The organism is Castellaniella sp. GW247-6E4 (assembly GCF_040276065.1).
Taxonomy (GTDB): domain Bacteria; phylum Pseudomonadota; class Gammaproteobacteria; order Burkholderiales; family Burkholderiaceae_B; genus Castellaniella.
The window spans coordinates 56,657-112,877 of record NZ_JBELOI010000009.1; the positions used below are offsets into that span (position 1 = coordinate 56,657).

General features: G+C 64.4%; 53 protein-coding genes (1 of these 53 only partly in view). 20 read left to right on the plus strand and 33 right to left on the minus strand.

Annotated features, from left to right (window positions below; all coding sequences use genetic code 11):
- The 4 genes in view from ispG to ndk are tightly spaced (at most 48 nt apart) and all read right to left on the minus strand, a layout consistent with a single transcriptional unit that may run on beyond the window.
- On the minus strand, positions 1–1,162 hold the 5' portion of the coding sequence (gene ispG, locus ABS761_RS12065; protein WP_350408578.1) for a flavodoxin-dependent (E)-4-hydroxy-3-methylbut-2-enyl-diphosphate synthase. 152 nt of this gene lie to the left of the window's left edge; the window shows 1,162 of its 1,314 coding nt (coding positions 1–1,162); its start codon is at positions 1,160–1,162; its stop codon lies beyond the left edge, outside the window.
- The gene (locus ABS761_RS12070) at positions 1,159–1,665 is read right to left on the minus strand and encodes a helix-turn-helix domain-containing protein (protein ID WP_350408579.1); all 507 of its coding nucleotides are present in this window, start codon (positions 1,663–1,665) and stop codon (positions 1,159–1,161) included. Before ABS761_RS12070 ends, ispG begins: the two co-directional genes overlap by 4 nt.
- On the minus strand, positions 1,662–2,813 hold the full coding sequence (gene rlmN, locus ABS761_RS12075) for a dual-specificity RNA methyltransferase RlmN (RefSeq protein ID WP_350408580.1): 1,152 nt from the start codon (positions 2,811–2,813) through the stop codon (positions 1,662–1,664). Before rlmN ends, ABS761_RS12070 begins: the two co-directional genes overlap by 4 nt.
- 48 nt (positions 2,814–2,861) lie before the next feature.
- Positions 2,862–3,287: a nucleoside-diphosphate kinase gene (ndk, locus tag ABS761_RS12080; protein WP_350408581.1), complete on the minus strand. Its 426-nt coding sequence runs from the start codon at positions 3,285–3,287 to the stop codon at positions 2,862–2,864.
- Positions 3,288–3,460: 173 nt separating this feature from the next.
- On the opposite strand from ndk, the gene ABS761_RS12085 reads away from it, so the two are divergent.
- A complete protein-coding gene (locus tag ABS761_RS12085; protein WP_350408582.1) occupies positions 3,461–6,304 on the plus strand; it encodes a valine--tRNA ligase in 2,844 nt (947 codons plus the stop codon).
- Between the two features lie 30 nt (positions 6,305–6,334).
- Here ABS761_RS12085 and ABS761_RS12090 read toward each other — a convergent pair whose 3' ends face one another.
- The gene (locus ABS761_RS12090) at positions 6,335–6,532 is read right to left on the minus strand and encodes a YgaP family membrane protein (protein WP_350408583.1); all 198 of its coding nucleotides are present in this window, start codon (positions 6,530–6,532) and stop codon (positions 6,335–6,337) included.
- Positions 6,529–6,939, minus strand: a complete 411-nt coding sequence (locus ABS761_RS12095) for an ArsR/SmtB family transcription factor (protein ID WP_502881427.1) — start codon at positions 6,937–6,939, stop codon at positions 6,529–6,531. Before ABS761_RS12095 ends, ABS761_RS12090 begins: the two co-directional genes overlap by 4 nt.
- Positions 6,940–7,052: 113 nt before the next feature.
- Here ABS761_RS12095 and ABS761_RS12100 point away from each other — a divergent pair, with 113 nt between their 5' ends.
- Genes ABS761_RS12100 through ABS761_RS12125 form a run of 6 tightly spaced genes read left to right on the plus strand, consistent with a single transcriptional unit; the run spans position 7,053 to position 14,762 of the window.
- On the plus strand, positions 7,053–8,141 hold the full coding sequence (locus tag ABS761_RS12100) for an efflux RND transporter periplasmic adaptor subunit (RefSeq protein ID WP_350408584.1): 1,089 nt from the start codon (positions 7,053–7,055) through the stop codon (positions 8,139–8,141).
- Positions 8,138–11,356: an efflux RND transporter permease subunit gene (locus ABS761_RS12105; RefSeq protein ID WP_350408585.1), complete on the plus strand. Its 3,219-nt coding sequence runs from the start codon at positions 8,138–8,140 to the stop codon at positions 11,354–11,356. The genes ABS761_RS12100 and ABS761_RS12105 overlap by 4 nt, the downstream gene beginning before the upstream one ends.
- A gap of 1 nt (position 11,357) precedes the next feature.
- Positions 11,358–11,567, plus strand: a complete 210-nt coding sequence (locus tag ABS761_RS12110) for a YgaP family membrane protein (RefSeq protein ID WP_350408586.1) — start codon at positions 11,358–11,360, stop codon at positions 11,565–11,567.
- Positions 11,568–11,582: 15 nt separating this feature from the next.
- A complete protein-coding gene (locus ABS761_RS12115; protein WP_350408587.1) occupies positions 11,583–13,016 on the plus strand; it encodes a TolC family outer membrane protein in 1,434 nt (477 codons plus the stop codon).
- Positions 13,017–13,043: 27 nt separating this feature from the next.
- Positions 13,044–14,384, plus strand: coding sequence for an NAD(P)/FAD-dependent oxidoreductase (locus ABS761_RS12120; protein WP_350408588.1), 1,341 nt, complete (start codon positions 13,044–13,046; stop codon positions 14,382–14,384).
- Positions 14,385–14,396: 12 nt separating this feature from the next.
- Complete coding sequence (locus tag ABS761_RS12125; RefSeq protein WP_350408589.1) at positions 14,397–14,762, plus strand: DUF5368 domain-containing protein; 366 nt, start codon at positions 14,397–14,399, stop codon at positions 14,760–14,762.
- A gap of 131 nt (positions 14,763–14,893) precedes the next feature.
- On the opposite strand, the gene ABS761_RS12130 is transcribed toward ABS761_RS12125, so the two are convergent.
- The 5 genes from ABS761_RS12130 to ABS761_RS12150 form a co-directional block, all read right to left on the minus strand.
- Positions 14,894–15,058, minus strand: a complete 165-nt coding sequence (locus ABS761_RS12130; RefSeq protein WP_350408590.1) for a hypothetical protein — start codon at positions 15,056–15,058, stop codon at positions 14,894–14,896.
- Positions 15,059–15,071: 13 nt separating this feature from the next.
- Positions 15,072–16,157: a YeeE/YedE thiosulfate transporter family protein gene (locus ABS761_RS12135; RefSeq protein ID WP_350408591.1), complete on the minus strand. Its 1,086-nt coding sequence runs from the start codon at positions 16,155–16,157 to the stop codon at positions 15,072–15,074.
- Positions 16,158–16,187: 30 nt separating this feature from the next.
- Positions 16,188–17,126, minus strand: a complete 939-nt coding sequence (locus ABS761_RS12140) for a sulfurtransferase (protein ID WP_350408592.1) — start codon at positions 17,124–17,126, stop codon at positions 16,188–16,190.
- 134 nt (positions 17,127–17,260) lie between these two features.
- Entirely contained in the window at positions 17,261–18,025 is a 765-nt protein-coding gene (gene nudC / locus ABS761_RS12145; protein ID WP_350408593.1) for an NAD(+) diphosphatase, read from the minus strand.
- Between the two features lie 82 nt (positions 18,026–18,107).
- Positions 18,108–19,016 carry a carbohydrate kinase family protein gene (locus ABS761_RS12150; protein WP_350408594.1) on the minus strand — a complete coding sequence of 303 codons (909 nt, stop codon included), beginning with the start codon at positions 19,014–19,016 and terminating at the stop codon, positions 18,108–18,110.
- A gap of 139 nt (positions 19,017–19,155) precedes the next feature.
- On the opposite strand from ABS761_RS12150, the gene ABS761_RS12155 reads away from it, so the two are divergent.
- The 3 genes from ABS761_RS12155 (at position 19,156) to ABS761_RS12165 (ending at position 22,671) form a co-directional block, all read left to right on the plus strand.
- On the plus strand, positions 19,156–19,893 hold the full coding sequence (locus tag ABS761_RS12155) for a carbonic anhydrase (RefSeq protein WP_350408595.1): 738 nt from the start codon (positions 19,156–19,158) through the stop codon (positions 19,891–19,893).
- Between the two features lie 94 nt (positions 19,894–19,987).
- Positions 19,988–21,892 (plus strand): PIG-L family deacetylase, encoded by a 1,905-nt coding sequence (locus tag ABS761_RS12160; RefSeq protein WP_350408596.1) that lies wholly within the window; start codon positions 19,988–19,990, stop codon positions 21,890–21,892.
- A 74-nt stretch (positions 21,893–21,966) separates the two neighbouring features.
- Positions 21,967–22,671, plus strand: coding sequence for a glutathione S-transferase N-terminal domain-containing protein (locus tag ABS761_RS12165; protein ID WP_350408597.1), 705 nt, complete (start codon positions 21,967–21,969; stop codon positions 22,669–22,671).
- A 14-nt stretch (positions 22,672–22,685) separates the two neighbouring features.
- Here ABS761_RS12165 and trmD read toward each other — a convergent pair whose 3' ends face one another.
- From trmD to ABS761_RS12200, 7 genes are all read right to left on the minus strand, one after another.
- Positions 22,686–23,417, minus strand: a complete 732-nt coding sequence (gene trmD / locus ABS761_RS12170) for a tRNA (guanosine(37)-N1)-methyltransferase TrmD (RefSeq protein ID WP_350408598.1) — start codon at positions 23,415–23,417, stop codon at positions 22,686–22,688.
- 38 nt (positions 23,418–23,455) lie between these two features.
- Entirely contained in the window at positions 23,456–24,079 is a 624-nt protein-coding gene (gene rimM, locus ABS761_RS12175; RefSeq protein WP_350408599.1) for a ribosome maturation factor RimM, read from the minus strand.
- A 15-nt stretch (positions 24,080–24,094) separates the two neighbouring features.
- A complete protein-coding gene (rpsP, locus tag ABS761_RS12180; protein ID WP_350408600.1) occupies positions 24,095–24,349 on the minus strand; it encodes a 30S ribosomal protein S16 in 255 nt (84 codons plus the stop codon).
- 133 nt (positions 24,350–24,482) lie between these two features.
- Positions 24,483–24,734: a sulfurtransferase TusA family protein gene (locus ABS761_RS12185; RefSeq protein ID WP_350408601.1), complete on the minus strand. Its 252-nt coding sequence runs from the start codon at positions 24,732–24,734 to the stop codon at positions 24,483–24,485.
- A 2-nt stretch (positions 24,735–24,736) separates the two neighbouring features.
- On the minus strand, positions 24,737–27,358 hold the full coding sequence (alaS, locus tag ABS761_RS12190; RefSeq protein WP_350408602.1) for an alanine--tRNA ligase: 2,622 nt from the start codon (positions 27,356–27,358) through the stop codon (positions 24,737–24,739).
- Between the two features lie 205 nt (positions 27,359–27,563).
- On the minus strand, positions 27,564–28,502 hold the full coding sequence (puuE, locus tag ABS761_RS12195) for an allantoinase PuuE (RefSeq protein WP_350408603.1): 939 nt from the start codon (positions 28,500–28,502) through the stop codon (positions 27,564–27,566).
- Between the two features lie 19 nt (positions 28,503–28,521).
- Entirely contained in the window at positions 28,522–29,280 is a 759-nt protein-coding gene (locus tag ABS761_RS12200; RefSeq protein WP_350408604.1) for a GntR family transcriptional regulator, read from the minus strand.
- Between the two features lie 203 nt (positions 29,281–29,483).
- Between ABS761_RS12200 and uraH the strand changes: the two genes are divergently transcribed.
- Entirely contained in the window at positions 29,484–29,837 is a 354-nt protein-coding gene (gene uraH / locus ABS761_RS12205; RefSeq protein ID WP_350408605.1) for a hydroxyisourate hydrolase, read from the plus strand.
- A gap of 48 nt (positions 29,838–29,885) precedes the next feature.
- A complete protein-coding gene (locus tag ABS761_RS12210) occupies positions 29,886–31,097 on the plus strand; it encodes a urate hydroxylase PuuD (protein WP_350408606.1) in 1,212 nt (403 codons plus the stop codon).
- Positions 31,098–31,106: 9 nt separating this feature from the next.
- Here ABS761_RS12210 and ABS761_RS12215 read toward each other — a convergent pair whose 3' ends face one another.
- The 7 genes from ABS761_RS12215 to ABS761_RS12245 form a co-directional block, all read right to left on the minus strand.
- Positions 31,107–32,123 (minus strand): hypothetical protein, encoded by a 1,017-nt coding sequence (locus ABS761_RS12215; protein ID WP_350408607.1) that lies wholly within the window; start codon positions 32,121–32,123, stop codon positions 31,107–31,109.
- Between the two features lie 68 nt (positions 32,124–32,191).
- Positions 32,192–32,758: a type 4 pilus major pilin gene (locus ABS761_RS12220; RefSeq protein WP_350408608.1), complete on the minus strand. Its 567-nt coding sequence runs from the start codon at positions 32,756–32,758 to the stop codon at positions 32,192–32,194.
- Between the two features lie 68 nt (positions 32,759–32,826).
- Positions 32,827–33,948: a hypothetical protein gene (locus ABS761_RS12225; RefSeq protein ID WP_350408609.1), complete on the minus strand. Its 1,122-nt coding sequence runs from the start codon at positions 33,946–33,948 to the stop codon at positions 32,827–32,829.
- Positions 33,945–35,609, minus strand: a complete 1,665-nt coding sequence (locus ABS761_RS12230; RefSeq protein ID WP_350408610.1) for an ATPase, T2SS/T4P/T4SS family — start codon at positions 35,607–35,609, stop codon at positions 33,945–33,947. Before ABS761_RS12230 ends, ABS761_RS12225 begins: the two co-directional genes overlap by 4 nt.
- Positions 35,606–36,172, minus strand: coding sequence for a hypothetical protein (locus ABS761_RS12235; RefSeq protein WP_350408611.1), 567 nt, complete (start codon positions 36,170–36,172; stop codon positions 35,606–35,608). The genes ABS761_RS12230 and ABS761_RS12235 overlap by 4 nt, the downstream gene beginning before the upstream one ends.
- Complete coding sequence (locus tag ABS761_RS12240) at positions 36,138–37,436, minus strand: type IV pilus inner membrane component PilO (RefSeq protein WP_350408612.1); 1,299 nt, start codon at positions 37,434–37,436, stop codon at positions 36,138–36,140. The genes ABS761_RS12235 and ABS761_RS12240 overlap by 35 nt, the downstream gene beginning before the upstream one ends.
- Positions 37,437–37,919, minus strand: coding sequence for a hypothetical protein (locus ABS761_RS12245; RefSeq protein ID WP_350408613.1), 483 nt, complete (start codon positions 37,917–37,919; stop codon positions 37,437–37,439).
- Between the two features lie 46 nt (positions 37,920–37,965).
- Between ABS761_RS12245 and ABS761_RS12250 the strand changes: the two genes are divergently transcribed.
- From ABS761_RS12250 to ABS761_RS12265, 4 genes are all read left to right on the plus strand, one after another.
- A complete protein-coding gene (locus tag ABS761_RS12250) occupies positions 37,966–38,700 on the plus strand; it encodes a hypothetical protein (protein WP_350408614.1) in 735 nt (244 codons plus the stop codon).
- A gap of 508 nt (positions 38,701–39,208) precedes the next feature.
- Positions 39,209–40,015: a restriction endonuclease gene (locus tag ABS761_RS12255; protein WP_350408699.1), complete on the plus strand. Its 807-nt coding sequence runs from the start codon at positions 39,209–39,211 to the stop codon at positions 40,013–40,015.
- Positions 40,016–40,288: 273 nt separating this feature from the next.
- Positions 40,289–41,212, plus strand: a complete 924-nt coding sequence (locus ABS761_RS12260; protein ID WP_350408615.1) for an AbiTii domain-containing protein — start codon at positions 40,289–40,291, stop codon at positions 41,210–41,212.
- A gap of 51 nt (positions 41,213–41,263) precedes the next feature.
- A complete protein-coding gene (locus ABS761_RS12265; protein WP_350408616.1) occupies positions 41,264–41,911 on the plus strand; it encodes a DsbA family oxidoreductase in 648 nt (215 codons plus the stop codon).
- Positions 41,912–42,490: 579 nt separating this feature from the next.
- On the opposite strand, the gene ABS761_RS12270 is transcribed toward ABS761_RS12265, so the two are convergent.
- From ABS761_RS12270 to ABS761_RS12280, 3 genes are all read right to left on the minus strand, one after another.
- Positions 42,491–42,850 carry a hypothetical protein gene (locus ABS761_RS12270; protein ID WP_350408617.1) on the minus strand — a complete coding sequence of 120 codons (360 nt, stop codon included), beginning with the start codon at positions 42,848–42,850 and terminating at the stop codon, positions 42,491–42,493.
- 142 nt (positions 42,851–42,992) lie between these two features.
- Entirely contained in the window at positions 42,993–44,051 is a 1,059-nt protein-coding gene (locus tag ABS761_RS12275) for a hypothetical protein (protein WP_350408618.1), read from the minus strand.
- A 287-nt stretch (positions 44,052–44,338) separates the two neighbouring features.
- Positions 44,339–44,572: a hypothetical protein gene (locus ABS761_RS12280; protein ID WP_350408619.1), complete on the minus strand. Its 234-nt coding sequence runs from the start codon at positions 44,570–44,572 to the stop codon at positions 44,339–44,341.
- 161 nt (positions 44,573–44,733) lie between these two features.
- On the opposite strand from ABS761_RS12280, the gene ABS761_RS12285 reads away from it, so the two are divergent.
- Positions 44,734–45,876 carry a fibrinogen-related protein gene (locus tag ABS761_RS12285; protein ID WP_350408620.1) on the plus strand — a complete coding sequence of 381 codons (1,143 nt, stop codon included), beginning with the start codon at positions 44,734–44,736 and terminating at the stop codon, positions 45,874–45,876.
- A 40-nt stretch (positions 45,877–45,916) separates the two neighbouring features.
- Here ABS761_RS12285 and ABS761_RS12290 read toward each other — a convergent pair whose 3' ends face one another.
- Genes ABS761_RS12290 through ABS761_RS12305 form a run of 4 tightly spaced genes read right to left on the minus strand, consistent with a single transcriptional unit; the run spans position 45,917 to position 51,773 of the window.
- Positions 45,917–47,098: a TnsD family Tn7-like transposition protein gene (locus tag ABS761_RS12290; protein ID WP_350408621.1), complete on the minus strand. Its 1,182-nt coding sequence runs from the start codon at positions 47,096–47,098 to the stop codon at positions 45,917–45,919.
- 6 nt (positions 47,099–47,104) lie between these two features.
- Positions 47,105–48,739 (minus strand): TniB family NTP-binding protein, encoded by a 1,635-nt coding sequence (locus tag ABS761_RS12295; protein ID WP_350408622.1) that lies wholly within the window; start codon positions 48,737–48,739, stop codon positions 47,105–47,107.
- Positions 48,740–48,757: 18 nt separating this feature from the next.
- Positions 48,758–50,923 carry a TnsB C-terminal domain-containing protein gene (locus ABS761_RS12300; protein WP_350408623.1) on the minus strand — a complete coding sequence of 722 codons (2,166 nt, stop codon included), beginning with the start codon at positions 50,921–50,923 and terminating at the stop codon, positions 48,758–48,760.
- The gene (locus ABS761_RS12305) at positions 50,913–51,773 is read right to left on the minus strand and encodes a TnsA endonuclease N-terminal domain-containing protein (RefSeq protein WP_350408624.1); all 861 of its coding nucleotides are present in this window, start codon (positions 51,771–51,773) and stop codon (positions 50,913–50,915) included. The genes ABS761_RS12300 and ABS761_RS12305 overlap by 11 nt, the downstream gene beginning before the upstream one ends.
- 148 nt (positions 51,774–51,921) lie before the next feature.
- On the opposite strand from ABS761_RS12305, the gene ABS761_RS12310 reads away from it, so the two are divergent.
- The 3 genes from ABS761_RS12310 to ABS761_RS12320 all read left to right on the plus strand — a co-directional run bounded on the left by ABS761_RS12310 (position 51,922) and on the right by ABS761_RS12320 (position 54,851).
- Complete coding sequence (locus tag ABS761_RS12310) at positions 51,922–52,353, plus strand: DUF6471 domain-containing protein (protein ID WP_350408625.1); 432 nt, start codon at positions 51,922–51,924, stop codon at positions 52,351–52,353.
- Positions 52,354–52,764: 411 nt separating this feature from the next.
- Positions 52,765–53,862 (plus strand): nucleoid-associated protein, encoded by a 1,098-nt coding sequence (locus tag ABS761_RS12315; RefSeq protein WP_350408626.1) that lies wholly within the window; start codon positions 52,765–52,767, stop codon positions 53,860–53,862.
- Positions 53,859–54,851 carry a GTP pyrophosphokinase gene (locus ABS761_RS12320; protein WP_350408627.1) on the plus strand — a complete coding sequence of 331 codons (993 nt, stop codon included), beginning with the start codon at positions 53,859–53,861 and terminating at the stop codon, positions 54,849–54,851. The genes ABS761_RS12315 and ABS761_RS12320 overlap by 4 nt, the downstream gene beginning before the upstream one ends.
- An 18-nt stretch (positions 54,852–54,869) precedes the next feature.
- Here the strand turns inward: ABS761_RS12320 and ABS761_RS12325 are convergent, their stop codons facing one another.
- Entirely contained in the window at positions 54,870–56,078 is a 1,209-nt protein-coding gene (locus ABS761_RS12325; protein WP_350408700.1) for a fibrinogen-like YCDxxxxGGGW domain-containing protein, read from the minus strand.
- Between the last annotated feature and the right edge of the window lie 143 nt (positions 56,079–56,221).

Consider the following 56,221-nt stretch of genomic DNA (forward strand, 5'->3'; position numbering starts at 1 on the left):
CATAGACCGGAGCGGCCGGCACCTCGCCGGTGCCCGGCAAGCTGATGCCGATATCGGCGTGGCGGCTCTCGCCGGGGCCGTTGACCACGCACCCCATGACGGCCACGTTCAGGTTCTCGACCCCCGGATAACGGGTTTTCCAGACCGGCATCTGATCGCGCAGAAACCCCTGGATGCTGGCGGCGAGCTCCTGGAACACGGTGCTGCTGGTGCGCCCGCAGCCCGGGCAGGCCACCACCATGGGCGTGAAGGCCCGCAAGCCCATAGTCTGGAGGATTTCCTGAGCGACGACGACCTCGCGGGCACGGTCCCCGCCCGGCTCGGGCGTGAGCGAGATGCGGATGGTGTCGCCGATCCCGCGTTGCAGCAGCACCGCCAGGGCGGCCGTCGAGGCGACGATGCCCTTGCTGCCCATGCCCGCCTCGGTCAAGCCGAGGTGCAGCGGATAGTCGCAGCGCGCCGACAGGTCGGTATAGACGGCGATCAAGTCCTGCACGTGGCTGACCTTGCAGGACAGGATGATGCCATTGGGCGACTGGCCCAGTTCCTCGGCGCGGCGCGCGTTGCTGATGGCCGAGACCACCAGGGCTTCGCGCATCACGGCGCCGGCCGCCAGCGGCTGGGCGCGCGCGGCGTTCTCGTCCATCATCCGCGCGAGCAGCTCGTGGTCGAGGCTGCCCCAGTTCACGCCGATCCGGATCGGCTTGTCGTGGCGGCAGGCGACCTCGATCATCTGGGCGAAATTGTCGTCGCGCCGCTTGCCGCCGCCCATATTGCCGGGGTTGATGCGATATTTGGACAGGGCCTGCGCGCAATCGGGAAATTGCGTGAGCAGCTTGTGCCCGTTGTAGTGGAAGTCGCCCACCAGCGGGACAGGCACGCCCATGCCGTCGAGCGCATTGCGCAAATCCGCCACTCGGGCCGCGGCTTCAGGCGTGTTGACCGTCACACGCACGACCTCGGAGCCCGCGCGCGCCAATTGCGCGACCTGGAGCGCGGTGGCCTGCGGATCGGCCGTGTCGGTGTTGGTCATGGACTGCACCACGACGGGTGCGCCGCCGCCGACCTGTACGGCATGGTCGCCCCAGCGCACGACGACCGCGCGCGTGGGCCGGCGTTCAGCCGCGGAGGGCTCGGCGGCGCCCGCTAGGGTGGGACTCATGACTTCAAGGCCTTCAACCAATCGAAAATCAGCCACTCATCGGGCACCCAGCCCCGATTGACGGCATAGAGTCCGGCCACGCACAACAATACGAGGATCAGCAGCAGCCAGGTCCAGGTGCGGTGGGCCGGCTCGCCTTTGGCGGGCAGGTCCGAGACGCGCAGGGCCTGGGCGGCGCCGAGCGAGTTGACCGTGGGTCGGGGCCGGGTCGGGCCGACCTCGTCATCGAGCAGGCTCAGCATGGCGTCCACGTCCGCATCGAGAAAGCGCGCGTAGTTGCGCACCAGCCCCCGCAGCGGCACCCCCTCGGGCAAACGAGCCCATTCGCGGGCCTCGAGATAGCCCAGTTGCACGGCCGAATACTTGATCCGCGCCGAGACCTCCGGGAGAGTGAAGCCCCGGGCCTCGCGCATGCGCCTGAGCGCCTCGCCGATTCCCAGCGGCGCCTCCCCCAGGGCCGATTCCTGCACCTGCACATCGATCTCCGTCGGGACTTGGTTCATCCATGCTCCTTTTTTCTGATGACGATGCGCGCCCGGTCGGGCAGGCGTTCGTTGATACGCGTCCGGTCACGAACCTCGCCGGCGAGTTGCCCACAGGCCGCGTCGATGTCGTCGCCGCGCGTCTTGCGCACCGTCACCACCAGGCCGGCATCCACGAGACGCTGCGAAAACAGCCTGATCCGGGCCGCCGGCGAGCGCCGCAGCCCGGACTGCGGAAAGGGGTTGAACGGAATCAAGTTGAATTTGCAGCGCACCTGCCGCGCGATCTCGATCAGCTCGCGCGCATGCTCGTCCGAATCGTTGACCCCGTCGAGCATAATGTACTCGAAGGTGATGAAGTCGCGGGGCGCATATTCCAGATAGCGGTTGCAGGCCGCCAGCAGTTCGGGCAGCGGGTGCTTGCGGTTGAGCGGCACCAGCCGATCACGCAGTTCATCGTTGGGCGCGTGCAGGGAGACGGCCAGCGCCACCGGGCAATCCCGCGCGAGGCGATCGATCATGGGGACCACGCCCGAGGTCGAGACGGTGACGCGTCGCCGCGACAGGCCGTAGGCATGATCATCGAGCATCAAGCGCAGCGCCCCCAGGACCTGGTCGTAGTTGAGCAGGGGCTCGCCCATGCCCATCATGACCACGTTGCTGACGGCGCGCGCGGGCTCGCCGGATCCGCCCTCGAGGCGCGCCGCCGACGGGTCCTCGCGCAGCGCGCGGTTCGCATGCCAGAGCTGGCCGATGATCTCGGCGGTGCTCAGGTTGCGGCTGAAGCCCTGGTAGCCGGTCGAGCAGAACGGGCACGCCACGGTGCACCCGGCCTGGCTCGAGATGCACAGGGTGCCGCGATCGTCCTCGGGGATGAAGACGGTTTCGATGGCATTGCCCTGCCCCATGTCGAACAGCCACTTGCGGGTGCCATCGGCCGAGCGTTTTTCCAGGTTGACCGCTGGCCCGAGAACCGCGCAGTGGGCCTCGAGACGCTCGCGGAAATCACGCGCCAGGTCGGTCATCGCGCCGAACCGGTCCTCGCCGCGTTGATGGATCCAGCGCGAGAGCTGGCGCGCGCGAAAGGGCTTGCCGCCCCATTGGGCGACCAGGCTGGCCAGTGCTTCGGGGTCTAACCCCAGGACGTTGACGGATTGGGCGGCGGACATGCGGCGATCGGCGACGTGGCGAGCGCCCGGCTGGGGCGCCCGGCCGCATCAGCGGCTGTGGATGTTGCTCTCGGGAAAGAAGAACGCGATTTCGACGGCGGCGGTCTCGGGCGCGTCCGAGCCATGGACGGCGTTGGCGTCGATGCTGTCGGCGAAATCGGCGCGGATAGTGCCAGCGGCGGCTTTCTTGGGATCGGTGGCGCCCATCAGGTCACGGTTTTTCGCAATCGCCTCCTCGCCCTCGAGCACCTGGACGAACACCGGGCCCGAGACCATGAAATCGACCAGATCCTTGTAGAAGGGCCGCTCCTTGTGCACCGCGTAGAAGCGCTGCGCGTCGTCGCGCGAGAGCTGCTGCAGGCGAGCGGCCACGACCTTCAGGCCCGCCTGCTCGAAACGGGCGACAATCTGACCGATCGCGTTCTTGGCGACGGCATCGGGTTTGATGATGGAGAGGGTACGTTCAATAGCCATGAAGAATCCGCAATGAAGAGTGGAACGGCGGGAAAATCGGTTTTCCCAATGAAAACAATTACTTTGTTCAAGTTTATGTCAACCGCGCATTTTACCATGCCCCACTCACCTTCCCTGCGCATAAAATGGGCATTTTTGCGTCCATCGCGCCACGCGCACAGAACCTCTCAGACATGACCGCCTCCGCCGAATCACCCAGCCAGTTGCCCAAGAGTTTCGAACCGCAGGACATCGAGTCCCGCTGGTATGCGCACTGGGAGCATCAAGGCCTGTTTCGCGGCGGCCAGCACGTCCAGCCGCCCGAGGGGCGCGCGTCGAGCCCCTTTGCGATCCAGTTCCCGCCCCCGAACGTCACGGGCACGCTGCACATGGGCCACGCGTTCAACCAGACCATCATGGATGGCCTGATCCGCTATCACCGCATGCGCGGCGACGACACCGTGTTCATCCCCGGCACCGATCACGCCGGCATCGCGACACAGATCGTCGTCGAGCGTCAGCTGGACGCCGAAAAAATCTCGCGCCACGACCTCGGGCGTGAAAAATTCCTCGAGCGGGTCTGGGCCTGGAAGGAAAAATCCGGCAGCACCATCACCGGTCAATTCCGCCGTCTGGGCTCTTCGTGCGACTGGTCGCGGGAATACTTCACCATGGACGAGCGCCTGTCGCGTGGCGTCGTCGAGGTGTTCGTACGCCTCTACGAGCAGGGCCTGATCTATCGCGGCAAGCGCCTGGTGAACTGGGATCCGGTCCTCGGCACCGCGGTGTCCGACCTCGAGGTCGTCAGCACCGAAGAGGACGGCCACATGTGGGAAATCCGCTACCCGCTGACGCAGCCCGTCGGCGGGCTGGACCATCTGGTGGTGGCCACCACCCGCCCCGAGACCATGCTGGGCGACGTCGCCGTCATGGTTCACCCCGAGGACGAGCGCTACGCCCACCTGATCGGGCAGGCCGTGACCCTGCCCCTGGTCGGGCGCGCGATCCCGATCATCGCCGACGACTACGTGGACCGTGAATTCGGCACCGGCGTCGTCAAGGTCACCCCGGCCCACGACTTCAACGACTATGCCGTCGGCCAGCGCCACGGTCTGCCGATGATCGGCATCCTGACACTGGATGCCCGCGTCTCGGACGAGGCGCCCGAGGCCTATCGGGGCATGGACCGCTTCGAGGCGCGCAGACGCGTCGTGGCCGACCTCGAGGCCCAGGGCCTGCTGCGGGCCGTGCGCGCCCACAAGCTGATGGTGCCGCGCGGCGACCGTACCAACACCATCATCGAGCCCATGCTCACCGACCAGTGGTTCGTCGCCATGAGCCAGCCGGCCCCCGAAGGCAGCCTGCACCCGGGCAAGAGCATCACCGAGGTGGCCCTCGAGGCGGTGGCCGATGGCCGCGTCCGCTTCGTCCCCGAGAACTGGACCACCACCTACAATCAGTGGCTCGAGAACATCCAGGATTGGTGCATTTCACGCCAGCTCTGGTGGGGCCACCAGATTCCTGCCTGGCATGCGCCCGACGGTCGGATCTTCGTCGCGCGCAGCGCCAACGAGGCCCAGCGCCAGGCGCGCGAGGCCGGCGTCGAAGGCCCGCTCGCGCGCGATGCCGATGTCCTCGACACCTGGTTCTCGTCGGCGCTGGTGCCCTTCACCGACCTGGGCTGGCCCGAGCAGACCCCCGACCTCGCGCGCTACCTGCCCTCGGGCGTGCTGGTGACCGGCTTCGACATCATTTTCTTCTGGGTCGCCCGCATGATCATGATGAGCATGCACCACACCGGGCAGGTCCCCTTCCGCACCGTTTACGTCCACGGGCTGGTGTGCGACATGGAAGGCAAGAAAATGTCCAAATCCAAGGGCAATACGATCGATCCGGTGGACCTGATCGACGGCATCGCCCTGGACGCCTTGGTCGAGAAACGCACCGCCGGCCTGATGAACCCCAAGCAAGCCGACGCGATCCGCAAGCGCACGCGCAAAGACTACCCCGAGGGTATCCCGGCCTACGGCGCCGATGCGCTGCGCTTTACCATGGCGGCCTACGCCACGCTGGGCCGCAACATCAATTTCGACCTCAAGCGCTGTGAGGGCTACCGCAATTTCTGCAATAAGCTCTGGAATGCCACACGCTTCGTGCTGATGAACGTCGAGGGCCAGAACCTGGGCCGAGCCCAGGCCGGCGACCTGTCCTTTGCCGACCGCTGGGTCATCGATGGCCTGCAGGGCTTGATCGACGAGGTCCATGCGGGATTCGAGCAGTACCGCTTCGATCAGGTGGCCGACCGCCTGTACCACTTCATCTGGGACGAATACTGCGATTGGTACCTCGAACTGGCCAAGGTGCGGCTGCAAGCGGGCGACCCCACGCAACAGGCGGCCACGCGGCGCACCTTGATCCACGTGCTCGAGACCCTGCTGCGCCTCATCCACCCGATCATGCCCTTCATCACCGAGGAGCTCTGGCAAAAAGTCTCGGTGGCCGCCGGCGTGCGCGCCGATGGGGCAGAGGCCAGCATCAGCGCCCAGCCCTACCCGGTCTCACGCGCGACGCTGCGCGATGCGGCCGCCGTCGAGCGCATGGCTGAACTGAAGTCGCTGACCGACGCGATCCGCGCGCTGCGCGGCGAGATGAATCTCGCGCCGGGTCAGCGCGTGCCCCTGCTGGCGCAAGGCGCCATCGCCGACTTGGACGAGTTGCGCCCCTACCTGATGGCTCTGGCCCGCCTCGAGAGCGTCCAGGCCGTGGAGCGGCTGCCGGACCTGGGCGCGCCGGTGCAGGTCCTGGGCGCCGCCCAACTCATGCTGCACGTGGAAATCGACGCGGATGCCGAGCGCGCCCGCATCGACAAGGAAATCGAGCGGCTCGAAAAAGAAATCGCCAAGGCTCAGGGCAAGCTCGGCAATGCGAGCTTCGTCGAGCGCGCGCCCGCCGCCGTGGTCGAGCAGGAAAAGGCCCGCCTCGCCCAGTTCGACGACATGCTGGACAAGGTACGTATCCAGCGCAAGCGGCTCGAATGAGCCGGGGCGGCCCCGCGGGCCGCCCCCAGCTTAGCCGCGCGTCTTCAGCAGGCAGGTCCGGATGCCCAGCAAGGAGTACAGCGGGCAGAACCGGAACAGGCCCGTCGCCAGAGGAATCACCCCGATCCACCCCCACCAGCCGACCGAGCCGGTCGCCGCGAGCGCGATGAGGACGAGGCCGACGATGATCCGCAGGATCCGGTCGGTGGTGCCGATGTTGAATGTCATGGTGACTCCTTCGTGACGGGGGGGGAATCATCGGCCATCCCGCGCATCGAGGCGAAGGCCGCGCGCTGCCGCGCGCCTTCCTCGATCTGGCGCAGAATGCTGCCGCACACCAGATCGCACAACGCCTCTACGGACGGATCGGCAATCTGGTAATAGACGCTGTTGCCGCGCGCCTCGCGCGCGACCAGACCGTGTTTCTTCAAGACCGAGAGATGGCGTGAAACGTTGGCCGTCGTATAGCCGCAGAGCTCGGCAAGCTCGCCCACGTTGTGTTCGCCCTGTCGCAGCAGGCTGAGGATGTGCAGGCGCGTGGGCTCGGACAAGGCCCGGAAATAGGCCGCGACCGGCTCGAGCACCTCGGGTGGAAGTAGACCCATATCAATGACGTCCCAGAGATTCGAGCGCATAGTTTACGCCATTCGTTCAACTTTAATGCTAACTAACTAATTGACTATTTACGTTATTGGTTAAATAATACCACGCAATATTTACCGTAGCCACCGCTCGCCCGACTTGCCCCATGACCGTAGACGATTCCCTCACCTTTCTTTCGCGGGCCGCCGCCAGACGGCTGGCCCACTGGATGGCGCGCTCGACCTGGACGCTGGCGATCCTGCTGGGGCCGGGCACGGGGGCGCTGGCCGCCGGCCCCGAGGCGGTGCGCGTGGAATCCGTGCCGGTCGCCGATCGCCTGGAGGTCGACGGCGCGATCGAGGCGATACGCGGCACCACGGTCTCGGCCCAGGTCGCCGGCGCCGTCCTCGTCATTGACGCGCAAGCCGGCCAGGCCGTGCGCGCAGGGCAGGTTCTGCTGCGCCTGGACGCCGAAGGCGCGCGCCAGGCCCGGGCGGCGGCCGACGCCCAGGTGCGCGAGGCCCGCTCCGCCCTGGCCCTTGCTCAGGCCGAGCTCAAGCGGCAAAAGACCCTCCATGCACAGCAGTACATCAGCCAGGCCGCCTACGATCAGGTCCTCGCGCGCTACCAAGCGGCGCGGGAACGGCTCTTCGCGCAGCGCGCGCAGGCCCTGGCCGCCGAGGCCCAGACCGATCATTTCCTGATCCGGGCACCTTACGACGGCATCGTCGCCACGCTCGAGGCCCACCCAGGCGACATGGCGCTGCCCGGCAGACCACTGGCGACCCTGTTCGATCCCTCCGCGCTGCGGATCGAGGCGCAGGTCCCTCAATACCTGATCCATCGGCTGGCCGGTGAGGCCCGGATCCGCTGGCCGCCCGGCCTTGCCGCCGGGCTGCCGGACATCCTGCCCATCCAGACTCTGCCCACCCGGCAGACCGCCAGCCTGACCGGCGCCATCCGCCTGGCGCTGCCCAGGGGTGCCGCCGGCCCGGCCCCGGGCACGCCCGTGCGTCTGTCGATCGAGATTCCGGACAGCCTGCGCGAGCGCTTGCGCATCCCCTCCAGCGCCGTGGTACGCCGCGGCGAGCTGACCGGCGCATATGTGCTGGACGAGCGTGATGCCGCACGACTGCGGCAGATCCGTCTCGGACTGGCGAACGGCCCGTGGATCGAAGTCCTCTCGGGTCTGCGGGCGGGCGAGCGCGTGCTGCCTGACGCGGCGCACGCGCCCGCCGGAGGCCGCGAGCCATGACGACCCGGCTCGGCATCGCAGGCCGGATCACGCTTTTATTCCAGGACAACCGCATCACCCCGCTGCTGGCGATCGCGCTGTTGCTGATGGGCATCTTCGCCCTGCTCGCCACCCCGCGCGAGGAGGAACCCCAGATCGACGTCACGATGGCCAGCGTGCGGATCGCCTGGCCCGGAGCCACGGCGGCGGATGTCGAGCGGCTCGTTGCCGGCCCAGCCGAACAAATTCTCGCGCGCATCGACGGCATGGATCACGTCATGTCGCTGTCGACGCCGGGCCTGGCGCTGCTGACCGCGCAATTCGAAGTCGGAGTCCCCCGCACCGAGGCCCTGGTACGGCTGCACGACACCTTGCGCACGCACGCCAACTGGCTGCCCACGGACCTGGGCGTCGAGGCGCCCATCATCCAGCCCAAGGGGGTGGACGATGTGCCCATCATCGCCCTCACGCTGCACGCCGGGGACGCGGATGCACACGCCCTGCAACGGATCGCCCACAGCATGGAGTCCGACCTCAAGCGCATCGCCGGCACGCGCGACATCGTGCTCATCGGCGGGGCGTCCCACACCGTTCGCGTCGACCTGGACACGGCGCGCATGGCGGCCGCCGGGATCGCGCCGGGCGACATCGCCCAGGCCCTGCGAGACGCCAATCTCGGGGTCCATGCGGGCGCATTGCTGGGCGCCAATCACGGCACCCTGGTGAACGCGGGCCAGTTCCTGCGTCAGGGCGAGGACGTCGCCGGCCTGATCGTGGGCTTGCGCGATGGCCGCCCGGTCTACCTGCGCGAGCTGGCCCGCATCAGCGAAGGCGCGCCGCCGCCCGAGCACTACGTGACTCACCGCGCGCGCGCTGAGGCCAAAGGGCCAGCCCAGGCCGCGGTGACTCTGGCCATCACCAAAAAACCCGGCGAAAACGCCATCGAGGTCGCCGACGCCGTCACGCGGCGGGTGGCCGAACTGCGCGGCCAGGTGATTCCGGACAATATTCAGGTGACCGAGACGCGCAACTACGGCGCCACCGCCGACGACAAGGCCAGGACCTTGATCCGCAAACTGGCCTTCGCCACGCTGTCGGTGGTGTTGCTGGTCATGGCGGCGTTGGGCCGCCGCGAGGCCCTGATCGTGGGACTGGCGGTGGGCCTGACTCTGGCGGCCACGCTGTTCGCGTCCTGGGCCTGGGGCTTTACATTGAACCGGGTGTCGCTGTTCGCCCTGATCTTCTCGATCGGCATCCTGGTCGACGATGCCATCGTCGTGGTCGAAAATATTCATCGCCACGGCATTCTGCATCCTGAACGGCCCCTGCGCGCCCGCATCCCGGCGGCGGTCGACGAGGTCGGTGGACCGACCATCCTTGCCACTTTCACCGTGATCGCCGCCCTGCTGCCCATGGCCTTTGTCAGCGGGCTGATGGGGCCCTACATGAGCCCCATCCCGATCAATGCCAGCATGGGCATGCTCATTTCGCTGCTCATTGCCTTGACACTGACCCCCTGGCTGGCGATTCATATCGGCCGACACCCGGCGGCGCGCGCCGCGGCCGCGCCCGAACACATCGCGCCCGCGCGTGTCCTGGCCTGGTTCGGGCGCATGTTCCGTCCCTTTCTGGACAGGCCGCGCGCACGCCGCAACCGCCTCCTGATGGGGCTGGCAGTGCTCGGCCTGATCGGTGCCTCGGCCCTGTTGCCGGTAATCGGCTGGGTAGAACTGAAGATGCTGCCCTTCGACGACAAATCGGAATTTCAAGTGGTGGTCGACATGCCCGCCGGCACCCCGGTCGAACAGACCGAGGCTCTGTTGCAGGATCTCTCGGATCACCTGCTGACCCTCCCCGAGGTCGACAGCGTCCAGACTTACGCCGGCACAGCCTCACCGATCAATTTCAATGGCTTGGTGCGCCAGTATGATCTGCGCCGCGACCCGGCCCTGGGCGATGTGCAGGTCAACCTGAGGGACAAGGGCGAGCGCGGCGCGCAAAGCCACGCCATCGCCATGCGCGCACGCCCCGCCCTCGCGGCCATCGCCGCACGCCACGGAGCGGACATCCAGGTGGTCGAGGTTCCGCCGGGCCCGCCGGTCCTCGCGCCGATCGTCGCGCAGGTCTACGGCCCCGAGGCCGACGGTCGGCTGGCCCTGGCGCGCGCCGTGCGCCAGGTCTTCGAACACACCGGCGGCATGGTGGACGTCCGGGACAGCAGCATTGCCACGGCGCCGCGCCTGACCCTCGAGGTGGATCGCGAGCGCGCGGCGCGCGTCGGGGTTTCGCAGGCGGCCATTGTCGAGGCGCTGCGCACCGGCCTGGGCGGGGCCGTGGCCGGCTACCTGCGCGATGGCGGGACGCGGCCCACACCGATCGTCCTGCGGCTGCCACCCGAGCGGCAAGGCGACCTCGACGAGCTGCTGCAACTGCGGGTGCGCGGCGCGGACGGCGCCGCCGTGCCGATCGGCGAGCTGTTGCACGAGGTCCGCGATACGCGCGAGCAGCCCATACACCACAAAGATCTGCTGCCCGTCCAATACGTGACCGCCGACATGGCCGGCGCGGTGGACAGTCCCCTGTACGGCATGTTCGCCGCGCGCAAAGCAGTCCTGGCACTGCCCACGGCCGATGGCCGACCCCTGCAGGAGCATTTCATCGCGCCCCCCGGCAACCCCTACGACGGCTATGCCATCAAATGGGACGGCGAGTGGCAGATCACCTACGAGACCTTCCGTGACATGGGCCTGGCCTATGCGGTCGGCCTCCTGCTCATCTACCTGCTGGTGGTGGCCCATTTCGGCTCCTACCTGATCCCATTCATCATCATGGCGCCCATCCCGCTCACGCTCATCGGCGTCATGCCGGGCCACGCGCTGCTGGGCAAGCAATTCACCGCGACCAGCATGATCGGGATGATCGCCCTGGCCGGCATTATCGTGCGCAATTCGATACTGCTGGTCGATTTCATCGCCCTGCGCCTGCGCGATGGCGCGGCATTCGAGCAGGCCGTGATCGAGTCGGCCGCCGCGCGCGCGCGCCCCATCCTCCTCACCGGCTTGGCGGCGATGATGGGCGCGGCCTTCATCCTCGACGACCCGATCTTCAACGGGCTGGCGATCGCGCTGATCTTTGGCATCCTGGTATCGACCGCGCTCACGCTGATCGTCATCCCGCTGATGGTCTACAGCGCCTATCGCAAACATCCCCAAACGCTCTTCCACCAAGGAGACTGACATGACGTCCTGGCAACTCGTACGCGTACTCGCGGGCCTTTTCATCCTGATTTCCCTGCTGCTAGGGGCGCCGGCCAGCCCCTGGTTCATCAGCCAGTGGTGGCTCGCGTTCACGGTCTTTGTCGGCCTGAACATCCTGCAAAGTGGCCTGACCCGATGGTGCCTGCTCGAGCGCATCATGCGGCGCCTCGGGGCGCCGCTCGGTGACTAAAACGGCCAGATCCACATGAAGCGCCTGACGTTCCGCACACATGCGCCCCGGGGAAGCGGGGGCCGGCTCGGACGCATTCTGAGCCTCGCCGCCGCCCTCGCGCTGGGTGTGCCCGCCCACGCCACGGACCTGCTGCAGGCCTGGCAGGCGGCGCAAGCCCACGATCCCGAACTTGCAGCCGCGCAACAAGCCCTGGCGGCGGGCCAGGCTCGGATCGAACAGGGCAAGAGCCTGTGGCGGCCGACGCTTGAGGCGCGCGCCTCGGCCGGATACGGTACCCAGGAAAGCCGCAGCCGCGGCGCCGAGTTCGCCGCGCCGGGCTTTGGCAGCGCCCGCGAGGTCGAATTCAATACCTCGGTGCGCGGCGGCACCCAAACCGAATACGGCATCCACTTGCGCCAGCCGCTGATCGATCCCGCCCGCCACGCCGCACAAAGCCAGTTGCGGCATTCCGCGGCACAGGCCGAGGCCGCATGGCAGGCGGCTAGCCAACAGGCCATGCTCCGCACCGCCGAGCGTTATTTCGAGGTGCTGCTGGCGCGCGACGGCCTGCGGGTCCTCGAACGGCAGCAGCGGACCGTCAGCGAAACCCTCGAGCGCGCGCAAGCACGCTTCCAGGCCGGCGACAGCTCCATTTTGGACGTCCACGAGGCCCGCGCCCGGCTCGATCAGCTCGATGCCCAGCGCCTGCTCGCGCAGGTCCAGCTCGAACTTGCACAAGCGGCATTCCAGGACATCACCGGATTGCCGGGACATGGCCTGGCCGCCTTGCCGGCAAACGGCAACGCGGGCCTGGCCTCGCCACCCGGCGAGCCCTTGCAGGATTGGCTGGCGCAGGCCGCGAACGCCAGCCCCGACATCCGCCAAAGCCAGGAGGCCGCGGCCATGGCGAGCGATGAGGCCGACAAGCACCGCGCCATCGCGGCACCAACACTCGAGTTGATCGGCAGCGCCGGCCGCAGCCACCTCAGCGGCACGGGTGAATATGGCCCCGCCGCGCAGAGCGCCAACCAGTGGTCGGCTGGGTTGCAGTTGCGCATCCCCCTGTATTCCGGGGGCATGCGCGGCGCCCGCTACCACGAGGCGCTGGCGCTACGCGACCAGGCCCGCCTCCAGACACAGGCCGCCGGCCAGCGCATCGCACAAAGCGTACGCGCGGCGTGGCTCAGCCTGGATACCGCCCGCGCCCGCATCCGGGCGCTGACGCAGGCCATCGAGGCCACCGCGGCCCGACGTGACGCCACGCGCCTGGGTTTGGAGGTCGGCGAGCGAGATACCCTGGACTGGCTGGATGCCGAGGACGCCGTGGCACGAGCCGACCTGGCTCTTCGCCAAGCCCTGTCCGACGTCGTCCTGGATCGGCTGCGCCTGCACGCCCTGGCCGGGCGCCTGGACATCGATGTACTGGAATCCGCGAATTGCGCCCTCGAGGGCGCACCATGCCCATGAAACCCCATGTCGGACAGGAGACTCGCAATGTCATCGCCCCCCCTTCAATGGCTGTCCTCGATCCCTGAAAGTCGCCGAACCTTTCTCCTTCGCTGTGCGGCGGGCGCCGGCATTGCGCTACTGCCTGCCGCACGAGCCCAGGCCGCCGAAAAAATTCGCACCCGGGCGCGCATCGTCATCGTCGGCGCGGGCGCAGCGGGATTGACCTGTGCCTCCTTGCTCGCATCGCGGCTGGACGGCGCGCAGATCACTCTGCTCGACGCCCGCAAGGCGCATTACTACCAGCCCGGCTACACCCTCGTGGCGGGCGGCATCAAGCCCGCCGGCTACCCGATATCGACCACCGCCGAGCATATCGCGCGCGGCGTCCAGTGGGTGGACGAGCAGGCCGCCGAGATCGATGCGGACGCCCGGCGTGTCCACACGCTGTCCGGCCGCACATTACCGTACGATTTTCTGATCGTCGCCTGTGGCCTGCGGCTGGACTATGCGGCGATCGAGGGTATGGACGAATCACTCATCGGCATCAACGGCCTGGGCAGCCTCTACCACGGACCCGAGGCCGCCGACGCCACCTGGCGCGCGATGTCCGAGTTCGCTGACCGGGGCGGGGTCGGGGTGTTTTTACGCCCAGAGACTGAAATGAAATGCGCCGGCGCCCCACTGAAGTACACCTTTATCACCGAGGATCACCTCGTGCGCAGGGGCAATCGGAAAAAGGCCGAGATCATCTACAACGCGAACAACAAAGTCCTGTTCAGCGTCCCGATCGTGTCCGAGAAAGTCCGCATGCTATTCCAGGAAAGGGGCATCCGAGTCCACTACGATCGTATCCTGAAGGCCCTAGACCCCGGCAAGCGCATCGCCACCTTCGATACACCGGCGGGCGGCGTCGAGCTGGGCTACGACTTCATCCATGTGATTCCGCCCATGCGCGCGCCCGACCTCATCCGTCACAGCCCACTGGCCTGGCGCGAGGGCCCCTTTGTGGCGGACGGCTGGATGGAAGTCGACCCAAAGACCCTGCGCCACAAGCGCCATCCGGAAATCTTTGGGGTCGGCGATGTCGCCGGCGTCCCCAAGGGCAAAACCGCGGCCAGCGTCAAATGGCAATCGCCCGTGGTGGTCGACCACCTGATCGCCTCCCTGCAAGGCCGGGATTCCGACTTAATATACAACGGATATACGTCATGCCCTCTCATCACCCGGCTGGGGCGTGCCATGCTCGTCGAGTTCGACTATCAGAACAACCTGACTCCGTCTTTTCCCGGGGTGGTGGCTCCGCTCGAGGAGCTCTGGGTCAGTTGGGTGATGAAGACCATGGCTCTGAAGCCCACCTACATCAGCATGTTGCATGGCCACACTTGAGAGGACACCGACATGGACACTATCGACCCCCTGACCCTGATCGCCATCTTGCGGGAAATGTTGAATGTATTCCTTTGGCCTTTGCTGGGATTCGGCCTGCTGGCACCGCTGCTGTTCGCCGTCGCGGCATGGCGCGAGCGCGGCCTGCAGGCCCGGCGCATGATCTGGTCCCAGGCACTGGGGCTGGTGGGGGGCGCAGCGGCCCTGGTCCTGATGGTGCAAGTTTCTTCTTCGGGATTCACGGACGCGGGCGGACCCATCGACTGGCTGCTCATTCTGCTGATCTTTGCTCTCGGGATGCTATGGACGGTTTTCGCCGTCTACGGAATCATCACGATCGCCGAGGGCCGCCGACACCGCGCGCGATCCCTCGAATGACGTGCTGCGAAGGCTGCCGCCTCGGGCGGACGGTCGAGAGGGACCGGGCACCAGCATGGCCAGCAGGGTCCAGATCGCCCAGGTGCCCGCCAGCCGCTGCACACCGACCCCTATCCAATACACCAGGCCAATCAGAACGTCGAGGCACAATGCCCGCCGGTCGGGGCCTGGCCCGAACCGGCCGCGATCAGCGGCGGCTCCGCGCGCACGTCCACGGCGCTGCTGTGCCCCCAGTCCCAGGCAAAGAAACTCGCCAGCAAGGCCCAGAACAGCACGGCCATCAAAGGGTTTTTCATGCTGGCCCCTTTTTTAGAACGCAAAGTGGCGGCGCACCCGCACGCCGAGCAAGGAACCCAGGAATGCCATGGGCACCCAGATCCAGCCGTGCAGGCTGCCGGTCGAAATGCCGCTGACCATGGCGCCGATGTTGCAGCCAAAGGCCAGTCGCGAGCTGTAACCCAGCAGGAATCCCGCCACGATGCCCACGATCCACTGGGTACCGCTCAGACGCTTGACCGAGGCCCCGCCCGAGGGCTTGCCCGCGGCAATCCACAAGGCACCGGCCAGGATCCCAAGATTGGTGATCGAGGTGACGTCCAGGAATACCGATTGGCTGAGCGTCGCGGTGTTGACGGCCTCGCTCCAGAAGGGGTTGACGGACGGATCGAATGCTCCGGCAGCCGTCGCGAGCTTGGCTGCCCACAGACCAAAGCCATAGACAATGCCCCAGGGCTGGCCCGCGATCACCAGATTCAGGGCAGCCAGCCCGGCCAGCAGGAGCGCGCCGATCAGCAGCTTGCGGTCGAACAGGCGGGTCGAGCGCCCGCTCCAGCGAACCACCGCCAGCCCGGTTGCCGCCAGTCCTGCCAGAGTGAGGATCAGGGCGACTGGGGCCCCGAAATGCGCAACCAGACCATAAGGCGGGAAGGCGCCCAGCGCCAACCAGCGGTCCAGGGTCGCCGAGCCGAGGAAGCTGCCGATCGCAAACAGCGGCAGGATCGCCATGTTCAGGGGAATGCCCAGCCCCGCCTTGTACAGCGTGCCCGAGCCGCAGCCGTCGGCCACCTGCATGCAGGCGCCGAAGACGAAGGCGCCCACCAGCAAACTGATGCTGGGCGGCCCCAGGGCCGCGCCCAAGTCGGTCGGATAGGCGGCCAGCAAAGGCATGGATACGGCGGCCGCCACCGCCAGCAACAACAATTGCGCCAGCGCGCCGCTGGGGTCGCGCTGCTCGATCAGCCGGCGCCAGCCGGTGGTGAAACCGAAGCGCGCACCCGCCAGGACCGCGCCCATGCCGACACCGACGACAAACAGTAGGGCCTGGCGCACAGCCACGGACCAGGCCAGGAAGACCACAAAGGCGACCACCAGGATCGCGAGGGGACTGCGCTTCACGCGATTTCCTTGCAATGGGATTGACGCTGCTTAGCCCATCAGGCCCTTGAGCTTGTCGAGGATCTGGGATCCGCGGCCCGGCACATTGTCCATCGGCAGCGCGGTGTCATGCGACCACTCGGCGAGCGAGGCGGGATACAGTCGGACATTTTTTTGCCCCACCACCTCGGACAGCGCGAACCAGTCGGTGGCCGCCCAATGCCCGGTATTGCAGAAAGAGATGGTCTCGTCGGCGGGCTCCGGCAGGGACTGCGCGGCAATCTTGCGCGCCTCGTCAGCCGACACGAAGATCGAGGTGCCCGGCTTGAACCACTTGCCGTTCTCGAGGCTGACGGCGCCCTTGATGGTGCCCGGGACCTGTGCGGTCGGTGCCTTGACCTTGCCGAGGTAAAAGTCCAGCGGGCGGGCGTCGACCAATTGGGCGCGGGGATTGCCGACCTGGGCGGCCACTTGGTCCTTGGTCGCGATCAAGCTGTCGTCCACACGGGCCTCGAAGGCGCTGGCGGCAACCGCCGGGGCTGTCTGATCCTGGGGCAGGCCGGCATCGGCCCAGGCCTTCAGGCCGCCATTGAGTACCGACAGGTCCCGGAGGCCGAGGTATTTCAAAGTCCAGTACACGCGGGCCGAAGCGCCGAAATCGGTCGCGTCGGCACCCGAGGACACGACGACCGCATGGGTGCCCGCATCCACGCCAAGGCCGCGGACGATCTCGACCAGGCGTTCAACGGGCGGGAGCTCGCCCGGGTTGTCGGCCGGACCGCGCCATTTCCCATAGGGCGCGGACACTGCGCCCGGAATGTGCCCCGCCGCGTAGGCGTCGGCGGGCCGGATGTCGATCACGCGCACGGCCGACTCTTGGCGGATCGCATCCAGCTCGGACGGCGCCAGCAGGGGCTGCGCGGCCCACGCCGACGACGACACGCCCAACGCCACGACCGCGGCGCCCATAAGGGAAAACAGGGATTTCATGATGATGACCTGTGACTATAAAGACAGAAGACTTTATTCTCGCAGACTTCACGGCCCGCGGGCCCGACCCCATAGACCGTTTGCTTATTTGCTTCCAATTCCCGGTTTTCGACAGCGCGCCGCCGAGGCGGTATTCAGGCCGCCGCGCCGGACGGCAGGTTCTCGCGCACCAGACGGCCCGCGATGGACTCGACCATGGGAATGTCAGGCAGGATGTCGCCGGGGCCGAACCAGCGGGCATCGGCAATCTCGTCTTCCTGGATGCGCAGCTCGCCGCCCGCATATTCCGCGGTGTAGGCAATCATGAGCGAATGCGGGAAAGGCCAGGACTGGCTGCCGAAATAACGCAGGTTCCCCACCCGCAGGCCGACCTCCTCGAGCACCTCGCGGTGGATGGCCTCCTCGATGTTTTCCCCCGCCTCGACAAAGCCAGCCAAGGCCGTGTAGCGGGCGGTCGCATAGGTCGCATGGCGCGCCAGCAGGATCTGCGGCCCCCGGCGAATGAGGACCATCATCGCCGGCGATATGCGCGGGTACGCGGAAAAGCCGCAGGCGGGGCAATGGAAACAGAGCTCTTTCGAGGATTTGGTCATGGCGGTCGCGCACACGCCGCAGTAGCGGTTCGTACGGACCCATTCGGAAACCTGAAAGGCGCGGCTGGCGAGTGAGCCATACCCGTCCAACTCGGCCAGGACAGAGCGCAACGCGCGAAACGCAAAGCCCTCGGGCGCCTCGGCCCCAGGCGTCACGTGCGCGCAATGGTGCTCGCAGCCCGGCGACAGCCAGACCGGCTGCAACGCAGCGGGCGCCAGGCCCAGGCGCGCGCATACGGCATCGTCGGGAAAGTCCATGCCCGTCTCGCGCAACAACAGGTGGTTGCCCCGAAATATGAAATTCACCTTGCCTCCCAATCCGTCGCTGCGAAGCATCATACACCGCACCCCCGCCACCCCGGGCGCGATGCCCCAACCAGGGCGCCGCCTACCGGCGCAAAGCGCCGGCCAGATTCGCCGGCAGGGTCCCGATGACCTCGGCGGCACTCGCCGCCGCCTCCGACAGGGCGCGGGACGGGCTCGCGCCGCGCGCCCATTCATGCGCAAAGGCTGAGGCATACGCATCGCCCGCGCCCACCGTGGACACGACATCGACCCGGTGCGGAGCGCCGAAATGCGCTGCCTGGCCGTCATAGAAGACCGCGCCGCTCGCCCCCAGGGTGACCAGCGCACCCTGCCCCTCGCGCACGACGACGCGGCGCGCCAGGGCCTCGGCGCGCTCGGGCGCGATCCCGCGACCGTCGACATCCTCGGGCGGGTCCTCGCCGCACAACCGAGCGGCCTCGTGGGCATTCATGCACAGCAGATCAGCCGCGCAGCGCAAGGCGGCCAACCCGTCGGGCCGCGACAACTGACGGGCGCCGGGCGTCACCGCCAGGCGAAAACCGCGCCTGGGCAGGCGCGCGAGCGCCGCCTGCAGGCACTCCTGCGATTTCAGCGACAGCCCCGTGACGTAGACGAGTTCGCAATCGCCCAAGCCCGGGAAGCCGCCCTCGCCCACCCGGGCACTCGCGCCGCGCTGGGCATAGGCCCTCGCGGCGCCCTGCTCATCGACGATCACCACCGCCTTGCCCGTCGGTTCGTCCAGCGCATCGAAGGCCGCCCGCAGGCCCTGGCGCGCTAGCAGATCGGCGATCAGGCTGCCCTCCAGGTCGCGGCCCACCGCGGCGTGCACAGCCACCCGCGCGCCGCGCGCGGCGAAATTCAGGCCCGCGTTCACCGCGCCGCCACCCGCGTACAGGCCGATGTGCTCGACATCCTGCTTGGCGCCCCGCATGGGCAGGGCCCGCGCCACCACGATGTCCACCACCGCCGCACCGATCGTCAAAACCTTCATCCACGCCTCCGATTCGCCACGGCATCCCGCATTTCAATCACGAAAGCCTCCTGAGAGCACATAAATTCCCTTAGAATTTAGCGCATCCATCGGTTCACGATCTGTCACCCCTCCTTCCAATTCGAAAAAAGGACTCCGCATGAGACTCTCGACGTTGCTTGCCGCCGGACTGGTTCTGTGCGTGAACGCCACCTGGGCGGCAGGGCCCGCCCAATGGGGATACGGCGGCGCACAGGGGCCCGCGCACTGGGGCGGCCTGAGCCCCGACTTCACAGTCTGCGAACAGGGCCGCAACCAATCCCCGATCGATATCCGCTCCGCGGTCACTGCCAAGCTGCCGCCCCTGCGCACCCATTACACATCGGGCCCTGCGACGATCGTCAACAATGGCCACACCATTCAGGTCAATTTCGCGCCGGGCGGCATCCTGGGCCTGGACGGCGAGGACTTCGAACTCAAGCAGGTACATTTCCACGCCCCGAGCGAAAACACGATTGACGGCCGGTCGTTTCCCTTTGAAGCCCACTTCGTACACGCGGATGCCAAAGGCGCCCTGGCCGTGATCGGGGTCATGTACGAGACTGGCGCGGCCAACGAGGCGCTCGCCCCGATCTGGGCGGAACTGCCCGGGCAGGCTGGCCCGGTGCGGGCCTTGTCGCAGGCGGTGGACGCCGCGCGCCTGCTGCCCGCCACGATGGGCTACTACCGCTACAGCGGCTCGCTCACCACGCCGCCCTGCTCAGAAGGCGTGCGCTGGCTCGTGCTCAAGACTCCGCTGACGGTGTCGGCCGAGCAGGTCGCGGCATTCGAGCGCATCATGGGGGGGCCGACCAATCGTCCGGTGCAACCCCTCAACGGGCGCCTGATCGCCGAGTAACGCCCACCCAGGCATGGCATCCGACCAGCCCCCGGGCCGCGGCCGCCCGAGGGGCTCCCCCTGGCGACCCGCCCACGCCGTTCTGGCATGTGCGGTGCTGTTCTGGCTGGTCGCGCTGCTGCCGGCCCACGCCTGGGCGGACACGGACGGAACCTGCCGCCACCAGATCCGCGACCTGGTTTTCGTCGCCCACATGGACGATGATTTACTGTTCATGAATCCGGATCTCGCGGATACCCTGCGCGGCGGCGGATGTTTGCAGCTCGTCTACCTCACCGCCAGCGATCGTGGCGAGGGGGCCCCCTACATGCTGGGTCGTGAACGCGGCATCCAGGCGGCCTATGCCCAGGCCGCCGGCGTGCGCGACGAGTGGATCGAGGACACGCTCCGGCTCGAGGGTCGCCGCCTCGCCCGCTACACCCTGGCTGACGACCCGCGCATCCGCCTGGTCCAGATGCGCATCCAGGATCCCTGGCTGGGCAAGGGGGGCTGGGGCAGCCTCACTCCCCTAAGCCGAGCAGAGTCCGACCCGCGCGCGGAGGCCGAATCGATCGGCCCATGGGTCGAGCGCTACGTCCGCGCCGGTCTGGTGACGACCCTGGCGGCGCTGATCCGCGACTATGCGCCCACCACGATCCGGACCATGGACGCCACCATCGCCACCCCTTATACCGAACTGTGTTGGCGTTGCGCTGGAAATGATCACCCCGACCACATCGCTGGCGCGCGATTGGTGCGCGAGGCCATGGCCCAGACTCCCGGCACTTACGCCGAGGTCGGCTACCTGAACTATCCCACCCAGGAACGCCCCGGCAATCTGGATCCGGTGCAGACGGCGGCCAAGACTGCGGTGTTCCTCACCTACATGCGCCACGACTACCGCTACTGCCGCGCGCCGGCGCGCTGCGACCGACCGGCCGGCCCCGAGGCCGCCTGGGTGTCAAGGATCTACTATGTATCTAATCGGAATACGCCGGCAACCCTGCTCGCCAGACCGGGGGGCCCGGTCCTGCTGACAGTGGACGAGCACGCCAACGTCGTGAGCCTGCGGGCTGATGGCATGGCGCAGGCCATCAGCCCGCAGGCACGTAGCGCCGATCCGGCGGCGGTCTTCCAGCCATCGGCCCGCGGGGCGGGAATCCTGGTCCGCAGCCCCGACGGCCGGGTCCTGACCACGCGGATCGGCGCAGTGGGCGGGCCGGCGCCCTGGCAGCCCATCGACGGGGCGCGCCTGACACGCCCGCCAACCCTCACGGCCGGCGCCTCGCCGTGGGCACTGGGCATGGGTTACGACGGACGCTTGCAACTGTCTCGATGGGATACCGAGCGCCTGCGATGGGCGGCCTGGCGTGATATGCCGCCCCTGCCCAAGGCACGCGCCGAGGCGGCGATCGCCGAGCGCGCCGGACGCGGCGTTCTGATCCTCGCGACGGACGAGGCTGGCAGACTCTGGTGCGCGAGTGTCGGCGAGGCCTTCCCGGACGATGACCCGGTGCGCTGGCGCCATGTTCCAGGCATTCTCAGCAGCGGCGGCCTGGCGCTGCTGCAAAATGCCGCGGGCCGCATGGAGGCCTATCTGCGCGCCCAGCACAACGGCCACATGCTACGCATGACTCAGCGCCGCGGGCGGGCCGGCTGCACGGGCTGGGGCACGCCCGAGGACCTGGGGCTGACCTACCAGGGCCGCCCGGCGATTCTCCTTGGGCCGGCCGGACGCATGATCGTAGCGGCCCGCGAACGCGACGCGGGCCCCCTGTGGCTGATCCAGGACGGCCGCGCGCGCAGGCTGCCTGGCGCGCCCGTCTCGGATCCCACGCTCGCCCTGATCGACGGCGATCTGCACATCACCACGCGCCAGGCGGGGCCCGCCCAGGACTACCTGGTGCTCAGCCGCCACCTGGGTGTCTGGCGCGGCGACATCATCCGCGCGCCCCGCCCGCCGGCTCTGCCACCTCTTCGCCCGCCGCCGACGCTCAAGACGTCGATGCCCACGGGCTGAACGCCGCGGCGCCGGGCACGCCGACCGCCACCAAATCGGGCACAATGCTCGTGTTCCAAACGTCCGAGGACATCATGGCCGATCTGTCAGCTTTTCCGATCACCCGCAAGTGGCCGGCGCAACATCCCGACCGCATCCAACTGTATTCCCTGCCCACGCCCAACGGCGTCAAGGTCTCGATCATGCTGGAGGAGACCCGCCTGCCGTACGAGGCGCACCTGGTCAATTTTTCGACCCAGGACCAGCACTCGCCCGAATTCCTGTCGCTCAACCCCAACAACAAGATCCCGGCCATCCTCGACCCGAGCGGCCCCGGGGGCCGGCCCCTGCCGCTCTTCGAGACCGGGGCCATCCTGCTGTACCTGGCCGGCAAGTCCGGGCGCTTCCTGCCGGACGACACGGCCGAACGCTACGAGGCCCTCCAGTGGCTGATGTTCCAGATCGGCGGCATCGGGCCGATGTTCGGCCAACTGGGCTTTTTCAACAAGTTCGGCGGCAAGGACTACGAGGACAAGCGCCCGCTGCGGCGCTACGTGGAGGAATCCCGCCGTCTGCTCAGGGTGCTCGAGGGCCGTCTCGAGGGCCGCGACTGGATGATGGGGGACGATTACGGCATCGTGGACATGGCGATCTTTCCCTGGGTGCGCAACCTCATCGGCTTCTACGAGGCCCGCGATCTGGTGGGATTCCAGGACTTTCCCCAGGTGGCGCGCGTCCTCGACGCCTTCCTCGCGCGGCCGGCTGTCCAGCGCGGCCTGGAGATCCCGCAGCGCGCCTGAGCAGCGCGCGCGGCCTATTGCGACTTGCGCGCCCGCAAGGCCTGGATCAGATCCGGGCGGCGTTCGGTGGTCAGGGCGACCGAGCGCTGGCGCCGCCACTCGGCGATCTGCGCATGGTGGCCCGAGAGCAGCACCTCGGGCACCGGCATCCCGTCCCAGATCTCGGGACGCGTATAGTGCGGGCTGTCCAGCAGCCCGTCCAGGGCCGGATTGAAAGAGTCCTGCTCGGCCGACTGCGCATCATGCAACACGCCCGGCAGCAGGCGCAGCACGCTGTCCATGACGACCATCGCCGCCAGCTCGCCGCCGGACAGCACATAATCGCCCAGCGACAATTCCTCGGTCACATGCCGGTCGATGAAGCGCTGGTCCACGCCCTCATAGCGGCCGCAGATCAGAATGGCACCCGAGGATCTGGCCCATTGCGCGGCAAGCTGCTGATCATGGCGCCGGCCCGCCGGCGACAACAGGACCACTGGCACCCGATCCGGATCCTCGCCGGATGCGGCATGGCGCGCCGCGCGCGCCGCCGCCACCGCGCGCGACAGGGGTTCGGCCATCATGACCATGCCCGGCCCGCCGCCATAGGGACGGTCATCCACCGTGCGATGGACGTCCTCGGTGAAATCGCGCGGGTTCCACAAGCCCAGTGTCCAGATCCCGCGCGCATGGGCGCGCCCGCTCACGCCCTGGTCACGCAGGGCCGAGAACATCTCGGGAAACAAGGTCAACAGATCGAATCGCATGTTCGTGCCCCGTGAGTGTGGACAGGCCCCGGCCGCGCTCAGAAATCGTCGGGCCAGTCGCTGTCCATGCGCCGCGCCGCCAGATCCACGCGATGCACATGGGCTTGGACGAAAGGCACGAACGTATGCACCGCCCGCCCGCGCGCGTCCAGAGCCGGCTGGAAACCGCCCTGCCCCTCCAGGGTGCCACGCGCGACCCGCAACACGGCGTGCGCACCGTTGTCGAGCACCTCATCGACACGGCCGAGGAAACAGGGCATCCCCCCGGACTCCCCATAGAAGTCGCAGCCGATCAGGTCCACCCAATAATATTCGTCCGCGCCGGTCTCGGGAAACGCGGCGCGCGAAGCCCACACCGTGCAGCCCTGCAGGCCCTCGGCGGCATCCCGATCGGCGATACCCTCGAGCTGGGCGACGACGAAGCGTCCGCCGTGCAGGCGGCTGGCCCGTACGCCGATGGCGCGCGCCAATGACGAGACGCCCGTATCCAATCCGGAATCGGGCGTCTTGAACCACCAGGACGGCGCACGCAACAGGGCCTGCGCATCAGTAGAATATGGCTGGACCTTGAGCCAGCCGCGCACGCCGTGGGGCCCGACCACCCGACCGACCTCGACCAGATCGTCGGGGGCGGATTCGGTGCCGGAGGCGCGGCCGGCCATGGCGCGCACCGCCGTTTAGGCGGCGGCCTTGGCCGAGTATTCCTTGACCAGGCGGGAAACCGTGGGCGAGAGCTGCGCGCCGTTTTCCGTCCAGTGCTGGATGCGATCGAGCGCGATGCGCAGGCCTTCCTGGCCTTCACCCGCGACGGGGTTGTAGAAACCCACGCGTTCGATGAAACGGCCATCGCGGCGATTGCGCGAATCGGCGGCAACGACATTGTAGAAGGGACGCTTCTTCGAGCCGCCGCGGGCCAGACGAATCACAACCATTGACAATCCTTTGAAAATACTGTGAAAAACGTGAAATTCTAACACTTTTGAGTGCCAGACCGCAATCCTGGCGCGCCATGGCGAGGCGCGCGTCCAAAAAACAACAAGCCGCCGCGCCCCTGGGCCACGGCCCTCAGCGCCGGCGCAAAAAATGCGCGGTCACGCCGTCGGGCCTGGCCTCCTGGGCCAGCAGCGCATTGCCCGTCTGGCGGCAGAACGCCTGGAAATCGCGCGCGGCATGGGCATCAGTGGTGAGCACGGCCAAAACCCGCCCACTCTCGATCCGCGCCAGGGCTTTCTTGGTGCGCAGGATGGGCAGGGGGCAGTCCAGCCCCGTCGCATCGATCTCGAGATCGGCCAAGGGACGGTCGGATGGCAACGTCATGATCAAGCCCCCAGGCGCGCCTGCACCCAGGCCTGCACCCCCGCGATGGCGCCGTCCAGCGCCGCGACATCCGAGCCGCCACCCATGGCCATGTCGGGACGTCCGCCGCCCTTGCCGCCTACCTGCGCAGCCACGGAACCCACCAGGTCGCCCGCCTTGATTCGCGCCGTTAGGGCCGGGCTGACACCGGCGACCAGGCTGATCCGGTCGTCCGACACCGCCGCAAGCAGGATGACGGCATCGTCCAGCCTGGCCTTGAGCTGGTCCACCATGCCGCGCAAGGCCTTGGGGTCCACCCCAGAGAGCCGCGTCGCCAACAGGCGCACGCCGGCCAGTTCGACCGCCTGGCCCGCGAGGTCGTTGCCCGCGGCCGCGGCCAGTTTGTCCTGCAGGCGCTCGAGGTCGCGCTCGAGGTGGCGCGCCTGCTGCTGCAAGGCCTGGATGCGCTCGGGGATGTCGGCGGCCTGCGTCTTGAGCAGGCCCGCGGCCTGGTCCAGCATGCCCTGGGCCTGCTGGACCCACTCGAGCGCCCCGCGCCCGGTCACCGCCTCGACGCGGCGGATGCCGGCGGCCACACCGCCCTCGGAGACAATCTTGAACAGTCCGATGTCGCCCGTGCGCGCGACGTGGGTGCCGCCGCACAGCTCGCGCGAGAAGCCGATGTCCAGCACGCGCACCACATCCCCGTATTTTTCGCCGAACAACGCCACCGCGCCGCCCTCGACCGCCTGGTCGTAGGACATGAGCTGCGTGCACACGGCCTCGTTGTTCAGCACCTCGCCATTGACGATGCGCTCGACCTCGCCGAGCTGCGCCGCGCTCATGGGCGCATCATGGGCGAAGTCAAAACGGGTCTTGTCGCCATCGACCAGGGAACCACGCTGCTGCACGTGTTCACCCAGCACCTGACGCAGCGCCTTGTGCATCAAATGGGTGGCCGAATGGTTGCGCATGGTGTCGCGCCGGCGTGCCTGATCGACATGCGCCTCGACCGCGTCGCCCACCGCCAGCGTGCCCTCGAGCAAGGCGCCGTGGTGCCCGAAAACGTCGCTCTGGATCTTTTGAGTGTCGGCCACCTGAAAACGCGCCCCCGCGCCCGCGAGCAGACCAGTGTCGCCCACCTGACCGCCCGATTCGGCATAGAAGGGCGTGGCATCGAGCACCACGACCGCGTCCTGACCCTGGGCGATCGATTGGACCTGAGCGCCGTCCACGTACAGTGCGGTCACGGTGGCCCGCCCGTCCAAATGCTCATAGCCGTCAAAGCGCGTGGCCACACCCTCGTAGCTGAGATCAGCCGCCACCTTGAACTTGCCGGCGGCGCGCGCCTGCTCGCGCTGGTGCGCCATCGCCCGCTCGAAGCCGTCCAGGTCCACCTCGACCCGGCGCTCGCGGCAAATGTCGGCGGTCAGGTCCACCGGGAAGCCATAGGTGTCGTAGAGGGTAAACAGCGTCTGCCCGTCCAGAGCCTGGCCATCGGGCAGCTCGCCCAGCGCGGCCTCGAGGATGCGCATGCCGTTCTCGAGGGTTTCGCTGAAGCGCTCCTCTTCTTGGCGCAGGACCTGTTCGACGCGGGCCTGCTGGACCGCGAGCTCGGGATACGCCTGGCCCATCTGTTCGACCAGATCGGCGACCAGTCGGTGGAAGAACACCCCGCTCTGCCCGAGCTTGTGGCCGTGCCGCAAGGCCCGGCGGATGATCCGGCGCAGCACGTAGCCGCGCCCCTCGTTGCCCGGAATCACGCCGTCGACGATTAGAAAGCTGCAAGCGCGAATGTGGTCGGCGATGACCTTGAGCGAATTGTTCTCCAGGTCGGAGGTGCCGGTCTCGCGCGCCGCGGCGCGGATCAGGGCCTGGAACAGATCGATCTCGTAGTTGGAGTGCACGTGCTGCAGAACGGCCGCGATGCGCTCGAGGCCCATGCCGGTATCCACACAGGGCCTGGGCAGCGGATGCATGACGCCCTGGGTGTCGCGCTCGAATTGCATGAACACGAGATTCCAGATCTCGATGTAGCGGTCGCCGTCCTCCTCGGGCGATCCCGGAGGCCCGCCCCAGATCTCGGGACCGTGATCGTAGAATATCTCGGAGCACGGGCCGCAGGGGCCAGTGTCGGCCATTTGCCAGAAGTTGTCCGAGGCATAGCGTGCGCCCTTGTTGTCGCCGATGCGGATGATGCGCTCGGCGGGCACGCCGATGTCCTCGGCCCAAATGCTGTGGGCCTCGTCGTCCTCGTGGTAGATGGTGACCCAGAGTTTTTCCCGGGGCAGCCCATAGACCTCGGTCAGCAGGGTCCAGGCATAGCGGATCGCGTCGCGCTTGAAATAATCCCCAAAACTGAAATTGCCCAGCATCTCGAAGAACGTGTGGTGACGGGCCGTGTAGCCCACGTTCTCGAGGTCGTTGTGCTTGCCGCCGGCGCGTACGCAGCGCTGCGCGGTCGTGGCCCGATGATACGGCCGCGTGTCCTTGCCGGTGAACACGTCTTTGAATTGCACCATCCCCGAATTGGTAAACAGCAGCGTCGGGTCGTTGGCCGGCACGAGCGGCGACGACGGCACGATCTGATGCCCCTTGGATTCGAAGAAGGACAGGAACTTTTGACGTATCTCGGTGGTTTTCATTCGCTATGCCGCGTGGGATGGTCCAAACACATCCCCTGGGCCCGCCGCGCGCCCGGGCAGGGCGCGACGAGTCGGGTGGACTTGTTCAGGCCATCCCTTGGGGAAAGTAACCAGGAATTATAGCGTCTAAGCGCCTCCAGCCAGGAAAACCGGCAAGCACCGGAATCCGGCCCGTCGCCCGCCGGCACGCCCCTGGAAGCCGCGCTCAGGCGCCTTGCCAGGGATGGTGCGTGACCCAATGGCGGGCGATGTCGGCGCGCGTGGCGATCCATACGCGGTCATGTCGCTGGATATGGTCCAGGAACCGCTGCAATCCCGCAAAGCGTCCCGGACGCCCGATCAGGCGGCAGTGCAGGCCGACGGACATCATCTTGGGTGCGGTCTCGCCCTCGGCGTACAGAACATCAAAGGCGTCCCTCAGGTAGTGATAGAAATGATCGGCGGTGTTGAAGCCTTGCGGCGAACCAAAGCGCATGTCGTTCGTATCCAGGGTATAGGGCACGATGAGCTGCGGGCGGGCGCCGCCATCGGAGAGCTCCACCTCGGCCCAGAACGGCAGGTCGTCGCCATAATAATCGGCGTCGTAGAGGAACTTGCCCTCCTCGGCGACGATGCGCAGGGTATTGGGGCTGTCGCGCCCGGTATACCAGCCATCGGGGTGGCGGCCAATCAGGCGGGTGACCACCTCGACACAGCGCCGGAAGTGCTCGCGCTCGACCTCCTCGGGCACGGACTGATAGTGGATCCAGCGGTAGCCGTGGCAGGCGACCTCGTGGCCCAGCTCGACAAAGGCGCGCGCCACCTCGGGATGACGTTCGAGCGCCATGCCCACCGCGAAGACCGTCAGCGGCAGGCCGCGGCGTTCGAATTCACGCAGAATGCGCCAGACCCCGGCGCGCGACCCATACTCGTAAATCGACTCCATCGACAAATGACGCTCGGGATAGGAAGCCGCGCCGATGATTTCGGATAGAAACTGCTCGGATCCCGAATCGCCGTGCAGCACGCAATTCTCGCCGCCCTCCTCGTAGTTCAGGACGAACTGCACCGCGACGCGAGCCTGCCCAGGCCAGGCGGCATGCGGCGGATTGCGGCCGTAGCCGACCAGGTCGCGCGGATAGGACTTGCGGGTGCTGCTGGACATGAAAGGGGTCTCCTGGTGATCAGAGCTTGACGCTGAATGCGGCCCACGGATCGTGCGGACGGTCGGCCGCCTCGCCCATGCGCTGCTCGCAATCCTGCAGATGATGGCGCATCGCCTCGCGTGCGCCTTGGACATCGCCCCTCGCGATGCGATCGAGTACCTCCCGGTGTTCGACGTACGAGCAGGCGCTGTCGTTGGGCGTATCGTGCAAAGCGATGATCAGCGTCGTGCGCGCGCAAAGCCCATGCAACATGTCGGTCAAGACCTCGTTGTCGGCCAGGCGCGCCAGTTCGACGTGAAAGGCATTGGACAGGCGGATCCAACTGATGCGGTCGCCATCCTCGAACGCCTGCTGCTCGCGCGCGACCATGTCGTAGAGCGGGCGCAGCGCCTCGGCGACGTCGGCGCGCGCAGCCAGCGCATCGAGCACGATGCACTCCAGCGCCTGCCGCATGGCGAACACGTCGCGGGTTTCCTTGGGTGTCGCCTGCCAGACATAGGCACCGCGATTCGGCTCGATCACCACGATCTTGTCGTGTGCGAGCTGCGACAGCGCCGTGCGCGCCGTGGCGCGCGAGCAGGAGAAGACCGAGCACAGCGTGGCCTCGGTCAGTTTCGCGCCCGGCAGCAGCCGGCGATCCATTGCGGCATCGAAGATCTCGCCGTACACGCGATCCACCTCCGAGCGCGCACCGCCCGCACCCTGGGGCGTGCGCAGTGAGGACGCACTGGGCGCCTTGAGGTCGCTCGCCGTCTTTTTGGGTTTCAAGCGAAGCATGGGAATTTTGTATGATCAGATTTGTTGACAATTATTGTGGACCAGACGAAAATCGTCAACACAAATTGTTTACAACAATCCAACTATCCTGCCCCGGAGTCATCCACAGGCACCAGCCACAGACTCCGCGAACCGTCGCCGCAGGCGGCGGGCCGGCCATACCGGGGGCCTTCCTGGCAGGATGCTGACCGGAGACAAATCCCATGGGAAAACTATCCACCCATGTACTGGACACCTTCCACGGTGTGCCAGCCCAGGGCGTCGCCCTTGAACTCTATCGCCTCGATGGCGGAACACGCACTCTGCTCAAGCAAACGGTCACGAATTCCGACGGCCGCTGCGACGAGTCCCTGCTCGGCGGCGCCGAGCTGCAACGCGGCACCTACGAGCTGATTTTTCATGCCGGGGATTATTTCGCCGGCCGCGGCGTCCAGTTGCCCACGCCGCGGTTCGTCGACCAGGTGATCCTGCGCTTCGGCGTGGCCAACCCGGACGAAAACTACCACGTCCCCCTGGTTGTGACCCCCTGGACTTGGTCCACCTACCGCGGCAGTTGAGCGGCCCGCGCGCCACCCCGGAACCCATCGAAAAATCAGAGGCAAACCATGGAAGGATTCCTTCTGGAATACGGTAATCTCCTGCTGCGCTGGCTGCACGTCATCGCGGCCATTGCGTGGATCGGCGAATCGATCTACTTCGTCATGCTGGACTGCAGCCTGCACCCCCCCAGGAGCGAACAGGCCAAGAAACAAGGCGTGTTCGGCGAGATGTGGGCCGTGCACGGCGGCGGTTTCTACCACAGCCAGAAATACGTGACCACCCCGCCCGAACTGCCCGACGACCTGCACTGGGCGTTCTGGAAGGCCTATACCACCTGGCTGTCGGGCTTCGCGCTGTTCTCATGGATGTACCTGTCCAAGCCGGCCTTCTACCTGGTCAACACCGCCAGTCCCTGGGCCTGGGCGGCCGGGATGAGCGGCACCGCAGCCAGCCTCCTGGCCGTGGCCTTCCTGGTCGTCGGATACATCGTCTACTCGCGCATGTGCCGCCTCATCAGCCCGACCGTGAACCGAGACGGCCTGCTGAGCCTCGCCGTGGGCGTGATGATGGCGTTCGTCGCCTGGTTGACCATCCAGATATTCCCCGGACGGGCCGCCTTTCTCATCACCGGCGCGCTGATGGCGACCTGCATGTCGGCCAATGTGTTCTTCTGGATCATCCCCGGCCAACGCCGCATGGTGAACGCCCTCAAGGCTGGCCAGGCGCCCGATCCGCTGGACGGCAAGCTCGGCAAGCAGCGCTCGGTGCACAACACCTACTTCACGCTGCCCGTCGTGTTCCTGATGCTCAGCAACCACTACTCGTTCACCTACACGAGCGAGTATGCCTGGATCATCATGAGCCTGTTCATCTTTGCGGGCGCCGTGATCCGCCAGTATTTCGTGCTGCGCCACACGGGCAGGAACGATCTGCGCTTTCCGGCCGCCGGCATCGTCATGCTGGCCCTCATTGGCTGGCTCGCCGCGCCCTCGGGCGCCCCGGCCAAAGCCGGCGGCGGCGAGCAGGCCGCCGTGACGCTCGAGCAGGTGCAGGGCATCGTCGCCGCACGCTGTACGGAATGCCACTCGGCCAAGCCGACTTTCGCGGGCTTTCCGGCCGCGCCGGCCGGCGTCATGCTGGATACCGCCGACGAGATCCTGCTGCACGCGCAGCAGATCCAGACCGTGGTCGCCAGCAAGTACATGCCACTGGCCAACCTGACCCAGATGAGCGACGAAGAGCGCGCCGTCATCGCCGCCTGGAGCGGCACCAAGTAAGGCCGGCACTCAGCGCATCGCCACGCAGATGAAGCCAGTCGTCCGCCCCTCGGCGGACGTCATCGAACCCGCATCGGAGACCATCACCGGCGTGTAGTTGAACGGGCACGAGCAATCGCCGGTGAGCGGGTTGCCCCGATAGGCCCCCGTACTATCGGCGCAACCCTGGCGGCTGTGCGAGAGGAAGCCGCCACCGCCCGCCCGACCGGCCGAACGCCAGCGGCCCTGCCGGCACAGCAGAATGCCGTCATGGCCGCCTTCGGTGGTCAAGGCGCCCTCCTCGGCGCACCCGCTGTGCTCGGTGCCGGAGCGCTCCAGCACCAGGGAATCCCGCGCCCACAGCGACGCGCCGCCGCGAATGTCGCCAACAACCGTGGCATCGCCCTGGAACTCGGGGTCGCGCGCATCGCGCACCCGCAGGTAGGGACTCAGGTCCACATCGCCGCCCGAGGGCACGGCGCCCTCGTCATCGACCACCAGGGCAACAATGCCCGCCGGCCAGTCCTCGGGCGCTGGCAGGCGCCGGCCAGCGCCCGACAAAACCCGAGACGCGCCGGGCCAGGCCACCATGCCCCGCCCCTGGGCGGCCATCAGCCACTGCGCCACCAAGCCCTCGTCCACCGCGCGTCCATCACGGCCCAGCAGCGGCTGGCGCGTGTGGACCAGGGCCGCAAGGCGGCAAGCGGCTCCCGGACACGCCCCCGAACGGAGGACCCGCAACCCCACCCCATGCCCCAAGGGGCCTGCATCCGCCCACCCCGGCGGCACCAAGCCCGCGGCGCGCATCTCGTCCCAGCCAGGCGCCGACCAATCCCCGAATCCCTCGTGCGCCAGCGCATCCGTGCCATCGGCCCGCCCGATCGCCAGCCCGTGAAGTCGGAGGTAGGACTGCGCGGCGCTCTGCGCCGCCGTCATCCACACGGCCAGCGACTGGGCCTGGAGGTCGCGCACGCGCTGCGCCCAGGCCTGCGCCGCCCAGACCGACACCAGGGCGAGCAGCAGGCCGACCACCGCCAGCTCGAGCATGAGGAATCCGCGCTGCGCCGCCGGCGCGCGGTGCCTAGCCGCGGTCCCCACCTCGAACCCCGGCGCGCTCATCGAGTGTAGAACGCGAACTGGTTGACATCGCCGCGCGCGCACGCCGACTCGGCCGTCAAGGCGCTATAGGTCGTCGCGTCATCCTTGACCACCCTGCCCTGGCCCACGCCCTGGCCGACGGTGATCGTGTCGGCGACGCGCTGCAGGACCGAGGCGATCGAGGGGCAGGCGGCATGGTTGACCGCGCTCAGGCGCACCACGAAGCCGGTGCCGCCCTCGACCGGCTCGACCTGGACATCCCCCTGGGCACCGAGACCGTGGCGCACGGTCCCGTCCGCCATCACGGTGAGCACCGTCGAATCGGCCACCATGTTCGCCAAACTCGCGACCGACAAGGCATCGTACGGCGAGGCCTCCCCGGTGCCGGCATTCACGCGCGCCTGAACGATGAAGCGGGTCAGTTCCTCGCCCACCTTGGGCACCTTGTTCTCGACCACATAGCCGCCGATCGCCGGGATGCCGACGACCGCGACCAGCAAAATGATGGCCGTGACGATCGAGACCTCGATCAAGGAAAAACCTCGCTGGCGGGCACGCCGCGCACGTTGTTCTGAAACCGCCATATCATCCTCCTCGCCGGGCTTCCCGGCATCAATCCGAATTTGAATCCACGGATTAACCGAACAAGACACTAGTGTCCGGCGTGAAACATCATCCAGGCGCGCCGCAATTCGTCCATCGCGGCGTAATGCCACAAGGCCACACCCAGCACCCAGGCCAGCGCCGCGAGCAGCATCAGCCAGCGCATGGCCTGCGCCTGGTGCGCGACCCGTCCAAGCAAGCGCCCCGCCAGCCGCAGACGCACGGCGCGCAGCCCATCCCGCAAACCACGCGCCGCCGCCATGTCCTCGAGATACCAATACGCATCGCGATCCAGCAGCCCCGTATCCAATGAAACCGCCCCCACCCACCCCTGATCGATACGAACGAGCATGTGCGACAGATGATGCCGTGCCCACGGGCGGGCGCCGTCGTGGAGCATGCCGATCGCGGCGCGCAATTGCGTGGAGGCCCCCGGGCCCGAGCCCAGCAGAATCTCGAGCAAGGCCAGGATGCGCAGTCCCTGAACCTGCCGATATAGTCGCCAGACACCATGCCCGTCGAGCACACGTCGCCACGCGCCAACACCGCGCGGCAACATCCACACCCCGCCCGCCGAGAGGATCGCCGCCCCGGCTGGCAGCCACGCGCCATGGATGGCCAGCCAATCCGAAAAGGTGAACAGCATCCGCGCATACGGTCCGTAAAAGGCCGGCGGCAGGCCATGGAACGCCCGTGCCAACCCTGGCACCGTCACAGCCGGCAAGGCCAAGGCCAGCAGACAGGCCACGACCAGCGCGGCCACGGCGGTCCCCAGAGTCAGCGCCAGGATGCGGCGCGCCTGCGCCATCAGCGTCAGATGCCCCGAAAGCGCCTCAAAACAGGCCAGCAGGCGCTCGCTGCCGAAGGCCTGGGCGGCGCGCACCAACGTCAACTCGTCGGCGGGAAAGCTGCCGATCCAGGTGGCGTGCAGATCACCGCCGCTTTGCTCGCAGGCGCGCGCCCAGGCGGCGGACAGGCGGCCGCGCACGCTGCCCGATCCATAGCGCCGCGCATCGAGGTCGAAGACCTCGCGCAGGGTGCGCTGGCCGCGCATGCCGCGCAAGACCGCCTGCAGGTAATCGTAGTAGTCGGCCCGCGCGGCCGCGAAACGCCATGCGTCCAGCCGCAGACCCGGGCCCGCCCGCCAGCGCTCGCCCCAGGCCGGCCTCATGGGGCGCGCCCCTCGCGCAAGGCGAGCGTTTCGAAGGCCATGAAGCGGACCTCGACATCGCGCGGATCGATCTCTCCGCGCAGGGCCTTGTCCATCGCGTGGCCCATGGCGCCTCGGCCATGCGCCGCGGGCGCGGCGGGATCCTCCGGCAGGCCGGGCTCGAGACACTCGGCGGCCACCGTGCGGCCGCCATAACCAGCCAGCTCGGGCAGTTGCGCAATCCGGCAGCGCTCGCACCCCGCCTCGTTGCGCAGGCGCAGAGCCTCGCGCGAACAAGGCCAGGCGGACTCTACACCTGCGAGCCAATGCTCCCAGTAGGCTTGCGTCCGTGTGCTCCCGGCAGACAGGCGACGGGCATCGGCCGGCACGGCACAGCCCGTGCACAGGATGGGCAGCAGCGCCTGGAAGACCAGCAGCTTGAGGATGCCTGGCGTTCCCAGGAAATCCCGCGGAATGCCGATGAACTCGGAGGCCAGCCGATCAACGATCCCGGCCGCCGACGGCGCATGGACCGTGGTGTAGACATTCACCCCCGACCCGGCCAGATCCGTGAACGCGCGGCCAGTCTCAGCATCGCGGATCTCGCCCAGCAGCACGTCCGTCATGGCCGAGCGCTTGAGTGCCCGCAGCTTGGCCGCATAGTCGTCGTGTGCCTCGCGATCGAGGTAGCGCCCGATGGTGTTCTGAACGGCGCGCTCGATGCGATACTCGACCGGCTCTTCGAGGGTGACGACCTTGCGATGCGGCGGCAGGCCAGCGATCAGCGTGGCGAGGGTCGTGGATTTCCCCGAACCCACCGTGCCGGCGAACACGATCGCCCCGCCCTCGGAACGCATGACGCGCTCGATCCGTGCCACCTGATCCCCGCGATAGCCCAGGGCCTCGAGCGAGGCCGGTCGGGGTCGCGCGTCGCGCTCGAGAAACCGCAGACAGACGCTGGGCCCCCGATCGGCGGCCAGCGATGCCCAGCGCAGCGTGACCTGACGGCCATCGACCTGGCGCAGCAGGCTGCCCTGCTGCTCTGCCAGCGGATCGAAGACCGCGCCGTTGCCCCCGCGGATATCCATCCAGGCGACCGCCAGGACATCCAGCAGCAAGGCCGTGGGCATGCGGCGAAACCGCTCGGGGGCGATATACCGTCCCGCCAGGGTATAACGCACCTCGGACTCGGCCTCATCGCGACAAACGTTCAGGTGCAGGTCGCTCGCGCCGTGACGCACCCCCCATTCCACCATATCCTGGAAGACCCCCGCGAGCGCGGTCGGCGTGCGTTCGCGCAAGCCCGGCGCGGCCGAAGGGCCGTCCGCGTCGCCGCGCGCCAGCGCCAGCAGCAAGGCGGCCGACAGTACATAACGCGGCGGATCGGCCATGATCCTGCCGGCCGATTCGATGCGCCGCGCAAGTTCGTCGGCCTGATCGCTGCCCACATGCCCGGCCAGCGCGAAAAGGACCACCGTGCCATCGTCGAGCTCGGCGGGGCAGATGCGATCGGACAGGGTCTGCGCATCGAACTCGGCCGCCAGCGGGCGGCGCACCGGTGGATTCAGATCCGCGATTCCACGTGCGCCGTCAAGCACAATCGCCCGCGCGCTGTCAAAGACCGCCCCGCGCAGTCCACCGGGGGCGGGATCCCGGCGACGGCGCCAGCCACGCGTCATCATGGCCTGGCCTCGCTCAGCATGGCCCGCAGGCACAGCGAATGCCTATCCTCGCCCCGTTCGAGCTGGATACAGGCGCCGTTCATGTCGCGCAGCCGATAAACCGCGGCATCGCCCGTATGCCCGACCGGCAGCGCCTGCCCGCGGACATAGAGGAATGCGCGCGACCCCACCTGGACCTCGGCCATCAAATCTCGCCCCACGCCATACATCGCCATCAGGCGCGGGCGCGCGCCCGCTGGAACCGCCCCCGCAGGCCGCGCCGCCGCCCCACCCCCCCGCGTCACGGGCGACTGCAAGGCCTCGCGGATATCACGCCGCAACAGCTCGCGCACGGACTGGGTTTCCCATTCGAGGTCCTCGTCGCCGGCAACGCCGGCTGCAGACGCAGGGGCTCCCGGCACGGCCGGCAAACCGGCAACCACCCCCGCGACATCCGAGGTACCGGCGGCCTCGGCCGCATCGGCCGCACCAGCGGGAGCTGGCCGGACAAGGGCCACGAGCACGAGCGCGGCCGCGACGGCCACCGCCTCAGCCGGAGGACGCCGGCGAGTCTTGCGTTTCATAGAGGGCTCCTTCGAGATGGAGATTCATAGGGCTGGCGGACACGCCGGGCACGGTCTGCCGGATGATCGACAGGGCGGCCTTGCGCCACCCGATATGGCGTGAGATCGGGATCAGCAGCGCGGCGGAACGCAACGGACCGTCGATCCGCAGCTCGCGCAAGGCATAACGGCGCAGATCGGCTGGGCGCGGCAGCTCGGCGCCGCCCGGATCGCGGGGCGCGGCGGGTTCCAGCGACCGACGGGCATCGAGCCGGAATGCCGCAAACGCCGGCAGGATGGCCTGCGCCTGGCTGGCCCAATCGCGAGCCTGGCCCTCGACCGACGGTGGCTGGGCCCGATCCGGCGCCTGCGCCGGCACGGTGAGCGTCCAAGAGGCGCGCGCGAGATCCAGTGAAGGGAAGTCCAGATGCCAGTCCTGCGGTGCGCGGCGCAGCAGCCCGCGGTTATCGGCCCGGCGATCGGCCCGCTCGTATTCGCCCAGACAGCGCCAAAGGCCATCATCGGCCAATCGGCACGACAGCAGGCGCAGCCGCCAGCCGGCCAGCACGGCCGGCTGGCGATACAAGGCGGTGAGCAGCGTCCGCGTGCCCACGGGGCCGTGAACGCGATGCCGGTCCAGGAGCAGGCGCTGAGAGCGGGCCCAGGCCTCGCGGGCATCGATGGGCTGCGGCCCATCGCGCGCATCGGCCAAGCCCTGCCATATGAACGGCGTGGCCGCGCACACCACCAGACCCACAAGGCCGGCATGGCGCCAGCCCCGCCATGGCGTTCGCCACAAGCGCGCCTCATCGCTTGCATGGCGGATCAGGTCCTCGAGGCGGACACCACGCCCCCCAGATCCGGGAAGCGACAGGTCGCGCAGGCGCGGATAGGCCAGGCGCAGCTCGTCGATCACCGCGCGCGCCGGTGTCGGGTCATGATAGATGCGGTCAGAGCGCGACAGGACGGCCCCCTCGTGGGCGGCCAGCACGCAGAGGCCGCCGTCGTCCAGCTCGAGGATCGCCGCGATCGTGCCCCTGGGATTGAGCAAAGCAAAAATCTGGGCGCCCGAATAGGGTTGAGCAGGCCCCTGCCCGCGTGCCAGCCGGGCCAGCCCCACGGCCGCACGATCCGATCCCGACAGGACCGCGTGCGAAGCCCGATGCTGGCGCGCCAGCCGTCGGGCCAGGCGGTCGGGGCGCCCGCCCACCAGGGGCAGCCAGTCCATGCCGAAGACCAGTGCGACCAGGCCGACCCTGACGATCCGCGCACCACCGGACACCATCTAGAGCCCCTCTTCGGTGCGCGCGGTGATGACCAGGATGGTCGTCAGGCGCTGCGAGGCCACCTGGTCACCGCCGCCGAACACAGCTGGCATGCCGGGCCCCAGGCGGCGCTCGGACGCCTCGGACTGATGCCGATCAAAGCCGGAGATCACCAGTGGCTGGCCCGGCTGCACGGCAAGTTGCTGCACCGTGCCATTGCCGTCGATGGTGAGTTGCTGCAATTGCAGCGGATTGGCCTTGTCGCCGAACGTCACGGACTTGAGGGGTTGGGCCACCGTGTTGTCATAGGCGATGGACAGGAGGATCTGACCATCCTCCTGGGCATCGGGGATCACGGTCAGCAGCGAGCCTACGGTTTCCTCCTTTTGGTTGACCGATACGGCGGGCAGCGCAATTCCGGCTCCGCTGGGCAGGGACGTGGTTTCGACCTGGTCACTGACATTAAAGATCTGTCCTGGGATAGCCAAATAAATCAAGCACATGCGAGTTATCCACAGACAGCAGTGACATTAAAGATCTGTTCCGGGCATGGCTCTGCTATTGGGAGCGAGTGACATTAAAGTGCTGTTCCCGAGAGAGTCAGCTGGAATGGAGGGCCTGCTGCAATACCCTATGAGGCCCATCCACGATCCCTTGCAGTCAGTCGTAGAATTGGCAAATCTTCTCTGGCGTAATACGCTTGCCAGCATGAGCAAATTTGCACAATCAACCTTCGAATGGCGGCATCAGGCACCTGAGCATTTCATTGCCAAATCACGCAATGCCTACTTCAACGCCAACCTACTTAGGAAGGTCTCAACCGATGTGTTGCAAGCTCTCGCAGAAAGCGAAGGCTATTGGGGAGATCCGCAAACTGCATCATCGGAAGGCTACATAAGAGAAATCGGTGTAGCCATGGAGTTGGCGATAAAAGCAGTTATCTGCAGACGTATTGAGTCGGGCGATCATGGCGAGAACGGGCTACCTCACCATCACCGACTCGTGGATCTGTGGGAACATGCGGCCCTACCAGAGCTGCAACCAATTGAGCGCTTTCAGCTCTTTCGTCTAAGCGTCCAAATCGCATGGGCAAGCCGCTATCCCACATCACAACGCGAGAATGACTACAACAGCACAAATGCTCGTATGCACGAACTGGCAATCGCCGCACATCCACCTACGCAGGGCTCCGGCCGCATCAAATTCCTTCAGGCCCACGGCACGGATGAGGCAGTTCTAGAAAATTTATACGAAATAGCCATCAGCGCGGCTGCGCGCCACTAAATTCTGGCCTACAGTCATGTTCATGCTGGCAGCGCTAGAGGAGTGCCCTGAGGAGATGCACTGATTCCCCGGGGAATCCTCGGTTGTTGCCTACCTCCCTCTGGTTCGGACCAATGCTGGAACGCTTAACTGCCCCATGGATGGCATGGCTACTGCCACAGTTTCGCCCGTGTCGGTGCGCACAACACCAGGATCGCGTGGGGTCGCGTTCCTACGATCAAGTTGGCAAGCCCCGCGTCGCGCGGACCGCGCTACTGGTAATGGAGCAATCGTACTCATCCAAGGCGGCGAACAGAGACATCGCCTTGCCGGCGAGAACCGCCTTTCAGTATGCCTTGAAGCACCTGGGAGAGTGCGATTACGCCGATGTTTGCTAGAATTAAAAGCCTCAGAAAGAGTGCATTTCGGTTAATGCTGTGTGCCGAGGAGGAAGGCCATTAGTGCGATCCGGTCCATTGATTTGCGCCTCATAGATGATCTCGTCGATTTCATTCGGGGGTCAGGCTATGTGTTGGACTTTTCCGATGCTAGCTTCGCGGATTTTTTCGCCTCTGAGCTCAAGGTCAACATCGACGATCCGAAATATGCGGTGAACGGAGGCTCAAAGGGCAAGCGGCTGCGGTACTTCCTACAGAATTGCGACGACGCTATCGCGGTGCGCACCCTCAGGGCCCTCTGGGAATATCGCGCTGAATATCTAGTCCGCACGGGTGCCAAAGACCCTGTTCCTGAAGCAGAAGTCCGGTACCAACGCCTAATTGACCGCCTGTCAGGCGGCGTAGCACCGGAAGCAGCCGCACCCAATGCAACCACTGCCACGGTCGATAAGCAGAGGATCGCAAGGATCAAGGCGGATCTCCTGCAAGTTGCGGCGCTTAGTCCCCAGGCACGCGGCTACGCTTTCGAGGGGTTCCTCAAGGATCTGTTCAACATCTTTGGCCTCTCCGCTAGGGATCCTTTCCGGCTTCGAGGTGAACAGATCGACGGTAGCTTTCAGCTAAACAGCGACATCTACCTCCTCGAAGCCAAATGGCATGGCGAACCTATCGGCGTCGCAGACCTCCATGTCTTTCAGGGCAAGATCGAGCAGAAGGCAGCGTGGACTCGTGGTCTCTTCGTTAGCGACAGTGGCTTCACCGATGAGGGGCTTACCGCCTTTGGGCGCGGGAAGCGGGTTATTTGCATGGACGGACTGGATCTCTTCGAGATGCTAGACCGGGAAATTCCACTCACTCAGGTCCTCGAGCAAAAGGTTCGCGGCGCAGCCGAGACTGGCTCACCCTTTATTCGCGTTCGCGATCTCTTTCCTCACTGACAGAAGAGAATGGCCGGACCACCATGGGCCCATAAGCAGGCTCCCTCACGATGCCAGGTCAGGTGCTGCGCAGATGGCAATGCCCGTAGGCACGCGGGCTATCCACCTGAAATCCTCTTTCCTGGCCCGAGCCAGAGGGAATATCAACCCTACTAACTGAATTTGCAGTAATGTCGGATCGAACCACACAGACCGAAACCATTCATCGCTTCCCCCCCTACGAAAGTAAAAAGCGACACATTGAGTACCGCACAAAAGGATAATTGAGCACACATGAGTCTTCTTCACGAAATCCAGGCCTCAATCCTTCAAGAAGGATCAGAACTTGGACCTGTACTCCTCAGGCTCCGACTATTGGCTGCTCGGATCGGCAGTCAACCGCTCGCAGAATGGGTGAAGTATGAATCGGAGGGGTATCCACCCGATGTTGAACTCCCTGACTACAGATTCATTTCAGTTAGCTACACAGGTACTTTTTTGGGACCATTTGGATCTGGGATAAAGAACGCTCCGATAGCCTCGTACCTAGTGAAAGAGTTTGCAGGGGAGCGCTGGGTTCACTACGGAATCCGCGGGAGCATCGCAGCGGTAGACGACCTGTTAGCCTCTTCCGACAACGGCGGTGAGCTTGGAATTGATGCCTCTAATCTGCCCCTTCTTCTCCAGGGAAAAGTCTATCCAGACTACTCATGCAACTCGGTAACCGGCCGCATCAGCCGCTCCTCCCTTGCTTCCATTCGACATGTGGTGCGCAGCCGCGTCCTCGAACTTACGATCGAGCTTGAAAAATCTATTCCAGATGCGGTGGCGATCACCGCAGGCCCCCCTGTCGTGCCAACTGCGCCTAACGCGGCCGCAGCCACACAGATTGCCCAACAAATTATCTATGGGAATTTCACACCTATCACGGCAGCCGGCGACGGAGCAACGCTCCAAATAACGGTGGCCTCGCATGACACGGGAAGTTTGGTGCAATTTTTGACAGGCTCTGGCATGGCGCAAGAAGATGCCCAAGAGCTGGCTCGTCTTGCTGCATCGGAGGAGCCAGAAAGCAATATAGAGCCGATGGGGCCACAAGTGCGTAACTGGCTCGTCAAAAATCTCAAGAAGGCCGCCTCTGGCACTTGGAAGATGGGGGTTGCTGTTGCCACGGATGTTGTGAAGGAGGCGTTGCTCAGGTACTACGGACTCAAGTAGGGTCACCCTTGGATAAAATATGACAGTTGCCAGCCACTGACAGGAGCCCCCATGACCACCCGCATCAAGATCGATTTCGTCTCCGACGTGTCTTGTCCCTGGTGCGCGGTGGGCTTGAGCTCGCTGGAACAGGCATTGTCCAGGGTCGAGGGCGAAATCGAGGCGGAACTTCATTTCCAGCCCTTTGAGCTGAACCCGGACATGCCGCCCGAAGGGCAGGATACCGTTGAGCGTCTCTCGCGCAAGTACGGCATGACGCCAGAACAGGTGCGGCACAACGGCGAGCTCATCACTGAGCGGGGCCGCGAGGTCGGCTTCACCTTCAACATGGACAAGCGCACACATACGTACAACACCTTCGATGCGCACCGACTGCTGCATTGGGCCGGCCTGGAAGGTCATCAATTGGCCTTGAAGCATGCACTGTTGAAGGCGTATTTCACCGATGGCGAAAATCCCAGCGATCACGAGACTCTGACCAGGCTGTGCCGCGAGTCAGGGCTGAACCAAGATCGCGCGCGAGAGATTCTGGACTCCGACGAGTACTCGGCCGAAGTACGAGCCCGCGAACGTTTTTACACCCAGCAGGGTATCGATTCCGTCCCTTCCATCATCCTGAATGACCGGCATCTGATCCAGGGTGGCCAGGCCCCCGAGACATTTGAGCAGGCGTTGCGACAGGTCGCTGGCGCTGAGTGATTCAACCCAAACCTCTAGTCTGCCGGGGGAGCTCGCCTGTCTCGCCGCCGCTTGACCCACTGCGCGGTAAGGTTGGCGCTACTCCGACGGAGCCGGCCACCTCTCATCTTCGAGGCGGGCGCGCTTGGCCTACCCGTGGGACGCATCGCGACCCAGAAGGCAGCGTAAGCCAGCAGCGCGAGGAAAGCATTCAAAATTAGGAATCCCATAGCACTGTTCCTCTCGATTGGCCCACCTGCTACCAACATACACGGCCGGCCCCCCCCCGACAGCGAAATGCACTTCAGAGCCCATCCCATCCATCAACGCGAGGAAGCCCGTCCGGCATTTCTGCCAACAAGGCAGCCAGTTGGTAGCGCGGGCGAGGCTGAACCTCAATGTCGGCTGCACCAACCTGGGAAGCCACATCCGGATAAGAAAGCGCCTCCGTCACGTTGCTGGCAGTCTTCTCGCAGATTAGCTGAATCGCCCGCAACGCCCCATCAGCTTGGCCAGGGGCCGCAGAGAGCCCGATCTCAGCCTGCGAGGCGATTGCCCGCAATGCGGACGCATACTCATCAGTAGCTATTAGGGGCACCATCAATCACTCCCCCCTTCAGGCTGCTCCAGCAACCCGATCAACCGCTTCATGATCCACTCTTGCTCGTCTGGAGTGAAATCCCACGCGTGACTTCTGACCTTCTCCTTGATGCCGTCCCGGATCCGCTGCAGATTAAACGCCCTCGTCCAATCTGGATTTTCCAGCTCCTTCCGCTGGGCATACCCGACCAGCTGCTGCGCGAGGTCGAGCGCGTTTTCATACGCCTGTTGGTGCTCCTCGTCCGGCACAAGCGCAGAGTAGCTCCCGTCCTCCAGCTTCCGCGCTGCAAACTTTGGGGCGGCCCCGCCCAAACCGCTCGCCATTGTCCTGCGGGGAAAATCTGCTGGCGGTGCTGGCATGGTCGTGCTCCTCGTGTGCATGAGCGCGTACAGTAGACGATCGCAAGGGTCGGCGAAATCCGGGGTTGTCCTCGTGTAGTTCAATACGCCAAATTGTCAACAAGCAGAGCCGCCCAGCGCCCGAATGGAAGGGTGCGGTGCATCACGCCACAGCGGTCGCGTGGCATGACCGCGCAGCTGTGAGCAACTCCAACGCGACACCCAATCTACCGTCCACGGTCCACCGGCGAAACGCGAATTTGGCGGCACTGAGCAGCTTTCGATCTGTGGTGACTCTATTCCAGGGGGTTCCACTTGAAATCTTGAACAACACCAGATCAAGTATCCGACGACACGAGTGCCTGCCTGACTGTCTGCCACGCGGATCTTCAGCGAAAAAACCAGGCTCAAGCTGCTCCCACTCCACATCCGATACCTCATATCTGCCATCCGGCCTTACCGGAATAGTTAGCCCCTTCACAGAAGCTACTTCCTTCCGACCAAGATCCACGCCCGCGTGAAAAAGGTACCGCTCCTGCGCCCCTGTGAGGCTATCCTCGGCTGGAACGATCACTTGGCTCAATGCCGCCCGAGTGACGAAGATATCCCCTCCTCGGCGTACGCCATGCAGAACAACCCTGGTTTGCCCTACCGACAAGTTCATCCCCAGAGTTCCTTCCAGGGCATTACGGTACACGCTCCAAGCCATCTTCCTTGCGGAGAGCGAGAGCTGGCACCACAGAATCGCTCGTTCCCAGTGAATATTGCGATGCGGGCCGAGGTACCTGGCTTGACCGGGCACGTGGTCCAAAACAACTGTGGGAGGATCCTGGCCATAATCCACGAAGGAGAGCATATCCAGGCTGGCAGGCCGGAAGATTGCAGGCAACACACAATAGTGCGGTTTGAAGAACGCCCGCATGAGAGCCAGCGCCGGAACGTGGGCGGTCAATGTCGGGCTCACATCGAAGGTGAAAACCTGGTGTCGGGACTCCGAAGAGATCTTCGCAAAACCCAGTCCAGCCAGATAAGCCTCGGGCGGCTCCACGCGCCATGACGCGAAATCTCCCTCGTAAACGTACCTCCCCACTTTCGCAGGTTTCGGTACGCCCCATTGGGTAGCTTGCTCGATCGGGATGACGCGGCGCACACCCGAATCAGTCACGATCTCGATCTCTCGGGGGCTCTCTGCGGTGGCTCCCAACGCCCAGGTCTGTTCCATGATTTCGCTCTCCAGTAGTGGCTGGAGAGGTATAGGGAGAACAGTGTGGTGGCGCGGAGCATTTTCGTGAAAACCGCTTGCCAGCGGCCTCGCAGCCCGTGCCAGGGGAAGGCACGGGAACGCAGCCTTTCATTTTCGAAAGGTTTTTGAGAAGATCTTCAGTCAGGGCGACCGGTGCAGTTCGTGAGACGGGCTCCAAGGAAATCACGCGCATGCCCGCTCTTCCTCTGGCTCGGGCCCAGAGAGCACCCCCACGCGATGAGCACACCCACCGCGATCAGCTCACATCACCCCCCGGCCTGGCGCCTCAAACCACCCTCAATCGCGCACGCCTGCTGCACCGCCTCCGGGTGAGCCAGCACGTCCTCCACAGTGGAAACCGCCTTCTCGCAGACCACCTGAATCGCACGCAGCGATGCTTCGGCATGGCCGGAGGAACCTGCAGCGAGACCCAGCTGTGCGTGGATGGAGACAGCGCGCAGTGCCGCTTCATATTCATCGAGAGCAACGAGCAGGGGCATAGAGGCGTTTCACGGTAGTTGGATGGGCCTCAGTATGCCCGGGCCGCGCAGTGCACACCACGTGGGGTGGGACAAAAATGCGTCACGAGAAGAAGTAAATGCAGCTCGGTCAGGGCTAGGCTCTATACAAAAACAGACCCTTTTCCAGGACCGAACTAACAATGCAAACACGTCGCCCCGTTACTTCCCGCATCGCCGCAAGTGCACTCGCCTGCGCAGGAGCCCTCTGCGCGCTGAGCGCACAAACTGCGGAGCTTTCCTACTTTGCGGTTGTACCCGTTTCCGGGGTGGGCACTGTCGGGCAGCTTCGCCCGGTGAAGATGGCACTCGCTGGAGCCACGCCTCCGGCCGCCACGATCGGGGTGCCCTACGAATTCAACCTAGGGGCACTCCTCTCGCTGGATGGCCCAGAGGGCACGACGCCCGACAAGGTGAGCTGGAGCGTCGTTTCAGGAGAGTTGCCGGCAGGGCTGGGGCTCACGGCGGACAGAATTTCCGGCGTGCCCTTGGAGGTGGCTGCGCCCGGTATGGTGACCTTCCGCGCAGAGTATCAGGGCGGCTACCGGGACGTGGGGGCGATCCAGGGGTATGAGTTCGAGGTACACCCCGCAGGAATTGCCGACTTCGGTGGCTATCGCGCTTGGGCGGATGGCACGTTTGCACAGAGCTGCAACGAATACCGAATGCCGAAGGACGGAGCACATGCCTACGAAGGTGCCACTGGAGACGGCGTGTATCGGCTCGCCCCCAATGGACTCACGCCTTTTGATGCTCGCTGTGACATGACCACAGACGGAGGCGGCTGGACGGTGTTTCAGCGCCGTGTCACCCAAGCACTCGACTTCTACCGCGGCCACAACGAATACGTGGCTGGCTTCGGAAGTCCCACAAACGAATACTGGCTGGGACTGGAACGTGTGCGCGCGATGACGGCCAGCGCCAAGGTGCTGCGGATCGATATGGCCAACAAAGTCGGGGAAAGCAGGTACGCAGCCTATTCGAGCTTCTCATTGGGAGTTGCCCCAGACTACGTTCTCAACGTCCGGGGCTTTTCAGGATCGGCCGATGACGGATTGAGCTACCACAATGGCATGGGTTTCACTACGTACGACTACGATGTGGACGCACGGTCGGATAACTGCGCGACTCTAGTTCATGGCGCATGGTGGTACAACAAATGCTACCAATCCAACCTCAACGGCTCCTACGTCCCCTACGGCAGCCTGGCTTACGGGATCGCTTGGGGAGCTTGGACAGGCCTCAATGATGCATCGCTCCAAAAAACGGAGATGAAGTTCAGATAACCAATGCTGGATGTAGCGTAACCACCACACAGCCCACAAATCATCCAGTCGAACTCTTCCGCACATGCCTGCGCTTCTTTGGGCGCCCGCCCGTTTTGTGCCACGACAGCTCAGATGCTCTGAAGTCTTTCATCCAGGCCACAAGACGGGGCATGTGCTTTTGCAGCCCCCACAGAGAATTACGGGTTCCCAACCTCTCAGAGAGATCGCGCAGCCTCACCCTGCCGCCAACCGCCTCACACTCGGCCCGTAGCTCCTCGAGCCGGCGCAACACTTCATCCTCCCGGGAGGCCCAGTCGTAGGGCCGATGCGGCCGCGAGAACAGGTCCGGCACCGGCTTTGACGCTGCAACAACGCCTTCAAGAAAAACATTGAAAAGGACATGCCGCAGCGGCGAAAAGCTGCGATCTCCATTGCGAATTATCTTCGTCGGCCAACGCTGCGCGCGACCTAAAGGATCAAAATCCAATCCGAGCGACCCCAGGAACTGCCCGCCGTAAAATGCCCGGAGATCCGCAGCAATCAGGCCGCCAGCCAGCATTTTCGGGTCGTACCCAAAGCCCAGCTCAGCAGCACGCTCACGGTAATAAACCTTCCACTCTCGATTGGGGAGTTTGCCAGCGAGCGCCCGATACGAGAAACGTGCAATGCGCGTGCCGATGCGTTTGGACACCAGTACCGGCATCTCCCGCGAACTCACTACCTCATTGGGTAGCACCATTCTGCGGGGCTGAGAGACGCGCAGATCACTCACAAGCAGGGGCTTATCATGCCGCAAGCAAATAGCCACCCCCGGCAGCTGATGCACCCGGTGCCAGTAGGCCGCCCCATACTGAGCGGTGTCCACCAAGATGCAGCCCTGGCAGAACTGCAGGAAGGGTGCGAACCTTGTGGAGCTCTGGGCAAGAGCTGCCGGCGAAGAACCTCCCGACACATCAGCCAAAAGCCGGCGCAGAGCTTGCTCCCGCATGTCGGCAGACATGAAGGAAACCGCATAAGGCAGGAGCGTGTGCCCGAACAGAAGCTCCTTGAGGCTCATCCCAAAAGCGTGGGCAATACCGTGCTCGCGCGTCATGAGCACGGGCATCGTGCCCCTCCCCCCAAACAGCATTGTCATGACTCGAGCATTGGGCAGCCCCAGATCGCGAACAGCTCGCACCAGCATGCTGCCCAGCAGTTCATCCGGAAAGGGCTTTAGCAGATGCATTTTCAGCAGATGCATCGCCAGCTACAGTGGCAAAATTGCCTCCAATTCCGGGGCCATGCCAAATTCAGTGAGCTTCTGAAGCACGGGGACGCCCTCCGCCTGAGCATGCGCAATCGCTCGCCGGTAATCCAGCGGTCGTCCGTCGTATCGATCAGCAAGTTCCGGAGGCTGAACCCGTCCACTCTTTCTCTTGGCCCGGGCAGGCTTCGGTGTGGTGAGCTGCGCCACCGCCTTTTGCACACCCTGGGCAAGCGACGCTTCGGGGTTCGCTTCGGCCACATCCGTTGCAACGTCAAGCGCCTGGTCGGCATCGAAGCCCATGGCAGTGAGCCCCCCGGCAAGGCGTGGCGTGAACGTCGCATCTGCTGCCTTTACTGTAAACAGAGGGGACGCCATCATCGCGAGCTTTCGCTTCGCCTTGCCCAGGTGCTGGGCAAGATTCACCGGGGCAATATCGTCATAGGCGCACAGGGCCTCCACATCTCCATTCCTCAGTGCGCTCACCATGGGGTGCATGAGCTGGAACTCTTCATCGAAGACCTGGCCCAGAAGCTCCGGAGTAAGCCGCTCAGAGCCATCCATCATGGCCCGTGCCTGTGCGGAGGCAAAAAGCTTTATTGCGAGGTCAATCACGCCTTGACTTGCGTCGTACATCACATGGGCCAGATGCGGATCAAGCGGCACCGGGTTTCGCACCCACTGGAACCTCCACAGCGCGTCCAGGAACGCGTCCCACTCAGTACGCAGGCCGGCGTTACCCGGGTGAAGTCGATCCCACACAGAAAGACCATGGCCGCTGCTGCGCCGGGCCTGGCGAAAATCCGCATCGAGAACCTTGGCTGCCTTGTTGGTTCCGATGAAGAGAATCGGCACCCGGAGGTCGTTGCATGCCGAGACGAGCTCTGTCATGACCGTCTGGCCGCCCTTTTTGGCATTGGCCAGGTTCTGCACCTCATCGCATATGAGGAGCCCCACGCAATGCAGATGCATCACCCGGGCAACACCGCGCATCAGGGTATCTGCCCCAGATCTTCCGTTACGCGCGTACTGATCGAAATAGCCTGCCTCAGGAATAAGCTGGTCGACCTGGTGCAGAACTCCGTTGGCCAACCCCTTGATAGAGGAGCCATCCGAGGGCATCTCCACATGAAGAAACGGTATCTGATAAAGATTGGACTGCGGGTGGTAAATGACCCTCGGCAGATGCGCACACCATCGCTGCACGGCGGTGGTCTTTCCCATGCCAGAGATGCCGACCAGCGCCGTGGAGAGCTGGGGCGTACGGGTGTCGGTGCTCTGGGCGAAGGTGCGCCCGGCCATCTGGTTTGCGTAGATCTTTTGCGAGATCGCTGTGTGTTCCGGTGTCCGCGGCGCTCGCCCGACGTACCCCGCACGCATCATCGAATCAAGGCAGCGGGCAAGCTCGACGTGGCTGCGCAAGGGCACCATGAAGTTTTGCAACGTCTCTAGCATGGTGATCCGCTCATGCGTCTCCCACTCGCGCTGCTCTGGCTTGAAATCCGGAGACAGGCTCAGCGCTTTGATGAGCTCAGCATCGCTCATGGAAGGCGGCAGGGCTTCGATCAGCGGGTTGCCGACGAATTGCGGCAGGCGCTGTGAGGTGTATTGCGCCTCTACGGCATAGGTATTTTGCATGAAGTAGTCCCCAGTTGATCATTCCCACATTCGCCGATGCTCAGCCTCAAGAAGAGCCTCCAAGTGATCCTGAGGCGGGCCTCCACTCTGCTCACGTCCCTTCTCTTGGCCCGGGCCAGGGGAAAGCGCAGATGGTGGTGCGCCATAAGCCATACCCTGCTGAGGCTGAATGAGTGCAACGGAGGCGGGCGGCTTGGCCCCATTGATCGCTGCGAGCAGCTTGCGCTCCCCCGTCCTTTCAAGGGTACGCGCCTGCACCGTATCGGCCCGCCGAGCACTTCTAGATTTTTTGCGCCCAGAGCTCTTTAGGCGCGCCTTGGCAGCGGCAACGACATCTCGGGTGGCATCTCGAAAATCGATGCTATTTGCAAGTCGCGACTGCTCGGTATTGCGGAGCACCTCCGCGCGAAGTGCCTCAAAATATGCCACCTCTCCAAAGGAGTAGCCTCTGTATTCACGGCTACGCTCGGTGAGGCTCGCGATCATCGGTGGACCAGCCTTCTCATCAGGCTGGTGGACATACAACTGGTCCACCAGGCGCGGATCGTAGGATACGCGAACCCGGAAGCGTTTTTTTCGCGCGCGCTCGAACCACGAGCCACTGATTGCCTCTGGGCAGCTGTAGCAGCTGCCCTCAAACTCGATCCCGCGCTCGGTGACAACCGCATCCTTTTCAGGCAGGAGGGCGAATCGTACGGTCGGTTCGTCGTATCGGGTGAGCAACCCCGCGCGTGTGCGAATTCCGTGTTCCCAAAGCGCGATGGGAGACGGAGACACGCCGTCCATCAGTTCCTGGTTTGAGAGCGCGTAGCCTGGCATCTCGCGCCGGTTGTGCGCAATGATCGCTTCCAGGACGATCTTGCCAAAATCCTGGATGGTCAGGCAGGCGTCGCGCTCGTAATGCTTGCCCCGCCGGCGTGTTGCATTCGAAGGTGGGTCGTAGGCGGGCGTGACCGGACGGATTTGGCAGTGAAACTGCCGGAAGCCGCACTCCACGGTTGATTTCCAGTCAGGACGCTGCGCCGGGGGATTGGTGACTGTAATCTCCAACCCCTCAGCCACTTTAGTGCTCATCTGCGAGATCATCTCGCCTCGGTCGCCCACGAACTCCTGTGGGAAAACCCTGTCAGCGGGCCAGTCCGCCGGATCGTATTTGACGCCATAGCGCTCACACAGCAGGCTTTTATCCTCCGTGATCGAAAGAATCGCCTGGCGCGCACCAGTCCAGCTTGCGTTTTCCAGGCCGAAATAGAAGCCCACAATCAGGTCCGATTTACGATCCGTGATGAGGTACAAGGTGGGCTTGCCGATGATTTTCTGCACATCGCCGCTCGCAACAAGGTACACGTCGGCAATCGTGGCATCGATCTCGTAGTAGTGGCCGACGCCCTGACAATCCGCAAGATACGACCCCAACACCCTGCGATGTTCACGCTCATAATCCTTGTCGCCCTCCCTGGCTCGGATTCGAACCTCAATGCCATAGTGCTGCAGCAGAAATCGTCGGAACTGCCTGATGGTCGGGCGCTCGCCCGGGGCAAGTAAGCAGCGCTGCCCATTCCCATCAACGAAGCGGTAATGGTCAGAACTGAGCACAGTGAACGCATCCACTATGGTTTTGCGCGCATCCGCCAAATACTCCTGCTTGATGACCCGGTGAAAGATCTCCGCATCCCTGCTTGTCAGCTGATAGGTTGTGCCGCTCTTGGGTTTTCTGCCCCGGCCAGCAGTGATAGCCACGCAGTTTGCATCGGCACCGGCGCCCGGCCTGCCGCTATGGTCAAAGTCGGGCATCAAGGCATGCTTGGTCTGCCCGCGCTGCCAGTATCGGCGCAAGGCCTTGTAGATCGTGGTTGGTGAGCAGCCAAGCTGAGCGGCGCGCGCCGAGATCAGCAACTTGCGGGATGTCGGCTCAAAGAGTGCGAGATCATCTGCCTCAACGAGGGGCGAGATCCGCTCCCAGGCAGCATCGCAGTATTTTGTCTGAGCCGGCGTGGGCTTTCTGGGTGCAGCCACCGGCGCTGGCTCGACCGGCAGATCCCGAATCTCTGAATAAGGCAGCCACACTGGCCAGGCAAGAGCCTCATCAAGGCTGATCACGCAGGCGGTGTCGGCCAGCGCGTTTACATGCAGCAGTCGGACCCGTGTGCCCTCAATGAGGAAGACGTCGTTCTTAAAAAGCACCCGAGCCTCCCACCACGCGCAAGCCCCCAGCACGCCCAGTCACGATGAAAGCAGCAACCGGCTCACGCGAGAGATCCTGTGAGGAAAGATCCGGCATGAGCGAGCGCTCGGCCATGAGCATTCTTGCAACCCGCAGCCCAGTACCGACTTCAACGCCGTGGCGCGCATCAAAATTCGCGCAGTAGACGTTCAAGGGGGCGCCAAGCAGCGCATCGGATACATCCGAAAGCTCCGCATTCATCTGCGCGGCCAGGTCTGCGAAATAACCCGGGTGAGGTTCTGGCTCCTCCGGCTTTAGCAGCGCGCCTCGGATCCAACTGATGTTCTTTACTTTCTGCTTGGGGATCCGTGAATGGTAGACGAGTTGGTGGGCCACACCATTCTCCTCAAAGCACGCACGTTGGATCTCGAGTTTTTCAAGCGACCTTGCGTCCTCGGCCTCTTCATCGCGCTTTGCATTTAGAGCGAGGGGCCGTCTTTCCCCATCCACGGTGACTGTCAGCAGGAAATCCACCGTCATGACGGTGGGGACGGTCGTGCCTGGGTACACCGGATGGCCGATCCGCAGCCTCTGGGCAATTGTCTGAGTAAGGTCCCTCGAAAGTGGGAACTGCTCGCGGATATCCACCACGTTTTGTGCCCACTCGCAGGCGAGGAATAAGTCGTGTTCCACGTCCGAGAAGAGATGGTGGACCCGACCCGTCTTTGGGCTCCACACCCGGCGCGAGCGCCCTTGGCTCGACAAGTCCGCCACCTGGAGCCAAGGCTTGTAGTCCGCGCCACTTCCCTGGCCACGCCCCTGCGCCTGCATCCGCTCAATTTTCTTCTCAGTCCACACCATACGCGCCATCTCGACCTCGCCAAAAGCTGCCCTGAGGGCATCTGATGGCGTATAAAAAGCAAAATATGCAATTTTGAAAAACCTTTCGAAAATGAAAGGCTCTCCTTTCCGCGTACACTGAGAAAAAACTTTCTCTCCAGAAAAACCGTCCCTTCCTATGTCCTCGCCTCCCGATGATGAGCAGGCGCTTTTGAGCCGCGCTGTCCTTCGCGAAGAAGTCGTGCTCTTCACGAAGAAGCTGATCGTGCGCGAGATGAAGGCGCAAAAACTTACCTACCAGGCGCTGGCGGACAGGCTGGCGCCCTACGGCATCCATGATTCGGCACCGGTGCTCACCACAAAAATTTTTAGGGGTACGTTCTCGGCAACGTTCCTTATCACCTGCCTGAAGGCGTTGGACGTACGATGGATTGACCTGGGACGGTTGGATCCTACGGTAAAGGGTCGGGAACTGAGGCGGCGGCGAGAGGACGCTGAAAAGGCGACGCGCCAGCACTACCAGCAAAAGGCGCAGAGAGAGAAACGCGAGCAGAAAGCTATGCGCAGAAGAGCGAAGCTCGCAAAGATGCGTGCCACACGCACAGGCTGAGGCCTTCCGGCCAGCCCTATTCCGACTCCCCTCCATCAGCACCTCCCAGGACGGTACCCCCTCATAAATAGGGGGTCCGAGCCAAACAGAGGGTGGCCGTGAACGCTGGAGGTGGCGTTGCCGGGCGCCGTCCACATGGGGGCGGTAGCCGAAAAATGGAGGCTACACGAACAAGATGGCGGCAGGAATGGGGGTTTGTGCTCGTGTAGGTCAATAAGGTGGGATTGTCAACGTCTACGGCAGTACTGGATGGGAGCGGAAAGAAAGATCAGGGATTTCACTGGACTTGAGGGTGGTGCCAGCAAATTAACGTTTGCTAGTGTTATAAGTTGTTACCCAATCAACGGACGCTGAATCCTCGACAAGGAAGAGTCGTGTGCATCCGCCAGCTAGAGAACCACAAGGCCTGATATGTCTTTCGAGAATCTTTCCATTGGACGCATCATTATTCATGAAGTCTTCAAACGTGATGAGGATCGTGTAGAGAAAACCCCCTCCTATGGAGAAGGACGCCTGGAACTACCCCCAGAAGCCCGAACTGCGCTCCAGAAGCGGATTACAGAAGCTCTTGGGGCCTCCTCCCACGGGTTGGAGATGGCGATCTCTGACGTCGGCCTCGAAAGCGCCTGGGCTATGGGCAAAGGTGTGATCGCCTCCCAGGGAAATGATGTCTCATTTGTTACTTATTCTCAAAGAATTGCCGCAAAGCTTGCTGCGGCACAATTCAGTCGTTCGATACCCGGTGGTATCGTAGTAGTCATTGATGGGCTGTGTGGCAACCCGGCACGCTCCTTCATGTGCATCATCAAGGCGGAGTCCTGCGGCGGATTCACCAAAAAACAAGAAGGGCAGCAGCTCACGTTGCAGTACCTAAACGAACTCATACTTACGCCACAGTCGAAGCTGTACAAAATTGGCGCATTCCTGCGTATCGATCCAGACGCTGCAACAGAGGAAGCCCCGATTGCAGGATGGAAAGCTTACATCTTCGACGATCAAATCACACGGGGAAGTAGAGCCACAGCCGCACAGTATTTTTACGAACGCTTCCTAGGGCTCAAATTCCCCTCGAACAGCGCTTTTCAAACGAAGCAGTTTTTCTCACTGACACGAGATTTCATCCGCAATGCGGAGGTTACCCCCGAAAAGAAAGTGGAACTACTAAACGCGCTCAGCACCTATCTGAAGGCCGATCAAACCACAACGGTTCGAGCCGCAACCTTCGCTGAGTCCTATTTCGAGGGCCCAGATATAAAGGATGCCTATACCGCTCACATGCGTAATAGTGGGTTCCCCGAAAACGCTGTCCACAAAGACATCTCAGAAGTTGGGGGGCAACTCAAAGTCCGCAAGATTATCTTTTCAAAGGACATCAAATTCACCGCACCTGCGGATGGATTTTCTGACATGGTAAAGATTGAGACCATCGACGGCGAGGCAGGAGAGGATGGCACACCAACAAGATGGACCCGCATTACAGTGAAGGATCATATTCGGAACCAAGAATGAACGAAAGCGATGTCCGCACGCTATGGGAGCAGGAAAAGCGCCTCTATGAAGCGTGGGGCAATTTTGTTCGTGAAAAAATCAATGAGGTGCTGACACAAGCTGTCGCGCCGGTGGATCTCGCCTATTTTTTGAAAATCCCGGCAACCCCCAGGATAAAAACCGTAGGAAGCCTTATCGACAAGGCGCTACACCGCGGAAAAAAATACAAGGATCCGTACCGCGACATCACAGACAAGGTCGGCATACGATATGTAGTACTGCTTGTGAGCCAGATAGAAACTGTATGTGAGGCTATAAGGCGAGAGGACTATCAGAGTTTCTGGACGTTTTCGAAGGACAAAGACTTTGAAGCGGAGCGAGAGGCACGCCCGCTGGAGTTTGTATATCAGTCGGTTCACTATGTTCTAACATCCAAGCCGGGACTAACATTCGAAGGGATTACCCTTCCTGCAGGCCTAGCCTGTGAAGTCCAAATTCGTACCCTTTTGCAGCACGCCCACAGCGAACTCACACACGATACCCTGTATAAGCCGAAGGCAGCAGCAAGACCCGCAGTGCACCGCACTGTGGCTAAGAGCATGGCTCTGATTGAAGCAACTGACGAGTTCTTCGAAGAAGCTATGCAAAAACTACGCGCAGAAGGCAAGGCGCAAAACCAAGTACTAGAAATTCTGAGCGCCATCTATAAACGCGGGGTTGGTGGAGAGCCGGGACGCGAGCCATCCAATGCACTCATCACCGATGCTCTCACAGAAATCTTACCTACTGATCTTCAGCAAAAAATCGACGCATTCTATGCCGAAAAGGGCTACATTTTCGACAGGATCCGGAAACATCGGGAGACTTCCCATCTCTTCAGTCAACCGGCAATCCTACTGGCATACTTTCTGGCGGAGTGCACTCCTGCCAGACTGAAGGCCGCTTGGCCCTTAGAAAGCACAGAGCTTGAGACGGCTTTCAGCGATCTTGGCAGGAGTTACGATGAATAGCTGAAAAATGTAGAGCAATTATCTCCCCCAGAGATAGAGTGTTGCTGGCTGCCAGGCGCCTTTGTTGTTTGCCATAGTATCGGTACCGTATCGAGAACCGTAACCGCCAAGCCCTCCGCAAGAATCATGGGATCCCGGCGGAGAGGCCGCTGATCCTTCATCTGACGACCATCCCCAGCGTGCAGCACATATCGCATACCGAGGGTCCCCTATCATTTCTGCAAAGTTAAATCCAAAACGTGCTGATGTAATCTTCGCTCCGTTTGGGTAGTAATAAGTATGGATGAACCATTGTGGGGCGGATGGTGCCCAAGTCCCAACAGGATCGGTATACTCCAGGCGCGCGGTATCGCTAAACGCCATCATGCCAGTTGTAGAGACTCCATTCGCTCGAAATTTCTTGCCAGCTTCGTTGGCAGCCTGGAGCCTGAACCCGGCCACCGGCAGCGCGGCAAAAGCAGCTGAAACGAAGTTTCCATCTGCCATCGAGCGGCCGTGAGCCTCATCATTGAGCACGGTGCCATTCTCCCAGTAGGTGGTGTCCCCCTGCAGAGTTGCGCCATCTCCCTTGGCTTGCTTCATAAGCAGCGTCCAGCCGCCAGAGTCTGTTGTCTGATCACAGTAGACGTCCATAGCGGTTTCGGCAAGAGAGATCCGATACACACCGTCTCCCACAGCCCCCCGATAGGGATACGATTCACTACCAGAACGGATATACCCTTCGCAGCTCTGTGCGTAACTGCCGTCTGCCCATGCGCGATAGCCGCCAAAGTCAACAATCGGAGCCTCAGGAACGGCGAACGAGTAGCTCGCAATCGTGCCCGCAGTGCTGTATCCGGAAGCGTATTCCGCCTGGATCACCACCTGACGCACGGCCACCAACTCCGTCGGCGTACCCACCACCTCATTGCCCACAAGCTCCAAACCCGCAGGGAGCTCCCCCGAGACCACGCTCCAGGTCACCTTCCCCGGCTCGGTGCCTTCCGGCCCGTCGAGTGAGAGCAGCACACCCAAATCAAATTCGTACGGCACTCCCACCGTCGCCGGGGGCGGTACCGCTCCAGCAAGAGCCATCTTCACGGGGCGTTCGGCTTGCGAGGCGTTTGCGCCTTGCAACGGCAGCACCGCGAAATAGGAGGAAGCTTGCGTAGGGGCGGCGGTCAGAGCGGCAGCGCAGGCAAGGCCTGTCGCCGCAAGGCGGAAGATGTGGTGGGAGAGTTTGAGCATCACGAGAAAGGGCTCCAAAAATGGGCTATTTCTCGTATAGCGATTGGGAGATGCTGGAGTTGCACGCCTTTTCCTGGCCCGGGGTCCTTGGTGCTTTGGTCTGCAGATACCCCTCCTCTGTGTATGGACATTCAGCCCCCGCA

Bases quoted from the DNA above. Each gene is read 5' to 3' on its own strand.
- ABS761_RS12185 (WP_350408601.1), bottom strand. From the start codon at position 24,734: ATGACGTTGCCATCCGACCGTCCCTTGGCCGATCTCGAGATCGATGCG.
- ABS761_RS12125 (WP_350408589.1), top strand. From the start codon at position 14,397: ATGGACACTATCGACCCCCTGACCCTGATCGCCATCTTGCGGGAAATG.
- ABS761_RS12150 (WP_350408594.1), bottom strand. From the start codon at position 19,016: ATGAAGGTTTTGACGATCGGTGCGGCGGTGGTGGACATCGTGGTGGCG.
- ABS761_RS12275 (WP_350408618.1), bottom strand. From the start codon at position 44,051: ATGGAACAGACCTGGGCGTTGGGAGCCACCGCAGAGAGCCCCCGAGAG.
- rlmN (WP_350408580.1), bottom strand. From the start codon at position 2,813: ATGTCCGCCGCCCAATCCGTCAACGTCCTGGGGTTAGACCCCGAAGCA.
- ABS761_RS12245 (WP_350408613.1), bottom strand. From the start codon at position 37,919: ATGTGCTTGATTTATTTGGCTATCCCAGGACAGATCTTTAATGTCAGT.
- ABS761_RS12215 (WP_350408607.1), bottom strand. From the start codon at position 32,123: ATGCTCGAGCTGGCGGTGGTCGGCCTGCTGCTCGCCCTGGTGTCGGTC.
- ABS761_RS12230 (WP_350408610.1), bottom strand. From the start codon at position 35,609: ATGATGACGCGTGGCTGGCGCCGTCGCCGGGATCCCGCCCCCGGTGGA.
- ABS761_RS12105 (WP_350408585.1), top strand. From the start codon at position 8,138: ATGACGACCCGGCTCGGCATCGCAGGCCGGATCACGCTTTTATTCCAG.
- rpsP (WP_350408600.1), bottom strand. From the start codon at position 24,349: ATGGTTGTGATTCGTCTGGCCCGCGGCGGCTCGAAGAAGCGTCCCTTC.
- ABS761_RS12235 (WP_350408611.1), bottom strand. From the start codon at position 36,172: ATGAAACGCAAGACTCGCCGGCGTCCTCCGGCTGAGGCGGTGGCCGTC.
- ABS761_RS12315 (WP_350408626.1), top strand. From the start codon at position 52,765: ATGTCTTTCGAGAATCTTTCCATTGGACGCATCATTATTCATGAAGTC.
- ABS761_RS12130 (WP_350408590.1), bottom strand. From the start codon at position 15,058: ATGAAAAACCCTTTGATGGCCGTGCTGTTCTGGGCCTTGCTGGCGAGT.
- alaS (WP_350408602.1), bottom strand. From the start codon at position 27,358: ATGAAAACCACCGAGATACGTCAAAAGTTCCTGTCCTTCTTCGAATCC.
- ABS761_RS12240 (WP_350408612.1), bottom strand. From the start codon at position 37,436: ATGGTGTCCGGTGGTGCGCGGATCGTCAGGGTCGGCCTGGTCGCACTG.
- ABS761_RS12070 (WP_350408579.1), bottom strand. From the start codon at position 1,665: ATGAACCAAGTCCCGACGGAGATCGATGTGCAGGTGCAGGAATCGGCC.
- ABS761_RS12110 (WP_350408586.1), top strand. From the start codon at position 11,358: ATGACGTCCTGGCAACTCGTACGCGTACTCGCGGGCCTTTTCATCCTG.
- ABS761_RS12165 (WP_350408597.1), top strand. From the start codon at position 21,967: ATGGCCGATCTGTCAGCTTTTCCGATCACCCGCAAGTGGCCGGCGCAA.
- puuE (WP_350408603.1), bottom strand. From the start codon at position 28,502: ATGTCCAGCAGCACCCGCAAGTCCTATCCGCGCGACCTGGTCGGCTAC.
- trmD (WP_350408598.1), bottom strand. From the start codon at position 23,417: ATGCGATTCGATCTGTTGACCTTGTTTCCCGAGATGTTCTCGGCCCTG.
- ABS761_RS12100 (WP_350408584.1), top strand. From the start codon at position 7,053: ATGACCGTAGACGATTCCCTCACCTTTCTTTCGCGGGCCGCCGCCAGA.
- ABS761_RS12115 (WP_350408587.1), top strand. From the start codon at position 11,583: ATGAAGCGCCTGACGTTCCGCACACATGCGCCCCGGGGAAGCGGGGGC.
- ABS761_RS12265 (WP_350408616.1), top strand. From the start codon at position 41,264: ATGACCACCCGCATCAAGATCGATTTCGTCTCCGACGTGTCTTGTCCC.
- ABS761_RS12120 (WP_350408588.1), top strand. From the start codon at position 13,044: ATGTCATCGCCCCCCCTTCAATGGCTGTCCTCGATCCCTGAAAGTCGC.
- ABS761_RS12280 (WP_350408619.1), bottom strand. From the start codon at position 44,572: ATGCCCCTGCTCGTTGCTCTCGATGAATATGAAGCGGCACTGCGCGCT.
- ABS761_RS12090 (WP_350408583.1), bottom strand. From the start codon at position 6,532: ATGACATTCAACATCGGCACCACCGACCGGATCCTGCGGATCATCGTC.
- ABS761_RS12320 (WP_350408627.1), top strand. From the start codon at position 53,859: ATGAACGAAAGCGATGTCCGCACGCTATGGGAGCAGGAAAAGCGCCTC.
- ABS761_RS12210 (WP_350408606.1), top strand. From the start codon at position 29,886: ATGGAAGGATTCCTTCTGGAATACGGTAATCTCCTGCTGCGCTGGCTG.
- uraH (WP_350408605.1), top strand. From the start codon at position 29,484: ATGGGAAAACTATCCACCCATGTACTGGACACCTTCCACGGTGTGCCA.
- rimM (WP_350408599.1), bottom strand. From the start codon at position 24,079: ATGGCCGGCCGCGCCTCCGGCACCGAATCCGCCCCCGACGATCTGGTC.
- ABS761_RS12290 (WP_350408621.1), bottom strand. From the start codon at position 47,098: ATGCATCTGCTGAAAATGCATCTGCTAAAGCCCTTTCCGGATGAACTG.
- ABS761_RS12310 (WP_350408625.1), top strand. From the start codon at position 51,922: ATGTCCTCGCCTCCCGATGATGAGCAGGCGCTTTTGAGCCGCGCTGTC.
- ABS761_RS12085 (WP_350408582.1), top strand. From the start codon at position 3,461: ATGACCGCCTCCGCCGAATCACCCAGCCAGTTGCCCAAGAGTTTCGAA.
- ABS761_RS12285 (WP_350408620.1), top strand. From the start codon at position 44,734: ATGCAAACACGTCGCCCCGTTACTTCCCGCATCGCCGCAAGTGCACTC.
- ABS761_RS12225 (WP_350408609.1), bottom strand. From the start codon at position 33,948: ATGAGGCCGGCCTGGGGCGAGCGCTGGCGGGCGGGCCCGGGTCTGCGG.
- ABS761_RS12200 (WP_350408604.1), bottom strand. From the start codon at position 29,280: ATGCTTCGCTTGAAACCCAAAAAGACGGCGAGCGACCTCAAGGCGCCC.
- ABS761_RS12250 (WP_350408614.1), top strand. From the start codon at position 37,966: ATGGCTCTGCTATTGGGAGCGAGTGACATTAAAGTGCTGTTCCCGAGA.
- ABS761_RS12270 (WP_350408617.1), bottom strand. From the start codon at position 42,850: ATGCCAGCACCGCCAGCAGATTTTCCCCGCAGGACAATGGCGAGCGGT.
- ABS761_RS12140 (WP_350408592.1), bottom strand. From the start codon at position 17,126: ATGAAATCCCTGTTTTCCCTTATGGGCGCCGCGGTCGTGGCGTTGGGC.
- ABS761_RS12260 (WP_350408615.1), top strand. From the start codon at position 40,289: ATGAGTCTTCTTCACGAAATCCAGGCCTCAATCCTTCAAGAAGGATCA.
- ABS761_RS12095 (WP_502881427.1), bottom strand. From the start codon at position 6,939: ATGCGCTCGAATCTCTGGGACGTCATTGATATGGGTCTACTTCCACCC.
- ABS761_RS12305 (WP_350408624.1), bottom strand. From the start codon at position 51,773: ATGGCGCGTATGGTGTGGACTGAGAAGAAAATTGAGCGGATGCAGGCG.
- ABS761_RS12325 (WP_350408700.1), bottom strand. From the start codon at position 56,078: ATGCTCAAACTCTCCCACCACATCTTCCGCCTTGCGGCGACAGGCCTT.
- ABS761_RS12295 (WP_350408622.1), bottom strand. From the start codon at position 48,739: ATGCAAAATACCTATGCCGTAGAGGCGCAATACACCTCACAGCGCCTG.
- ndk (WP_350408581.1), bottom strand. From the start codon at position 3,287: ATGGCTATTGAACGTACCCTCTCCATCATCAAACCCGATGCCGTCGCC.
- ABS761_RS12155 (WP_350408595.1), top strand. From the start codon at position 19,156: ATGAGACTCTCGACGTTGCTTGCCGCCGGACTGGTTCTGTGCGTGAAC.
- ABS761_RS12220 (WP_350408608.1), bottom strand. From the start codon at position 32,758: ATGGCGGTTTCAGAACAACGTGCGCGGCGTGCCCGCCAGCGAGGTTTT.